Here is a 57,283-nt window from a genome sequence, read left to right as displayed (position 1 = left end):
TTACGAGTTCTGGATCCGCGTGCTGCTGGCCGGTTTTCCGCTGGATTTCCTGGATGCCCCGCTTACGCTGTACCGCCATCACGGCGGCATGGGGACGATGCTGTACCAGCCTGCCATTTGGGAGGAGGTTATGAGCGTCCGCAGCCGTTACCGGAACGATTTGCTGCGGCATTCGCGAAGCCAGAGGCGGTTTCTGTCCGGAAGAAGGCACCCGGCATTGCGGTCTCGCAGACGCCCGGCCGCCCGGCTTCGCAAGAGCCCGGTTAAAGCGGTCAAATCCCGCAAGGGGAAAGCCGGCAAAGGGGTTAAAAAACGCAGATAACGGGCAGATGACTGCGGAAAGGAGGTGGGAAATGCCGCCCCGGGTGAGTGTCATAATCCCTTTTTACAATTGTGCTTATGTGGATCAGGCGATCGTCAGCGCGTTAAACCAGACGTATCCCGACAAAGAAATTATTGTGGTGGACGACGGATCAACCCTCCATCGGGATAAAATAACGCCGTACTTGCCGTGGGTCCACTATTTGGGGAAAGCAAACGGAGGAACGGCCTCGGCGCTCAACCACGGAATCCGCTACGCTTCGGGCGATTATATCGCCTGGCTCAGTTCGGACGACCGTTTTCACCCGCATAAACTGGCGGTTCAGCTTAACGGGCTGGCCTCGGCGAATGCGGACATCAGCTTTACGAACTACGAGGTTATTAGCGAGCACGGGCACGTCCTGTACGCCCCTAATTTTCCTACCGATCCGGGAAATACGCAGTATTTCAATACGTCCACGAAGCTGTACACCTACATGCTCCAGTACAACCCGATCAACGGCTGCACCGTTCTGATGCACAAAAATCTGTTCCAGAGATACGGTTTTTTCGACGAGACGTGCAAGTACACGCAGGACCTGGAGATGTGGCTCCGCCTTGCCGCAGCCGGGGTCCGGATCGAGTTCGTGAACGAGAAACTGACCCAGTACCGGCTCCACGGGGAGATGGGCAGCCGGAATCATCAGCCGGCCATCCAGCGCGAGGTGGATATGCTGCGTGCCCGTTACAACCCGCTGTTGGCCGCACGCATCGCTTCCTTGGAAGCCGGGGGTTAGGGGCCCCGTCCCGTCTCTTGCATCAGCTTGAAAGAAGGTGTGCCATGAAGCTTTTATTCGTGTTCTATATCCCGAGCGGAGGGATGGAGACTCTGAACCGCCAGCGGGTTATCGCGCTGGAGAGGATCGGCATCTCGTGCAGCCTGCTGTATTTGCATGAAGGAACGGGGATGCAGAACCTGGACGGGGTGCCCGTTTACGTAACGAAAGACAAGAAAGAGATCACGGAGCTTGTCAACCGGGAACGGTTCGAGGCGGTTGTCATCTCAATGGTGGCTGAACTGATTCTTCCCCTGCGGTCAAGCGGCTACACGGGCAAAATCATTTATGAGGCGCAGGGACTGGGGAGCGTGGAGGAAGCGGAGTATAGTCTGAAACGGATTCTACCGCTGCTCACTCTGCACACCGATGCCGTGCTGTATCCCCGCACCCCGCACCTGATCCGGATTTTCGAGACGTACTACGCCCGGATGAAAAGGTTCAGCTTTCATAATTGTATCGACATGGAAAGCTTCCGCTTTGAAAGGCATCCCGTCGCTCGGGTTCCCATCATCGGGTGGGTAGGACGGATCGAGCCGAACAAGAACTGGCGGAGTCTTCTGGAGGTCGGACGCTTGTTCAAAACGCGGAACCGCCCGGTCGAAATCCGCATGTATGTGGACAATACGCTCGGATCGGAAGAGGGGGAGTTCCGCAAGCTGGTTGCGGAATACGAGCTGGGTTCCCGCTTGACGGTGCTGGCGAACCTTCCGCACAAAGAAATGGCACGGCAGTATTCCGTCATCGGCGATTCCGGCGGCGTGCTGCTCTCGACCTCGCGCGTGGAAGGATTCGGCTATGCCGTGCTGGAAGCCATGTGCTGCCGGTGTCCCGTCGTCTCGACGGATTCGGACGGCGTCAGGAGTTTTATCGCGGACGGCGTAACGGGAAGGTTCTATCCCCATGACGACCATGAAGAGGCGTTCCGGCAAATTTCGGAGCTCATGGACAACGTCCCGTTGCGGGAGGAAATCCGCTTCAGAGCGAGCCGTCATGCGGCGGAAGGGTTTTCTCCGGACCTGTACGCCCGGCAGTTTTCCTGCATGCTGGGCGAGCTTGAAATCGGACTAGTGAAGCAGCACGGTTAATAACGCTTGGCGGAATCCGCCAAGCGTTATTTCGCGTACGCGAACGATAGAGACGGAGGTGTAAGGGCGCCGGGGCCGTCTACACGAGGAGCACAAGTTCCTTCAGCTTCGCTGAACGAAACAGTTCGGTTGCGGGCATGCCCGCACGAGGATCGAAGCGGTACGCGAGGTCGGTCCGGTCGCCGTTGTAGCAAACGGAGTAAGCCCCTTCGGGAGCGGCGCGCAGGGCGGCCGTTAAGACCTGCAGATCCATATATTCAAAATCCCGCTCCCGGTATGCGATCGCGGCGAACGGGGTCGTAAGCTCTTTCAGGCAGGCATGAACGGCTTCGATAGGCGGCATGCCGGGAAAGAAGCGGGTGCTCAGCAGAGGGTCCCGTATCCCGTGAAGTAAACCCGCCGAAGCCCGGTCTGGGGTTACGTCGACTACGATCACCTGAAAGTTGCCGTAGTATTGGTCCAGGAGGCAGTCGAGCCGGTCGGGGAGACTCTCGGACGCATCGGTCACCGGTAAGTAAACGGTCGTTTCCAGAGGAATGTTTTGTCTTTCCCTGGCCTCCTTTTTGGCCAAACGGAATGCGTGACGCCAGCGCCTGTGCTGCTCGACAGACCCCTTGAGCTTGGCGGAAATGCTGAAATCCGAGTCGACCCGGTATTCCACGAGTTCTACGGGGATATAGCGCAGTTCGCACAGATGAGATAATCTCAGCCAATATTCGTAGTCTTCGACGGGTTCCATGCGGTATCCGTCTATTTTCCGGGCGAAGCGCGATTTGTACATAAAAGATACGCCTACAATGCATACGTCGAGAAGTTCCTCTTTCGGCTTATCCTGATACCGGCGGAATTCCTCCTGAAAGGCCTCGTCACGGATCGGCAGTCCGTCTGCGTTTATTTCCCGAAAACAGCTGTAGACCAGCCCCACTTCCTCTGGCGCATGCGCAAGCTCATGCCGCAGAAGCTCGATAAAGTAAGGATGGGTGCGGTTGTCGCTCGACACCCAGGTCACATACCGGATGCGGGGATCTTTAAAAAGCCGCTTAAATCCCCGGTTCAATGAAGCCGATACGCCTACATTCCGCTTGTTTTCCAAAATCTCCACGCGGTTGTCGTGGGCGGTCAACTGCCGGATCTGCGGTCCCATTTGTTCCGATACTCCGTCGATCACGATGATAAAGCGGAAATCCGCATAGGTCTGGTTAAGGATGGTTTCGATCGCTTCCTGTAAATAAGACGGCTTCTGCAGATATACCGGCATGACAATACCGACATCGCTCATGTAACATCCCTTCTTTCCTGGCTGATTGCTTGGGCAGACAAGCGTACCGCCGTCGCGCCGGATGCATACTTTAGTTTATTCGGCCGTATTTGACGGGTGTGGACATTGGAAGGGGTGGGGATTAATTTCCGTATTGTCCATTCCCGTGACCCATCCCCGGCATACATTGGAGTACAAGATTATGCGCATTCGACAGGAGGCCCCTATGCCTAACTTTCAAGTGAACGCTTCGGGTAATCCGAAGCAGGAACCGTCGCTAGCCGTCAATTTGTTGGATGCCAATATCATGATCGCAACGGCCACTGATTTTACGCTGGGGCCGCCGCTTACGGGTGTATACCGGTCGCAGGATGCGGGAGTGAACTGGACGAATTCCTTTCTTCCCCTGCCGCCCGGATTTACGGGAGCGGAGGCCGCCTTTGCGGCTTACGGGTTTCCGAATCTGTTCCTGATCGTGGCCCATGTTTTCCCCGGCAACTCCAGCGGTACGATTGCGGTTTACAGGTCCACGGACAATGGGCTCAGCTTCTCGGCGCCGATTATCGTGAATCCGGGATACGGCACGTTTATCAATGACGACTGGACGAAAGTGTTCTATGACAACTCTCAATCCAGTCCGTATCTCGGCAGCGCTTATGTGACCTATAACCGGCAGTACAATGTCGATGCGGGCGGTTTTTCGGTGGCGACATTTCAGCGGTCCCTGGATGGAGGAATCACTTGGGAAGCTCCGTTGATTTTATCGAATGTGATGAGGAATACCGAGCGTCCCGATGTCGGTATCGGATTGCAGGGGGACCTCTACTTTGCCTGGATCGACACGACAACCCCAGCAGCCTGCTACATCAGACGGTCGCTGGACGGGGGAGAGTCTTTCGGACCGCCCATTCTGGTCTCTGGCGTATCGGTCGTTCCGCTTGTACTGCCGGTTCCCGGGTACGCGTTCCGCGTCCTGACTTGCTCGAACATTATGGCGGATACCGCGCTTGTGTCCCCCGGACGGGGGAACATTTATGCGGTGTGGCAGGATTTCCGGCAGGGGTATGCGGATGTGTTTCTGTCCCGCTCGCTGGACCAGGGACTTACCTGGAGCGCACCGGTTCCCATTACGGCCAGTCCGGCCGGCGCCCAGAACTTTTTCCCGGCTATAACCGTATCGCCCAAAACAGGCACCATTACGGTGATTTACTACACGAACCGGCTGAACGGCTTCGATCTCGACGTTTATGCGGCCCAGTCCAGGGACGGAGGCAGCACTTTCACGAATCTTCGCGTGACGACGACTTCTTTTAACCCGAACGGAGACGACCCTATCCCGACGCCGCTTATCGGAGATTACATTGATGTCGACACCGTTCCGCCGGACAATTTCTATGCCGTCTGGACTGATACGAGAACCGGTTCGCAGACGACGTGGGGCGGGTTTTAACATTTACTAAAGGAGGTGGACCCAAATGGCGAATTCGCAGGTTTCGCCGGCAGGAACGCTTGCCCAGACACCCAGCGTGGCGGCCAATTATTTGACTACGCTCAATATCGTGGCGGCTGCGACGGATTTTACGACGGGGGCCGCCCAGATTGCCGTCTATCGCTCGGTTGACCAGGGCATCTCATGGGGAGCGCTTATTCTGCCGCTTCCGGCGGGATATATCGGCGGCGAGTCCAACGTCGTGGCTTACGGGTTTCCAAATGTGTTCATCGTGGCGTCCCATGTTTTCAATGCGTCGGGCAGCGGCTCGATTGCCGTCTACACGTCAACGGACAACGGAATCACTTTCGGATCGCCGGTCATTGCGGCTCAAGGGTATACGACGTATATCAACAATGTGCAGGTGAACGCGGTCTTTGACAACTCCCAGGCCAGTACGTATCAGGGCAGCGTTTACCTGGTCTATGTCCACCAATTCAATACGGACTTTGTGGGCGGGTCCGTGATGTTCTTTCAACGTTCACTGGACAACGGGCAGACCTGGCTGAGGCCCGCGCTTGTATCTCCGGACGCTGATTATGTGACGCGCGGGGACGTGGCTGCGGGGCTGACGGGAATTGTCTATGTGGCCTACATCTCGTTAACTCCGGTTACACGCTTCGAGGTAAGCCGTTCGCTGGACGGTGGGGCCACATTCCAGAAGCCGGTAATCGTTTCGCCCGTCACGCTGGTACCCAACGTCCTGCCGGTAGCGGGGTACGGTTTCGAAGTGCCGACCGGCGCCTGTATCGCCGTCGATAATTCGGCGCTGTCGACAAGCGGGATTCTTTACGCGGTATGGCAGGATAACCGGCAGGGTTACTCGGACGTATTCCTGTCCCGGTCCTTCGATCAGGGACTGACTTGGACGGCTCCCGTCTCTGTTACGTCGGCTCCGGCCGGCACTCAGAACTTTTTTCCTTCTATAGATGTGTCCCCCAAAAGCGGGCTGATCACCATTCTGTACTATTCCAATCGGATTAACGGGTTCGATTTGGATGCGTATGTGGCCATATCGGTGGACGGTGGGGCCTCGTTTTTTAACCGGAGGGAATCTACCGCCTCCAGCAACCCGAATGCGGGCAGCGCCACACCGGTACCGACCATCGGGAATTATACGGACATCAGCACCATCCCGCCTTACGGGTTTATCGGCGTCTGGACGGATACGAGAACGGGGGCGCAGACGATCTTTTCGGGCAATTAACCGGTATGGGAGCCGGACGGGACGGGAGACATATTTGAAATCCGGGGGCAGGCGCATATATGCAAAAAGATTGGACGGCCTTTGGGGTCGTCCAATCTTTTTGGTTCGGGATGAATAGACTGCCTAAGAGATTGCTAGAGAGGGGGGGAAGAAGTATGGCGTTTACGACCGGAATGCTTTTTAATACGAAAGATTTCGGGACAGCCTCCGCTAATGCGGCCGTTCTCATCCACAACGAAGACGCTGTGAATACGGCCCAGATTGTCGTTGAAATCTTTTATACCCTGAGCACGGGCGTTGCCCGAGACGCCGCTCTTTTTCCAGACGTATACGGTGCCGCCGAAATTTGTGGAATGCGCACGTTTTTATCTCGGGTGTTCTGGCTTATGAAGTCCAGATAGCCGTCATCATCCCTCAGCCTAATCTCGTCGTAGCTTCCTTATTCGGCGTGGACACTTTCAACAATATCGTGCCTGCGCATCGTGTTCTTCAATCGGAACTGACCCCTATTCCGTCGTTGGGATGAAGGTGGTCCCGGAAGTGAATCGAACGCTTGAAACAGCCGTATCGGCAGGTGCAAGCCGCAGAAGCAAACAGCCCTAAAAGGCCGCTTCCGAAAAGAAGGGCCTCTTTTTAACGGGCAAATCTTGACACCGACAGTCAGAGCGGATCGCTGACCGTCAAATCATTCGTGGTGAAGGTTGCAACAAGACCCCCTTCGTTTTTAGCATACATCGTCATCGCCAGGGGATAAGGGTTGGTCAGATTCGTGTGAATGTGGAGTGTAAAGGGCTGGTTGTGATTATATACCGTCGGCAGATGGGCAATCGAACCGGGCAGCGGAGCGGGATCGAGATGATAGAGCCCCAGAAGAAAACGGTTCTGGCCTTGATAGCCCTGTATAAGAACGTCGAAATGCCGCTCGGCGATATTTTGAAAGACAAGATCGAAACACTGGATGTATCGCGAGTCGTAAGGTCCGGACTCGTAGGCGTCAAAATAGTAGATGGACATGGTCACCTTCCCTTCCGTTCAATCCGGCATAGTTCAGTATATGAAATTGCCGCACAGACGTATGGACACGTACACATTTTGAGCCCGGTGAGGCAAACGACCCGTGAAGGAGGGGAATAGCCGCATATAGTGTAGGGATAAAGGCAATGCCGGTGCCGACCCGCAGCCTTATGAGTCGCACGCAGAAAAGAGGGGACATTGTTGAAGATACTGCTCGCTACTTACTGGCGGTTACCGCATTTGGGCGGAGTGTGGCCGCTTATGGTCAATATGAAAGAAAAGCTGGAGGCGCTCGGCCACGAGGTCGATGTATTCGGCAACAGCGAAGATGAGAGTGTGTTTCATATGCCGTTCAGCGGCCGTGTTTTTTATAAAGAGGCGGTAAGGCCTTTTCTGGAAAAGAAAATAAGCCCCGAGCTGTATCCGGTCCTTCACTCCAGCTCCTGGCTTTCGCATTTTGAAATGAACACCTTGTGCATGGAGCTGGCCGCCGCCTATTTCGGGCTGGAGCAATATGACGTGATTCATACGCAGGACGTTCTGTCTACGCGTTCTTTCCGGCGGGTCAAATCACCGCGGACGGGACTCGTCGCCAGTCTGCACGGTTCGGTGGCTCACGAGATCAAGCTGCATCTGGTGGAAAATAACGTCAACCTGGAGGAGTCGCTCATCTGGCGCTTCCAGGCGGCTATCGAGCATCTCGGCGCCACGAGCAGCGATATTACGATCGCCTCCTCCCAGTGGCTGAAACGCCTGTTGACCACGGAATACTCCGTTCCCGAGCATCAAGTCGAGGTGTTTCAGTACGGGTACGCTACAGGCGATTTCTATGCGAAGATGGCAAGCTCGGCCACCCCGATCTATAAGCCGCCGGGGAAAAAAGCCATTATTTTCACCGGCCGTCTCATCCCGATCAAGGGTTTGTCGCTGCTTATCGAAGCGGTCGGCCTGCTCCGGACGGTGCGGGACGATTTCGTCTGCTGGATCGTGGGAGAGGGCGACCAGGAGGCTGAGCTTAACCGGCAGTGCGCGGAACTCGGACTGCTGGAAACGGTCCAGTTTCTGGGCAGGCGGAACGACGTGCCTTATCTGCTTGCCCAGTCCGATATCTTCGTGCAGCCGAGCTATGTGGACAATCAGCCTTTGTCGCTGATAGAAGCGCAGCTCGCAGGGAAGCCGTCGGTCGTCAGCGACGCCACGGGCGTGCCCGAGATGGTCGAGCACGGCCGTACGGGGCTTATCTTCCCGTCGGGCAACAGCCAGCAGTTGTTCACCCACTTGTACACGCTGCTGGAGAATACCTCTATGCGGGAAGCGATGGGCAGGGAAGCCGGACAGTGGGGGGCCGTTCACTGGTCCATGGATCTGATGGTTCAGCGGCTTCTCGATGTATACGGCAGGGCAATCGCCAAAGCCGCTCAAGCCTGAATTTCCTTGCGTGGACCGCACCACGCCAAGCTCCCGGCGCGCGGTGCTCGGCGTCACATGACGGTAGTCAACCACAGAAAGGAGAATGATCATGAGCGAGAAAGTGTATGTGATTGGCGACCTGTACAATTCGCTTTTTTCCGTGCAAGTGTCGAACCCGGAGTATCTGGTCGATTACAAGCTGTGGAACCAGATCCGGGCCGGGCTTCCGGATAACTACCGGATGCCGGACCCGGTTATCCAGCATATTTTGAACAGCTACCCGAACGGGTAGGCGCCGGTTCGCAGAGAACCGGTGCGGCTGCGTGTCCATGAAAGGAGGAAAAAGCATGAGGCTGGTGTTTCCTATCCTCACCTTGAATTTCGGCGGGGCCCAGCGGATGCTGGCGGAAATTACGAACGGATTGGCGGACCGCGGTTATGACGTCACCGTCGTGATGCCTGCTCATGCCGAAGTCAAGTTCGATATCCGGGCCCGGATTGTCCGCGGCCGTCACAGCATTACGCTGGACGCGGACGATATTCCGCCCGGAGACGTAGTTGTCTCCAACTTCTACACGACCGTGCCCGCATGCGTGGAAGCGAGCGCGCGGGACCGGAGCGTTCATGTCCGGTTCAGTCTTTGCTACGAACCGACTTTTCTGCCGGACGATCATATCACGTTCCCCACCTATCATACGACGCCGCATCTTATCGTACTGTCCGAGTGGCAGCAGAAGTTGATCGAGCTTAATCACGGCATCCGCGGACATATCGTCCCGATCGGACTCGGACCGTTCATGCAAAATCTGAACCTCCGGGAATCCACTCCGCCCGCTGTCAAAATTTCCGCCGTCGTCCGCAATTCCGAGGGAGGGATTGCCTGGCACCGCGACCAGGATTATCTGGTCAGCCGGCTCGCGTTCGTCAAACACCATTATCCCGATACGGAAATCAATCTGATCTGCCCGCCCGACGAATTTCATACCGCACCGAGTCTGCAGCGTCTCGCCGATACGGGTAGTTTTCAATTCTGCCTGCCCAATAACGACGAGGAGCTGCGCTACCTCTACAACAAAACCGATATCTACGTCAGCTCCTCGCTCTACGATTCCGGTTCGCTCCCCGGCCTGGAGGCCATGCGATGCGGGGCGGCGCTCGTTACGACGTATTCGGGCGGAAATGCGGATTATGCGCGGCACGAGCGCAACTGTCTCCTTTCTTACCGGTACCAGAACCGGCTGGCGGCAGACATCGTCCGGCTGATCCACGATAAGGAGCTGCGGGCCCGTCTGGCTCTGCAGGGCCTGTACGATTCGTATCAATGGCCGTGGGCCAGAAGCGTAGAAGCATTCGCCAAAGCTATCCACGATATCTGGAACAGCCGCTGACCGTTTCGCCCCAAAAAGCTAGCCCCGGTATTCCGGATTATCCGGAATAGACCGGGGCTTTTGTTTCGGGCCGCGACAAGGATCGGCAGGAGACCGAGACGGCATGGCACGGGCACGAGACTCTAGAGTCCTGACGTAACCCGGGCACCGGCACCGGACCCGTGAGACACGGCGGGGCACCGGCACGGGATCGACGCGACATGTCGCAGGCACGGCGCAGGCTTCCTTCGGGTGCCTGCAAACCGGGGCCGCCTTAAGCCAGGAACGCGGCGCAGGTTTCCCGCAGCCCGTCGGCGATGCGGTACCGGGGGCTCCAGCCCAGCTCTTCCCGTGCCCGGCGGTTGTCCAGACAGCTGTGCCGGATATCGCCGGGCCGGGCTTCGCCGAACAGGACCGGCACAGGCGCCGACCGGGTCTCGCGGATGAGCTCGGCCAGCTGCCGGATGGTCGTGCTCCGGCCCGTGCTGACATGGTAGAGCCCGCAGCCCGTAGATGCGGCGGCCGCCAGATTGGCCTCCACCACGTCCCGGACATACACGAAGTCCCGGGTCTGCCCGCCGTCTCCGTGAATCGTGATGGGCTGCCCCCGGCGCAGCTGCTGCAGGAACACGGCGACTACGCCGCCCTCCCCTTTGGGCGTCTGCCTCGGGCCGTACACGTTTCCGTAACGAAGAATCGTATAGGGCAGTCCGTACAGCTTGTGAAAAATCCGGATATAGCCTTCCGCCGCAAGTTTCGACTGACCGTAGTACGAAATGGGCGCGGCCGGGATATTCTCCGATAATTTTTCGTGCACGCTGTCTCCGTATACGCCGGATGTCGAAGCGAAGACGAACCGCCGCACAGCCGATTTCCGGCAAGCGTCAAGGAGCGACACCGTTCCGGTAATGTTGACCTGCGCATCGAAAGCGGGATCGGCTATGGATCTCTGAACGTCGGCTTGAGCCGCCAAATGGAACACGACTTCGGGCCGGATACGTCCGACAAGCTCGTGAAGCTCCGGGCTGTTTAGTTCCAGGACATGAAGAACGGCTTGGCCGGGCACCCATTCGGCCTTCCCGCTCGACAAGTTGTCGAGCACATGGACTTCATGGCCCGCGTCCGCGAGCGCTTGCGCCAAGTGAGAGCCGATAAAGCCCGCCCCTCCGGTGACTAAGGCTTTCATAACGCACCTCTTTTCTCTGTGCTTGTATCCTCCATATCGTATGAAAGCAGGGGGGGCGAAGGTACGGGCACAAGCGGAAGAATCGGCCGGTCCGGCACGTTTCCGCCGCCTTTTTTATAGGATAGAGGCCATTCTCCATGTCAATCCCGTTATCCCGTCCATATGATAAAAGAAGATGCTTGTTCTCCGCGCAAACGGTGCGGGCTGCTGGAACGCCGGTAAGGAAGGAAACAGAGGCGAAACGGGGGGAAGGCTCTTGAAAATATTGCTCGCGACCTATTGGCCGGTTCCCCATCTCGGCGGGGTATGGCCGTTTATGCTTCAGCTCAAGAAGCGGCTGGAAAACTGGGGGCATCAGGTCGACCTGATGGGGAACGGACCCGACGAACACAAATATTACATCTACGGAACCGACCTAAAGGTAATGAAAGACGACCTGATGCACATGCTTCAGGCAAAATTAAACCGGAACATGCTGCCTGCCCTTCATCAGGACCCGCTCGTGCGCCGGGTGGAAATGGACCGCTACTGCATGGAATTGGCCGCGGCTTCGTTCGGACTTCAGCAGTATGACGTCATCCATGCCCAGGACGTGATCGCCTCGCTCGCGTTAAACCGGGTAAGACCCCCGAGTACCGGTCTGGTGGCGAGCATTCACGGATCACTGGCAAGGGAGATTAAAATCTTGCTGGATGAGGAAGGCAGGCTGGATTCCGAGAAGCTGCGGCCGCTTGCGCATCTTTATTACCGGACGCTCGAATATCACGGCGCCATGGCGGCGGAGAAGGTGGTAACGGCCTCCAACTGGCTGAAAAACGTCCTCTCCCGGGAATACGGCGTACCCGCCGGACATATCGAAGTATCGCCCTACGGATTCGATATGGAGCCGTTCGCGCGCAAGCTCGCCGCCGGTACGCCTCTGGTCCGTCCGGAAGGGAAAAAACTGATTGTGTGCCCGGCGCGTCTGGAAACGATCAAGGGGATTCACTTTCTGATCGGTGCCCTGGCCAATTTGAAACAAAGACGCTCCGACTGGATCTGCTGGCTGATCGGCGACGGCGACAAACGCGATGAGCTGATCGCACAGGTGCGGGCTGCCGGGCTTGAGGACGACGTCCGGTTCCTCGGGCACCGGGAAGACGTGCCGGCCATCCTGGCGCTCTCGGATATCTTCACGCACCCGAGCGTGCAGGATAACCAGCCCTTTGCCGTCATGGAGGCGCAGACGGCAGGCAAGCCGGCCGTCGTATCCAATGCGGGCGGGCTGCCGGAAATGGTCGCTCACGGCGAGACGGGGTTTGTCTCTATGGTAGGGGACACCGATACGCTGGCCTACCACCTGGAGCTGCTGCTTGCCGACGACGAACTCCGGCTGAAGATGGGCGAAGCCGCCCGTCTCTCGGGCTGCGAACGCTGGTCCCTGGACCGGATGACGGAGCATTTCGTAAAGACCTATCTGGCGGCCAGACAGAGCCGGGGAAGATTTTAGCCGATGCGGGTAATCGCCGATTGTCGCCGACAACGCCGATAACGGAGATAACGCCAACGAATACCAACAAACACCGATAACGCGGTAAACGCCAAAAACCTCACGTTAGATGCGAGGTTTTTTTGTGAGCCGCGACGATATATAAATAAAGCAAAACGGGATAGCATCCCGCCTGCCTTTGCCGCAAACGATCTCGTTACGGAGCGATAACGAATGCCCCGAAGTGAACGGGTCCGCGAATCGATATGCTGCCCAGCCCGCGGACGGCAACCGTCAGGAAGTAGGGCTGCGAACCGGCCGGAACGACCGAAGCTTGAATCGAATGCTGGAACGAAACCGTCAGGATGTTGTCCGTGATAGTCGTCAGAACGCCGGTACCGATCAGAGCCGAATCGTCCGTCTCGTAAATAACGGTTCCCGTGGGACTGCCCACGCGGATTCTGACCTGCAAAATCGGCAGCAGCGGAGTGGCGAGAAGAAGGTCGGGCTGCCAGCCGATCGTTCCCTCAAAACGGAGAAGATTGGTAGTATCCGCAGGCGTCAGGTTAATCGTGGCGACTTCGAGCTCGACGCCTCCCAGCAGCGGATTCGTCACGGGAAAAGGCAGGGAGCCTCCGCCTATGAGAGCATCATTAGTCTGATAATCCAAAATGGTAGCCATGATAGTTCATCCCCTTTTGAAAGAGTAGTCTTACAAGACTAGTAGATTCACTCTCAGGCTGTTTCGAAACGGACAAGTAACCGGTTGAAAAAAACCAATTCGCCGGATTTCAGTTCTCTTCGAGGACAAATCCCTCGAACAAAATCGGGCCTTCGATCAGCGCTTTGCCTCCAGGCGAACGCACGGTCAGGTAATAAGCCACGATTTCGGCCGCGCCCCCTTCGTCTTCCCCTTCCATCTTGGCCGTCCCTCTGCGGAAACGCGAATCTTCGCTGCTCTCGACAAGGGGGCCGTCCGGATGATCGCGCCGTATTTTGATTTCCAGCTCGCCGATGTCGTAAGTGACGGGGTTGCTCCAGGCGATGCTCGCTTTAAAAAGAATCCGGCTTCCCGGCGTAATTCCGTACAAATAGAGGGGACACAGGAACATTTCCTGATCGCCCGCTTGAAGCGGCAGCGCATAGGTATGCGGATCTATTTCCACCTTCTGATAGTACTTGTACATGACGTTTACCTCCGTGTTCCGGATGCTCGCGACTCACATCCTTTCTAACAGAGTATGCCGGGACGCGGCGGGGGATTGGATGTGCGAGTCCATTTTTCCGGGCAAGGACGGGGGTCCACGCTGAACGTCCCTTTCGCGCATTGAATACAAGAGGAGGCCAAAAGGAGGGAGTAGGATGCGTTTACAAGACTTGGCGGGGAGCTACGACTCCGTATTCAGCCTTGGACAAAACTGCCTGCCGGCGATTCAAATGGAAAGGCACGGTCTGCGCTCTTCCGCAGGGGTGCTGGATTGGATGATGTCGGATTCGCTCGCGGACGTGAACCGGCTGCTGGGCAGACGGTTTGACGGATTCATGGAGCTTGCCCATATGAGCGTGGTGGAGCCGGTTACCCTTCAGCCGAATTATCAAGTGAAGGATTCCGCATACGGCGTCATATCCGTCCACGATTTCCCGGTGAACCGGAATTCGCCGGAACAGCTTTTCACCTACGGAGAATTCAAAGAAAAGCTGAACCGCCGGATTACCCGGTTTTTAAAACAATTAAGCGAGGAAAAGCGTATCCTGTTCATTCGCATGCACGGAACGTACGAGGAGACGGCCGAACTGGAGCAAGTGCTGAACGGGCTTGTCGCGCATGAATATAAGATCCTGCTGGTGGAATACGAGCAGGTGCCGGGTCTGGTCGAGCTAGACTGGCCGCTGCCGAATACGTGCGCCGTCCAGGTCCCCTATGCGGATATCTGGAATTTTAACAGCGACCGCTGGTGGGATATTTTTTTTGCCGATATCAGCTTGAAATAAGGCGCGGCGGAAGGGAGACGGGGCGTTCATGGACTTAAGCGGAATAGCCGGAAAGTACGATCTGATTTACAGCCTGGGGGGGGACTGCACGCCTTCCATTCAATTAAAAAGAATGAACTTGCGTTCGTTTTCGGGTGTATTCGACTGGATGATTTCCGAACTGGAAGATGTGAGCGGAGTATTGGAAAACAGATTCCAGGGATTTATGGAATCGGGCAATTTGAAGGCGGTCGGGGTCGATTATGGAGGCGGGAATTTTCTTATAATGGATAGAAAATCCCGGATTATTTCGGCGCATGATTTTCCTCAAAATCAGAACCATATCTTCCATCTGGCTTCTTATCCGGAATTCAGGAGCAGGCTCGACCGCCGCATTTACCGGACTCTGCATCACCTGATGTACGGCAGCCGGCTGCTGTTTGTCCGCACGAACGCGTATTACGATGAGGCGCGCGAGCTGGAGCGGGTGCTGAACGGGCTGGTAAAGCAAGATTACCGGGTGCTGGTAATCAACCACAGCAACGCTGACGGCATCACAGACCTGCAGTGGTCCCTCCCCCGGACGTGCGCGGTCGGCTGCTACAGCATCAACCCGGATTGCTGGGATATTCTTTTCAAAAACGTCAGCCTGAGCTGAACCGGAGAGCGGGCGGTCCCCATAGGGCTGCCCGCTCTCCTGGGTTGTGCCGGAAGTTCGCTGCCGATTCTGCAAGGCGGGTGTTCATGCTCGTTTCGAAGGGCATGACCACGCATACTCGGGCGGAAAAGAACGCCTTTTTTTGCGCGTCTCCACATCCGCCCTCCCGATCCGGCGACCCGGCCCATACGATATGACAGAAGAGGCCGCAGAGAAGAGACGGAGGTGAGCGGCGGGTGAAGAAGAGACGGAAGACACCGCTTGCGCAAAGTAGTGACGTAAACAGCCTGCACACGTACCGCAACGATCCCGCTCCGAAAGTGTCCGTGGTGATCCCGGTCTATAACGAGCGGCGGTCTCTTGCGGCTGTTATACGGGAAGCGTACCGCGTTCATCCGAGCGTGGAAGTGATAGCCGTAGTGAACGGCTCTACGGACGGTTCCCGCGGCATCGTGGAGCAAATGGGGCCGAGGATGATCGCATTCGATACGGCGCTCGGCCATGATGTCGGCAGGGCCGTCGGAGCGCGGGCGGCCCGAGGGGATATTGTGCTTTTTACGGACGGGGATATCGTGATTCCCGCCGCAAAGCTCTCCGCTTTCGTCAAAGCCGTGGAAAACGGAGCCGATGTGGCCATGAACACCTACGTCGGTCCGGTCAAGCGCGACAGCGTTCACCGCGTCATCCTTGCCAAGCATGCGCTGACCGCTATGCTGGACCGGCCGGACCTGGCGGGAACGTCGCTGACGACGATTCCGCACGCGTTAAGCCGCAGGGCGATACACGAGATCGGGGCTGAGGCGCTAGCCGTCCCGCCCAAAGCCCTGGTGCTCGCTCTTCACAAAGGGCTAAACGTCGAGGCCGCGGTATATGCGGCCGTAGGAGCCAAGAATCCCAGGAGGAGAAAAAGCGCCGGAAGAGATCCCGTCGGGGACTTGATCTTAGGCGACCACCTGGAAGCGCTGCATGCCTGGGTCGAAGCCGCGGCGTTTTCGGAAGGGGCGGCGGAGCCTATCCCGACAGCGACAGGAAAGGAGGGAGCGGATGAAGCAGCTGAAGACTAATAAGAAGCCGTCCGGCACAGCGAGAGGACAGAAGCCGCGAAGCCGGATGCGGACCCGCAGCGGAAATCCCGGGAAAACCGGCGCGAAAGCGAGAACGTCCCGGAAGGGACGGCGGATTGCAGAGCTTGCGGCAGCCGGACGGAGACTGGGAGGTCTGCTCGCCGCAGGCTTACCGGTCCGGTCCGCTTCCGTAGACGGAGACGAAGCGGGCTCCTACCGGACGGATGAAGCGGCGGCGCGCAGACAGATGAACGATCTCTGGGCCCGCCACGGCGGAGTGCTGAGCGGTCTGAATCCCGCGGGACCGGAATATGCGGCTGCCGCGTCGGCTTTTGCGCAGGGCTATTGCGAGAGAGTGGGGCTGCGTGACAAGGGCTGGTTTCCTTTTCCTTCGGACCGGCGGGTTTCCGCCGTCATTCTTCTGCACGGCGCGGGACCTGAAGCCTTCACGGTGCCGGATTCGCCTTTGCTGAGACTGCTCGGGGAACTGAAGCGGCTGGCTCTGCACGAGGTTATCCTCGCTTCGCGTGACGAGGCGGTCACCCCGCAGCTGGTTCAAACGTTTGCGGCTCCGCGGCTTGAAGCGGAAGTGAAGCTTGTCGACGCGGGAAACGTGTCCGCCGGGTCCGTATCCGGGGACGGAGCGGAAAGGCTGGCGGCAGCGGAAGCGGCGGAAGGCGACATCCTGGTGTTCCTGGATGCGTCCGTGTCTTCTGCGGCGGAGGAAATAGCGGCACTTGCCGGTACGGTCGCCGGCGGGAGCGATGCCGCCTTGTGGGGCGTTTCCGCGAAGCTGCCTCACTTTCACAAACGCCCGCCCGAAGTCATGGCGAAGCAGTTCGTCAACTACGCGCTGGGCCGCCGGGATTTGCGGGCGGACAGCTTGACCGTCCTGCCCCACGCTCTGTCCCGCCAGGCGGTGACGAAGCTCGGCGCGGAGCTTGCCCACCCCGCCAGGGCGCATGGAGCCGCTCTGCTGGAAGGCCTCGCGGTTGCTTCCGTGCGGCTTTCCGGCGGGGATTCGCGGGGTGCCCGGCCTTTCGCTTGGCTGGACCGGAGCCGGGCATCCGATCACCTGGAAGCGCTCCGGCTCGCCATGGATAGGCTCGGTCCGCGGCTTTTCTATCCGGACAACTGGCGCCGCCGGGGATACGCTGCGGATACGTATTCTCCTTATATAGCGGAGGAGCCGTCTGTTTCGGGAGATTTTTCACGGGAAAGCATCTGAATGGAAATTAAGGAAGCGGGGGGCCGCAGAGTCCGGTCCCGCTGCAAGCGCGTCGCTTGTCCGCGGACACCCGCGGTTCTCCGTGCATATACTTTTGAATAAAAGAAAACCGGGCGGCGCAGAGGAAGGAGGAACGGGATGGAACGCGAAAAAGACACGCTGGTGCGGCATATTTCCAGATCCCATCTGGAGCTCGCCAAAATTCTTCACTATAAAAGCGAGGTAGCCGCGCATTTGGCGGGATTGATCGGTCAAATTCCGGATAAGAACCCGGCGTTTGCGGATAACGAAACGCTTCTGAGCCAATCGGTTAACGTTACACGGAATGTAACGAGTTACTTGTCCTCGCTCGCGGATCTGGAGGAAGCGCTGGCGACTAACCTCGGGCTAGTCGTGAAGGAATTGGAAAGCGGCGAAGTGAACGAATAGCCTCCGGAAACGGGCGCCGTAAGCTGAAAGACGGGACGTCGAAAGCACGCCGAAAGCTGAAGCGGAAAGAGGCGGAGGGCGGATACGGCAAAGTACGCAAGGCATGTAAAAGAAAGGCGGGCGGAGCTTGTGAGCAGGGAAGTCTCCTATGTACGGATTCTCCAGTCCGTGGCGCAAATGCAGGTGAGCATCGCGTCGATACTGGAAGCGAAGGCGGCGGAAGCCGAAAAATCGAAAGCGTGGATATGCGGTCATCTGACGGCGCAGCAGTTTGCCACGCATCAGGATCAGGTGCAGCAGCCGCTGGAGGTTCACGACGGTTTGATCGAGCTGATCGAGGCGATAACGAGAATGGAACAGTCGCTCGGCAAGCATCTGCAAATTGTAATCGGGGAACAGGAAAATCAGGGCGGCGGTGGCATGGGCGATTTCTCCGATTTGCTCGGAGGCGGGAACAAATGACCCCGCGCCTGACGGAAGATGCCTGGAAGCTTGAGATGCTGCAGGCTCTGGCCCGCAGCCAGCGGGCGATGATGCGCGTAACCGAGGCGGCCGCCGCACTGCCGGGAGCCGCTGCGCGGGACGAGGACTCCTCTGGCGGAGAAGCGGATACGGCGGGCGGTAATCAGCCCGCCGATCTGCTGCTTCCGCCGGAGGCGTTTCCCGGCGGCCGACGGCCCGGTTCCGCGGCCAGCGGGCTTCTTCAGACGCTGGCCGCCTATCATTTCGTGCTGCAGCGCAAAATCGACCTGCTGCTGCAGCCGAACCGCCGCCGGTCGAAGACCGCCGCGAAGCCGTGGCTGAACACGCGTGAGCGGGTCCGTTCGGGCACACGGGCGTTTGTCAGCCCCGGCGCGGAAAAGCCCGGGGGAAACGCCGAAGGAGCGGCGGCTTCGGCGCCGGCCGGTTGAGCCCGGCGGGAGCGGAAGCCGCCGCTTGCGCCGGCGTATTCGCGCCGGTATGAGCGGGAAGCGGACGTGCAAGCAAAAGCGCCAAGCAAAAGCGTTAGAGCTGCTGCTGATGCGGGAACTGCACCGGCATGGCGGCGGATGAGAATGCAGAAGAGGCAGATGCAGCAGATGCAGCAGATGCGGCAGGTGCGGCAGACAGCGGGTTTCTCATCCCCAGCGCACGAGCAGCCCGCCATGTACCAGTCCGCCGCCGAAGCCATAAAGAAGCAGCAGGTCGCCCGGCTTGATTTTGCCTTCTTTCAATCCCATATGGAGCGAGAGCGGAATGGTGGCCGCCGAGGTATTGCCGTAATACTCCAGGCTGTACAGCGTTTTCTCGACAGGGAAATCCATGCGTTCGCAGACGGATTCGATAATGCGCAGATTAGCGCTGTGCGGGATAAACCAGTCTACCTCGGACATCGCCATACCGGCCGAATCCAGCAGTGCGCTTACCCCTTTGGGGACCGTGCCGACGGCGAATTTGTATACTTCCCGGCCGTTTTGGACAAGCTTCCCCGCACCTTCCAAGTCTTTCTCCCCGAGGCGGTCCGCCAGTCCGGTGCGGTACAAATGCACGCCGCCCGTACCGTCAGATCCCAGATAGTGCCCAAGGAAAGCGCCGGGAGCCCCGTCGGCCGCGGCTTCAACGAGAGCGGCTCCCGCACCGTCGCCAAGCAGAATGCACGTGGTACGGTCCGTATAGTCGGTAATGGCCGACATGTGATCGGCGCCGAGCACGAGAATTTTGCGGTGCAGGCCCGCCGTAATAAAAGCGTTCGCCGTATGAAGCGCATAAACGAAGCCCGCGCAGGTCGCGTTCAGGTCGAGTGCGCCCGTTGACGGGATGCCGAAGTGCGCCTGTACGAGACAGGATACCGTCGGGAAAGGAAGATCCGGCGTATTGGTCGCCGTCAGGATCAGATCCACATCCTCCAGGGAAACCCCGTATTCGGCGATCATGTTATCGATGGCGGAGATGCACATATGACTCGTATATTCTCCGGGAGCGGCAATCCGTCTTTCCCGCATGCCGGTTCTCTGGACGATCCATTCGTCGTTCGTTTCCACCAGGCGCTCCAAGTCGGAGTTTGTTAATCTTTTCTCGGGAACATAGCTGCCGACCGCTGAAATTCTTGCTTTCGAGTTCATCCGATCACCTCACCAAGGGTATAGTAGTTGATATTAGTACCAAGTACTAAAAATAATGTACACTAAAGAAGCTCCCTCTGTCAATCGGCTGATTTCCTATGGTGAACCGGTCCGTAAGCCCCCATTTGGGAATTGGCGGAAGTAAGTCTCTCAAACCCTTCTCCGCTCCCTGGGAGGGGCCGCTCGAAACGAACTGCCTGTTGATCCTTCAGCCTGAGCAGGGGGACTGATACCCGGGATTAAGACCGACATTATGCGGACGGATTCAGTCGGTTTCGGGTAGAAAAATTTTTCCCGATTCCTTGCCAAACTTTGTCCGGGTGGGATATGATTGTTTTTTTAACATATCTTAAGACTGTAAAGGTTTGTTTATAGTCGAGCCGACAAGGAGTCTTGTTCCGATGAAATTGTTTTTTTCTACGATTCAATGGCTGGCCTTTATTCTGGCCGGAAGCCTGGTCGCTCCGCTTGCCGTAGGCAATGCGCTGCATCTGCCGCCGGCGGATATCGCTACGTTTATGCAGCGGACTTTTCTGCTTATCGGCGTCTCCGCCCTGCTGCAAACGCTTTTCGGTCACAAACTGCCGATGATGGAAGGCCCCGCCGGCCTGTGGTGGGGTATTTTCGTTGTATACGCGGGCCTGATCTCTTCGGGTGCCCTGGCGCTCGCGGACGGTCTTCGCCAGCTTGAAATGGGCATGCTTTTGACGGGAGCGCTGTTCCTGCTGCTCGGTGCCCTCGGATGGATCGGTAAAATCCGCAAGCTGTTTACGCCTCTTGTCACAGGCACGTACCTGCTGATTCTGGTTGCCCAGCTCAGCGGCTCTTTTATGAAAGGACTGCTTGGAATCGGCTATCTGCAGGATGCCGTGGATTCGCGCGTGGCCCTGCCGGCCTTTGCCGTGCTTCTGCTTTCAATGCTCCTGCCGCGGACACGCAGCCGGTTTCTCCGGAATTATTCGATTTTGCTTGCGCTGTTGACGGGCTGGGTCCTGTTTATGCTGCTCGGTATCGCGCCGGACGTGCCGGCTTCGGATGCGGCGTTCGCCCTGCCGGGAGTTTTCGAGTGGGGACTTCCGCAGTGGGACGCGGGCATTCTGCCGACGTCCATCCTGATCGGTCTGCTGCTGCTCGCAAACCTCATTGCAAGCATTCAGGTTGTGGAAAAAGTGTCCGCCGACAAAAGCGCGGCCGCAGCCCCTGTGAACTACAACCGCACCAGCCTGATGATGGGCGTCTCGACGGCGCTCGGAGGCTTGTTTTCCGCGATGGGCTGCGTGCCCATTTCCGGAACCGCGGGATTCATCCTGACGACGGGACTGGTCCAGCGGCTGCCGTTCGTGCTGGCCTCCGTCGGCATGGTGCTGATCAGCTTGTTCCCGCCGGTCACGGCCATTTTCACCTCCCTGCCGATGCCGGTGGGTTACGCGGTTATCTTCGTGCCGTTCGCTTCGATGATCGGCCTTGCGCTGCGCGAATATCATTCGCTTAAGGGCGGCGACCGCGATTATTTTATTATCGGGGTGTCGCTGATGATCGGCATCGGCAGCTTGTTCGTCCCCGCTTCGGCGATTGCTCAGCTTCCGGGTCTGGTCCGCACAGTAGCCAACAACGGGCTTGTGCTGGGTATGCTCGTCTGTATTGTCCTGGAGCAGTTATTTCTGTACCGCGAGCGTTCCGCATGTAAAAAAGACGCCTCCGCGGTGTAAGCCGTACGTATGAAAAAAAGCCTCTGACAGATCGATGCATTGGATATGCATCTCCTTTGTCAGAGGCTTTTTTGCTTGCCGCGCGGAGCGGTTGTGCTGCGGCGTCATCGGCTGTGGCTCGCGCGTCGCCCGCCTGCGCACCATCGCCGACGCGAGCCGCAGGCATGTCGCCTCGGGGCTCCTGCCGAGGCGCCCGGCGGAAACTCCCGCAGCGGCGCAGCCCGCTTGCGCAGCCGGCTTGCGCTGGCCGTCTGCGTTGCCCGCCCGCGTGACCTGCTTGCGCTATCGCGGCCCCGCGGCTTTAGCCGTGACTGCCGCTCCTAAAGCGTCACCGTTACGGACGTCCCCCGTCCCGGCTCGCTTTCCGCCGCAATGGAGCCGCCGAGCCGCAAGGCCAACTGCCTGGCGATCGCCATGCCGAGGCCGGTCCCGCGGGTGGTGCCTTCCGTGTTCGTTCCGCGGTAATAGCGGTCGAACAGTTTACCCAGAGTCTGCTTATCCATGCCCACTCCGTTGTCTTCGACTCGCAGGATGAACCCCCCTGGCGAGGTAGCCGCCCCCTCCGGGGCTTTCCGTAGCAATACCCGAATCTGCGTGGACGGAGGGTTGTGGCGGACGGCATTGGCAAGGAGGTTGTCGAGGATGCGGCGGAGCGCCTGCCGGTCGACGGAACGGACAAGCGCCTCCTCTTCCGGCTCGAACGACACGTTGGCGTGAGCGAACTCCGCATCGTTCACAACCCCCAGAATACAGCGGCGCACGAATTCGTTGAGTTCGGTTTGTTCCGCGACCTGGGGCCTCTCGTCGTTGCTGAGACGGAAAGTCAGACTGAGATCGCCGATCAGCTCATCCATAAAATCCGCCTTATCCTTGATGATAGCCGCAAATTCCCGGATTTCCCGTTCCGTCCACGTGTATTGGGGCGTTTCGAGCATATGGGCGTACCCCTTGATGGAAGCCAGAGGTGTCTTTAAATCGTGAGAGATGCCGGAGATCCACTCATCCCGCGTCCGCTCCAGACGCCCCCGGGCTTCCTCGGCGGAGCTTAAGGCGCCGGACAGATGCTCCATCGACTGCATGACATCGCCGTACAGGCGGTAGCGCCGCTTCAGGCGCCCGTCCCTGCGCCGGCTGCCCGATCTCCCTTTCGCCACGCCGGGCTCCGTATATTCTCCCCGGCTGAGCCGGTGCAGCCAAGCGAGGATATGCACGATCGGCGTGCCGAAGCGGTGGCCGTACCAGAACGCCGCTCCGACGAGCAGAACAAGCAGCCCGGCGGCCAGGCCGACGAATGCCGTGAGCACGACCTGCGCTTCCGTAGCCGGGAAGACGTTCTGCTCCGCGCCGCGCATGGGGGCATGGACGAGCCAGGTGCGGCCGTCCTCCAGGCTGCGCGAAGCGGCGGCGAACCCGTAACGCTCGCTGTATTGGCGGCGGAGAGCCAGATCCTGCAGCGTATAGACCGCGGGGATCGAATCCGGCCGGTTGTACGAAGCGAGCTCCCTGCCGCTGCGGTCGAGAAGCTGGAGAACGGCGCCGGACCGGTCCAACTGCTCCCGGATGGAAGCGGATATCATCGGCTGCTTGTCCCCGGGCGGACCTGCGGCGAGAATCTCGTCCAGCAGAACGTTTTCGGTGCTGCGTTTTCCGTAGAGCAGCGTATAGGTTTGGCCGTCTTTTTCTTCGATCCAAAGGAAAAGGGAATAGGGGAACGGCTTATTTCCCGTCCAGTAATCGATAAATTCTCCGGGCTCGTACTGTGCCGGGACATCGGCAGGCGTCCCGTAGGACCGGATAACCGCCCCGGTTTCATCCACCGCCTGCAGCCAGCCGCCGGACCGGAGCGCTTTGTCCAGCAGAGCCTCGTCGAAGATCAGTTTCCCGTTCTCTGTCCGGACCGTTTGGACGAGCTTGGACATGCCGGCTTTGCTGAAATCACGGTTCATTTCGAGCTTTGCCATGCCGGTGAGCATATAGGCGACGGCTCCCCCGATCAGCAGCAGAATAAAACCGCTCACGGTCACAAGCTGAATGACAAAACGGAGAATCAGCCGTTTTCGGACCGTCACGGTACGCGTACCTCCTGTGAGGCCGCCGGGCGCACAAGCTTATAGCCGAGTCCGCGCGCCGTCACAAGAAAGCGGGGATCGCCGGGATTTTCCTCGATTCTTTCGCGTATGCGGTGAATATGCACCATCACGGTATTGTCGTCTCCATAGCTGTCCGTTCCCCATACCTGCTCATACAGCTGCTGCTTGCTGAAAATCCGGTTCGGGTGGCGGCACAGAAATACGAGCAGTTGAAACACGAGCGCCGGACACGCCAGACTTTGCCCCTGCACCCGGAGTTCTCCGGCCTGCACGTGAACCTGGAAACGTCCGTAGTCGTAGTGCTCGGAAGCTTCTTCCGCCGCCGCATCGGCAGCTCTCGGTCCCCCGGCTTCCGGCGCGGTCCGGACATTACGTCTCAAACGGGCTTTGATGCGTGCCGCCACTTCCAAAGGATTGAACGGCTTCGTCACATAATCGTCTCCCCCCAGGGCGAAGCCGGTCAGTTTATCGAGATCGGAGCCCCTGGCGGTCAGAAAAAGAATCGGCGCATCCGTTTCGGCCCGCAGCAGCGGGCAAATGTCGAAACCGCTTTTTCCGGGGAGCATGACGTCCAGAACAATCAGATCATAGGCCTGCCGCTTGGAGGCCTCCAGAGCCTCCTCGGCGGTTGAGACGGTATCGATCCGCGTAAAACCTTCCTTGGCAAGAACTTTCTCCAGCATATGCAAGAGAGCCGGTTCGTCGTCGACGATCAACAGCCGGGCTTCTTTCATACAAAACCGCTCCTTTATTCCATTCTTGTTCCCATCATATCACGATCGGGTGAACCCGTCTGAAACAGCACCTTAACGGAACCTTAACGAAAGAGGAAAAGAAAGGCTGCGAAAATAAGCTTCCGGTAATGCGGCGTTTCGGCTGAGGTAATGTCCGCATGGTACGCTAAACGTGCCGGAGCAGACAGATGAGACAGAGGCTCGGGTGTTCTTAAAGAACTCGTAAAGGAGAGGGAGAAATGAAACGAACAGCGACGATCTGGGGGATGGCAGCGGTACTGTTAGTTCTTCCGGGACTTGCCGGTTGCGGCATGACGGAAGCGAAGCCGTCTTCGGCCGTTTCGCCCGCGCCCCCGGCAGCTTCGCCGGATGCGGAGAAAGAGGCGAAGTTTGAGCCGGAGAACCTTGCGGCCCTATTTTTGGAGGGAAAAATCAAAGAGATTTACAGCCGCTTCAGCCCTGAATTCAAGAAAGACGTGAGTCTGGAGCAGTTAAGCGAGCTGGCCGGGGATTTCAATAAAGACGTCCGCGCGTATAAGCTGCAGAGCAAGCTGCCCCTCGGGGACGGGAAACGTTACGTATGGACGGACGAGTCCGGGCAAAAAGGGCTGACGGCCGCTATCGACGGCAAGGGGATCATCCAGGGGCTTCAATTCGTTCCTCTTAAGACGTATCCGGCTTCGGACGAAGCATTCAGCCGCACGGAATTTTCCCTTCCTTTCCGGGGGGAGTGGAACGTGCTTTGGGGCGGAACGAACGTCCTTCTGAATTATCACTACGAGCATGAATCCCAGCGGTACGCTTACGACCTTGTGCAATTCAAGGGAACTTCCACCTACACGGGCGATCCGGGCAAACTGGAGAGTTATTACGCGTACAACCAGGAAGTGACGGCTCCGGCTCCCGGCATCGTGAAAGCGGTGGAGAACGGCAGGCCGGATAACCCGATCGGGCAGACCGACGAGAAGAATCCCGCAGGCAATCACGTGGTCATCGATCATGGCGGCGGTGAGTACAGCTTTCTGGCCCATTTCAAAAAAGGCACGATCACGGTAAAACCCGGGGACAAAATCGAACGGGGCCAGCTTCTCGGGCGTGTCGGGAACTCAGGCAATACGAGCGAGCCCCATATCCATTTTCACGTTGGGGACAGGGCGGATTTGTCGGGGTCGAAGTCGATCCGCATCCGTTTTGAGGGGGGAGCCGCGCCCAAGCAGGGCGACGTTCTAAAAGGAGTCCGCTAAGAGACGTAAGTCCTCCATTCTTTTTGTCGAAAGCCGCTCTTTTATCTATAGAAGGAATTTAGGGAATCGGTTAAAATAGGTAAAAGTGATGCAACATATCGCATGAACGGCTCGTCAGAAAGAGAAAGGGTGGAGGTGAACATTATGAAAAAAATGACGAATATCGTCCTGTTGGCCTCGTTGCTCGTGTTCTCGCTCGGTTCTTCGGCCTTCGCGTTTTCCGATTTGAAGGGCAGTCCCGATGAGGCGGCCATTCAATCTCTGCAAGAGAAAGGAATCGTTGAAGGGATGGACGGCGACAAGTTTGCACCGAATACATCGATGACGGCGGCTCAGGGCGTACAGTTGATCGTTAAAGCACTTGATTTGAATCTGGGCAAAATCCGCTTCATCCGCGCGCCTAAAGCAAGCGACAGCTTCACGAAAGCCAAGGATGACGTCTGGTATTCCGAATCGTTCATCATTGCGGCTATGAACAGTCTTCCGATCGGCCGGGATATCGATCCCCAGCAGACGCTGACACGGGAGCAGTTCGCCGAATGGCTTCATGCCGCGGTGGACAAAACAGGCCCATATCCGGTTGTGAACATGTTCGTGAACATTGCGGATCAGGCGGAAGTGACGCCGGGCAGCATGAACGCGATTCAGGTTTTGCTCCTGACCAAGATCGCCAAGCTGGACGATGCGTCGAAGTTCAATCCGAAGAAGCCCATTACCCGCGCCGAAGCGGCTGTAATGGCTTATAACGCGATGGAATTCGTCGCCAAGCACAGCAAGGCGGAGGAGCCTGCGACAGCTCCTTCCGAGGAAGAAGGCGTTAAGGTCATCGTGGAGAAACAGAACGATGAGCTTAACAAGGTAACCCTCTCCCGCGGTCTTCAGCCTAACCCGGGCTACGGAATCACCATCGACCGTGTGGACTACGTTTCGGATTCGGAAGCCGTAGCCTACTACACGCTGCGCAAGCCCGACCCGGACAAAATGTATCCGGCCGTCATGACCGAAGCGAAAGCTTCCGTCACGGTTAAAGCCGGTTATAAGGTAACGGCTAAGCCGTCGAAGTAAAAAGCCGCGGCGGCATAAAGTCCCGCAGGTCCGGCAGAAGAGGAGCGAGGCTCCTGCGCTGTCTCGGACTTAGGGCGATGCCCGGCATCCCGAACACCTCCCTGAAATCGGATTCGCGATTTCAGGGAGGTGTTCGGCGTTTACGGGACGATGAAGGAAAATACCCGATACGTTTTGTTTCTGAACCGATGGACGGATCGGTCGGCCGTGGGGATGCGGACCGTTTTTGCATGGACGGTAGCCATGCGCGAACGTTCAATGGTAAAGTGAGGGTAATCTAATTTAGCGGCGGCCGCTGTACCCGGCGGTAGTTCCCGCCGTCAAACAAAGGACCTTTTTTTCATGACGTTTACTTTAAAAGGCTATCGGATGACGGAGCTTATCTACGATGATCCCTGCTTTATGATTTGCTACGCGTTCTCCGAGCGCTCCAACCGTAAAGTGCTTCTTAAGGTGGTTAAAGACGGAAGCCGGACCTTGACCGAAAACGCTAAACTGCTCAATGAATATAAAGTGGCTTCTTCGCTGAGAATGGACGGCATTCTTACCCCCACGGCGGCAATCGTCGAGAGCGGCGGCACCGCGCTGGAGTATGAGCCGGTTTACGGGCTGACGCTCCGGCAGCACTTCGAGATACGTGCGGTCTCCTTGGAGGAATTTCTGAATATCGGTATCCGTTTGACTTCTATTCTCCAAGAGCTTCACGGCAAAAGCGTTCTGCATTTGAACATCCGGCCGGACACGATTTTGATTCAACCGGCAACGGGGAACCTGTACCTGACCGGTTTCGGCTATTCGAGCCGGACTCTTCAGGATGCTTGGGAAGGAGGCAGCATCCCCCTTCTCGAAAGCAGTCCCCACTACATGTCCCCGGAGCAGACGGGCCGGATGAGCCATGGCGTCGATTGCCGATCGGATCTGTATTCACTCGGCGTCACGCTGTACGAGCTTCTTGCAAGCCGGCTTCCGTACACGGCCGAGGATGCGCTCGGCTGGTCGCATGCCCACATGGCGCGGGAGCCGGCCCCTCTGCGCGGCGGCACCGGAGCCGTTCCGCGGGAGCTGGCCGCCATCGTGGCGAAGCTGCTCCGCAAGGACCCCGAGGACCGCTACGAAAGCGCCTCGGCAGTCAGCGCCGATTTGCAGGCGTTCGCGGGGGCCTGCATGACTGCCGCTTCGTCGGCAGCGGAAACCGGCGGAGAGAAGCGCGCCGGAGAGCCGGGCGCCGGCCCGCGCGGGGCGTGCCTTCCGGGCGGCAAGCCTGACCGGGAGGCACGCTGTGCCGGGGACGGCCCGGTCAGGCCGGAAGGCCCGGCGGGTCCGGCAAAGCCGGCCGGGCGTGGCGAGCCGTCCGCCTCCGGTGCTCCGGGGACCGCGGAGGAAACGGCCGCTCCTCGCATCGGAGAGACACAGGCCGCTTCCCGCGCGGAATCAGGCCCGCCGATTTCCATCGGTGCCCCGGCGAATGAGACCGATCCGAACACGAGCTACTCCCAGGCGCTGGACTTGTCCGCGATCATTCAGTCGTCGCAGGCGTTTGCGCTCGGTGGAGACGGACGGCGAATTGCGGCAAGGCTGATGTTCCTGCTTCTGCAGACGGCGGGCGCGGAGCGGGCCTGCCTGATCGCCGTCCGGCAAGCGGGGCGGGTGTGCGTTCTTTCCGCGGAATTCGCGGAAGGAACCGTCACCGTGACGGACGCGCCCGTAGATGTCGAAGCCGATTCCCGCTTCGATACGGAAATGATAGCCGCTTGTATTCGCGGGCGGACGCCCTGTTTCCGAAGCGGCAAGGAATACGGCTCTCTTCTGGCGCTGCCTTTGATGTCGGGCGGCGAAGCGGCAGGCTGCCTGTACATGGAGAATACGCGGACAAAGCGGGCTTTTGCCCCCGAACGATACGCGGTGCTGCGCACGCTTGCGGCCCAGGCGCTGTTCACGGCCCAAAGAGCGCCGGATTTATCCCTGGAGGGGCCGTCGAATAAACCGGTTCCGGCGGCGGGACACAGCATCGAAACTTTGACCGCGAGGGAAAAAGAGGTGCTGCGGCTGATGGCTGCCGGATTATCCAACCGGGAGATCGCCGCAAGACTGTTCATCACGGCCGCCACCGTCAAAACGCACGTGAAAAACATTTTTCACAAAATGAAAGTGGATCGCCGGATCAAAGCGGTGACGATCGCCAAATTTCTGGGCCTTCTGGATTGACGGGAGCGCTGGATATCGTTTGTTTCCAAAACCGTGCCTCTATGGAGAGCATGGTTTTTCTTTTTCCCGGAAAGAGTTCGAAAAAGCGGGCTAATCCCCGTCAGAAATCAACCGTTTGGGGGATGGATGTGTCCGGTACGGGAAGCTACGATAAAAGTGGCATTCCCTTTTGCCTAAGTAGACAGACAAATAAACCGCAGAACGGGATGCCTAACAAACGGGAATGGAGTTACGCATGATGAAACGATGGAGGTCGGTAATTTCAAGGCTCACGGTGTTACTATTGCTGGTATCGTCCGCTGCGCCGGTATGGTCCGCGTCGGCACAAGCGGCGCCTGCCGTTCAGCCGCAAGACGGTGGGGAAGTAAGAACAAACCTGAATTCGCCCGGCAGGGTTATCCGGGATGTTAAGCCCGTGCCTCACGATCCGTTTAATCTTCCGACGGACGGCGGCGGAAAGTTCCGGAATGTCAACACCTCGCAAAACGTATTCATCACGGAGGAAGATTTTGCGGATATTCTCTTCTCGGCTATGTATGCCGACAAGGTCGTCATTACGGAGAACGGGACGGTACTTGCCGCACTCGAAATCAAGGGAAACGGGCAAGTCAAATGGATCGGCGGAAGCGGAACGGTGTTCTTGGATTCCTACGATCCCCTCGAAAGTAAGGCCGATTTTAGGATATCCGGAGCAGCGGTTGCGAAGAAGATGAGCACCTTTCGAATAAGCGTTTATTCGGCCATTTACGAAGAGCTGAGTCTATCTCTTGTCAAAGCGCCGAGTGCGGTGCTTTTTTTTGACCCGTGGTCGGCGCAGGCGGGACAAACCGTACAGCTCAACGGTAAAATTGATGTCGATGCGCCGGTAAACGTAAGCTTATCCGTTTCGGACGGTTCGCTCAGTCAAACGGATATGGCGACAGGATTAACGGGGCATTTTATGCCAATGTTTACGACGCCCGCCCGTCCGGGGAAAGTTATACTTACGGTGAAAGTACCGGGGATATCGAGGGACCTCGCGGAAACTTATGAAATTGACATTACAGGGCCTCCGCCTCCGAGAGCAGTGAAGATAGAGCAGGATGTAGCGGGCGGATTCGGAGGATTAATTAATCTGAAGGCCGAAAACGCGTGGCCGGATACCATTTCTTTTCAAATTAAGGATAGGCCGCTTCACGGAAAGCTGGACCCGATCCATCCCCCTTTCTGCCTATTCGATGCTTGCAGCGCCAGCGTTTTTTACACGCCGGAGGCCGGGTATGCGGGTAAGGACGGATTTTCCTACACGGCAAGCAACGGAGTGGAAACAAGCGCGCCCGCCTATGTCGATATCACGGTGCTTCCGGCCGGTACGGAGAAAGCGGTGATTTCCGCGGACCGGCTAAACCCGGAAGCGGGCGGAGAGAGCGAAATTACCGTAAAGGTGCTGAACACGGACGGCACGGTAGACACCTCTTTTGGCGGGGACAGGCCAATCACCGTTAAAGGGTACAGCATGCCGCCGTCGGGTACCGCAGGGACAATGAACGGAACGCCGCTGAAATCGCCGTTAGGTACCAGTGTAACGGTCCCGTTCAGCCGTGGAGAAGCCCGGGTAACGCTGGTCCTGCATCATGCGGCGGCTCAGGGAATCCGATTTGAAATCGGGCGGCTGCGGATTCCGCGGAGCAATACCCTGGAGTACAGCCCGATGCCCGCGAAATTGGACCGGCTGACGGTCGTCCGGCAGCCCCGCGGTCCATTGGAGCCGGGAGGAGGAGAACTGGCCGCTCAGCCTGAACTGAGCTTGACCGACAAGTTCGGAAACCCGGTACTTGTACCCCATCGCGTAACGGCAGAGGCAAAGCAAGATGCCGGTGCATGGACGCCGGACGGGGACCTCACGGTTACCGCCATAGGCGGCCGGGCTGTTTATGCGAATCTCGGCGCGCGAAGCACGGATATGACGACGGATATAAGCGGCACGCTTACTTTTACGGCCGACAACGGAGTTAAAGCGGACAGCTCGCCTTTTGTGGTGAAGCGCGCCAATCCTGCTCCGGTGGCGGAAGATTTGCGTTTTAACGTGCAGGCCGATGCGCCTTTGACGGGGAAGCTTGCCGCTTACGATCCCGGCGGCGACGCCTTGTCGTACAGCGTTGTATCCGGCGGTTCGCTCGGCACCGTCTCTTTGCTGGATGCGAGCACCGGGGAGTTCCGTTATACGCCGAATACCGGTGTCACGGGGACCGACACGTTTACTTATACGGCGTCGGACGGCGTGAATACGTCACGTGAGGCGGTCGTCACCCTTGTCATTTCGCCGAGGGAACCTCTTATGACCGGCATCGAACTTCAAGGAATGCCGGTGAGCCTGGAAACCGGACGTACGCATCAAAGCGTCGTAAACGCGGTTTACGAAGACGGAGGGCGCCGGCCGCTCAAGGAACGTCTTGTCTTCAGCTCCTCGGACGAAACGGCAGCCGTCGTGGACGCGGCCGGACTCATCACGGCGAAGAGCGCGGGAACGACCGTTATCCGTGCGGTATACGGGGATTTGTTCGCGGCAGAGACGACGCTGAAAATTACGAAAGCGCCAGAACCGGGCAATCCTTCACCGGACAGTTCCGGAGGCGGAGGTTCGGGGCAGGAACCGGTCCCTAATCCGAATGTGAAAAGCATATACGTGTCGGCGGGAAAATCCGGGCTGCTCGAGTTTAACGGCGAAATGACGGCGGCGGTGTCCGAAGGCTCACACGGAGAAGGGTTTTGGCTGGAAGCGGAGAAAAGAACGGCCGGTCCGGCCGGCATTCCGGAAGGATATCTGCAGCTCAGCCCGGTTTTCGAGATGAGAAAAAGCACCGGCGTGCCGCTGAGCAAGCCTTACGCGCTTACGATAAAGCTAAGCGGGGAAGGGGCAGGCGATAACCGGAATCCAGCGATTTATTATTACAACGGGACGGATCAAAAATGGACACCGCTCCAAAGCCGGATCAAAGACGGCGCCGCGGCGGCGGAAACGGAGCTGTTCGGCCGATTTGCGGTTCTCGCACCTCCGGCAGCCCTTCTTCCTCCAGTGGTAGTCGAGCCGGCGAAGGAACATCCGGCCGATATCGAAGGACACTGGGCACAGGAGATAATCCTGCAGGCAATCGAGAAGGGGCTTGCGGAAGGCTACGAAGACCGCACGTTCCGTCCGGACCGGACGATCACCCGCGGCGAGTTCATCGTTCTGCTGATCCGTGCGCTGGGGCTTGCCCGGCATGAATCCGGGCCGCCGTCCTTTGCGGACGAAACGGCGATTCCCGGCTGGGCGAAGGATGCCGCGGCGATTGCGGCCGCGCGGGGAATCGCGGCCGGATACGAAGACGGCGCCTTCCGGCCCGGAACGCTTATTACCCGGGCCGAGATGGCCGCGATGATCGGCCGCGCGGTGAAGCTTCCCGCAGCAGAGGGCTCGTCCCCGGCGTTTTCCGACACCGGCGAGATTCCGTCTTGGGCGGCGGACCTCGTAAAACAAGCGGCGGAAAACGGCCTAATCGAAGGCCGCGAAGGGAACCGCTTTGCTCCACAGGAGCAGGCCACGAGAGCGGAAGCGGTTGTGATGCTGCTCCGCCTGAAGAAAGCGGCCGACGCTCCGGCGGCGGGTAAGTAAGGACGTCCCGCCGATCCCCCCGGGAGTGAGGAACCCCACGCGTGCGGCCGACCACCGCGCTGCGCCGTGACACGCGCTTAAGATTCGCGCGCGTTGGAACAGACTTGCGGTCAGGTTTCGGCTGCCCGGCCCCTGCTTCCGGGAAGGCCGTAAGAAACAGCAAAAAAGGACACGATCACTCGGATCGCGTCCTTTTTGCTTTTTATGGAGCCCCCTGAACCTAGCCTAGCCCACCACCGCCACAGCCACGGCCACCGGCTTGCTCGGAAGATGGTGAATCGAGCGGACATACCGGATCGTCCGCGTTTTCGCGCGCATGACGATGGAATGCGTCTCGGCCCGCTCGGCGGAGAGAAAGCGCACGCCGCCGAGAAAATCTCCCGGCGTGATGCCCGTGGCGGCGAAGATGACATCGTCGTCGCCGATCATATCCGGCAGGCGCAGCAGCTTCGCCGGATCGTCGATGCCCATCGCGCGGCAGCGCGCCGCGTCTTCTTCGCCGGACGGCATGAGGCGGCCCTGCAGCTCGCCGCCCAGACAGTGCAGCGCGGCCGCGGCCAGAACGCCTTCCGGCGCACCGCCGGAGCCGATGTAGAGATCGACGCCGGATTCCGGGAACGCGGGCGCCATCGCTCCGGCTACATCGCCGTCGCTGAGCAGCTTGAGCCGCACGCCGACCCGGCGCAGCACGGCGATGTGCTCCGCATGGCGTTCGCGGTCGAGGATCGATACCGTCAGATCGGCGATGTTCTTGTCGAGCAGGCGGGCGGCCGATCGCAGCGTCTTCTCCAGAGGCTCGTCCAGACTCAGCTTTCCGCAGAGCGCGGGTCCGACGGCCAGCTTCTCCATATACATGTCGGGCGCGTGCAGGAGTTTGCCTTTGTCTGCGGCCGCGATAACGGCGAGGGCGTTGTTGAGCGCCTTGGATACCAGTTCCGTGCCTTCAACGGGGTCTACGGCAATATCGACTTCCGGTCCGTCCCCGCTGCCTACGCTCTCTCCGATATAGAGCATGGGCGCCTCGTCCATCTCCCCTTCGCCGATCACGACGGTTCCTTTCATGGAAACGGAACGGAAGGACTCCCTCATAGCGGCGGTTGCGGCGCCGTCCGCTTCGTTTTTATCCCCGCGTCCCATCCAGCGTGCGGCCGCAAGAGCGGCGGCTTCCGTAACACGTACAATTTCCAAGGACAGTTCTCTCTGCATCTTCTTTTTTCCCTCCACATCTTTAATATGACGCATATATAAATTAATGTGTTGTACTAAATACTAATATATGATATAAAATAAGTGAAATCAATCCTTGTTTGAGGATTATTTCGAAATGTGCAGCCCAAATGCTGCATGTTATGCTCACGATGGGACGAACTTTCCTCTTTTCTAAAAAGAATGAAAGGGATTTCATCATGAACGGGATTATGACGTCATATATCTTCATTAAGAACCAACAACCAATCACAGAGGAGCGATGAAAACAATGAGCAAGGCGAAATCGGACGTCATGCTGGGAACTCTGCTCTGCAAATGGTGCAACGAGATCGTCGGGGAATTGGATACGGAGAAAGTGACCTTGTATTACACGCAATGTAAAGATGGCGCCTGCCGGGCAGCCGTAGACAAAGAGGGAGTGGGACACAATGAGCAAACAATGGCTGATGCACTTTTATGAGGGAAATCAATCACTAGCGGGACTTCTTGGCGGCAAGGGCGCCAATTTGGCCGAAATGACCCGGGCGGGGCTTGCCGTTCCCCCGGGGTTCACTCTGACTACGGAAGCTTGCAGAGCTTACTATATAGAAAGCCGGTTGCCGGACGGACTGCTCGCGGAAGTGCGCGAAGCGATGGCGGAGCTTGAACGGAGTAAAGGACAGCGTTTCGGGGACGCGGCTTCGCCGCTCCTCGTCTCGGTCCGTTCGGGTTCGGTCACGTCCATGCCGGGCATGATGGATACGATTCTAAACCTCGGCCTTAACGACGACACGGTGGAAGGTTTGGCCGCCGCCACCAAAAATCCGCGTTTCGCCTATGACTGCTACCGCCGTCTGATCCAGATGTTCGGCAGCGTCGTTTTCGGAATCGAGGGAGCCTGGTTCGAGAAAAAACTTCACGCGCTGAAACAGGCCACAGGAACGGAATCCGACCAGGATATTCAGGCGCAGGATTGGCAGGAGCTGATCGGCACGTACAAAGCGCTGATTTTGAAAAGGGCGGGCGTCCCGTTTCCGCAGGACGTTTACGAGCAGCTCCGGCTGGCCGTCGAAGCGGTTTTCCGTTCCTGGAATAACCAGCGCGCGCAAATTTACCGCCGGCTGAACGGAATCCCGGACGAACAGGGAACCGCCGTCAACATCCAGGCCATGGTATTCGGCAATCTAAACGAAGAAAGCGGCACGGGCGTTGTGTTTACACGCAATCCGAGCACGGGAGAGAGAGTCCTGTTCGGCGAATATCTGACAAATGCGCAGGGGGAAGACGTCGTCGCGGGCGTACGCACGCCGCAGCCGATCGCGAAGCTGGCGGGGGACATGCCCGCCGTTTACGAGAAGCTTGTAGGGATGGCGGAGCTGCTGGAGCGGCATTACCGGGATATGCAGGACATCGAATTCACCGTTGAAAACGGGACGCTTTACATGCTCCAGACGCGCAACGGCAAAAGAACGGCTCAAGCGGCCATGAAAATCGCCGTGGAGCTTGTGCAGGCGGGCATCCTGACGAAGGAAGAGGCGCTGCTCCGCGTAGAGCCTTCGCACCTGGATCAGCTCCTTCATCCGAGCCTGGATGAAAGCGAAGCTCCTGCGGCGCTGGCGACGGGCCTTCCGGCCTCGCCGGGGGCGGCCTGCGGACAGGCCGTCTTCACGGCGGACGAAGCCGACGCCTGGGCGCGTGCGGGCAAAGCCGTCATTCTCGTCCGCACGGAAACGACGCCGGAAGATATCCACGGCGTGCTCGCCGCGCGAGGCGTGCTGACGTCCCGCGGCGGCATGACGAGCCATGCGGCGGTCGTGGCGCGCGGCATGGGCAAGCCTTGCGTGTGCGGCTGCGAGCTGCTGGCCATCGAGAGCGAAGAGAAGCAGGCCTCCATCGGCGGGACGGCGATCCGCGAAGGCGACTGGCTCACGATCGACGGCGCCACGGGGCGTGTCATGATCGGCGAAGTGCCGCTCAAGGAAGCGGATATGTCCGCCGAGCTCCAACTGATGCTGGAGTGGGCGGACGACGTGCGGCAGATGAAGGTGTACGCCAACGCGGACAATCCCGAAGACGCGGCGAAAGCGCGCAGCTTCGGAGCGGAAGGCGTCGGCCTGTGCCGCACGGAGCACATGTTCCTGTCGCCGCAGCGGCTGCCGATCGTCCAGGAGATGATTCTGGCCGACTCGGATGCGGCCCGCGGCGCCGCGCTGGAGAAGCTGCTGCCGATGCAGCAGGAAGATTTCGACGCCATCTTCCGCGCGATGGCCGGCCTGCCCGTGACGATCCGGCTGCTGGACCCTCCGCTGCACGAGTTTCTCCCGAACCTGGAGGAGCTTGTGGCCCGTCAGGCGCAGCTTACCGCCGCACGGTCCGGCGCTTCCGGTCCGGATGCCGAGCTGCAGAAGCTGGAGTTCCTGATCCGCAAAGTCCGCGGCCTGCACGAGGTGAACCCGATGCTGGGGCAGCGGGGCTGCCGGCTGGGCATTCTGTTCCCCGAAATTTACAGCATGCAGATCGAAGCGATTTTCGGGGCGGCCCTGGCCTGTCTGAACGACGGCGTCGACGTCTCGCCGGAAATTATGATCCCGCTCGTGGGTCACGCCAACGAGCTGCGCATTATGCGCGGGCTGGTCGACGAGGTCGCGGATAGCATGCTCGGCGACCTGCACGCTCAGGTCAATTACCGCGTCGGCACGATGATCGAGGTGCCGCGGGCCGCGCTGACCGCGCCGCAGATCGTGCAGCATGCCGACTTCTTCTCGTTCGGCACGAACGATTTGACGCAGATGACGTTCGGATACAGCCGCGACGACGCGGAGGGCAAGTTCCTCACGCATTACGTCGACAGCAAGCTGCTGCCGGACAATCCGTTCCAGGTGCTGGACCGCGACGGCGTCGGCCAACTGATCGAACTGGCCGTTACCCGCGCGCGCGCCGCGAAGCCGAAGCTCAAAACCGGCGTCTGCGGCGAGCACGGCGGCGATCCGAAGTCGATCCGGTTCTGCCGGGAAACCGGCCTCGATTACGTGTCCTGCTCCCCTTACCGCGTGCCGCTCGCCCGTATAGCGGCCGCGCAGGCCGAGATCGAGATCGCCGCGGAAGAAGCGACCTCCGGGCAGCAAAGGATTGTATCCTGACCGCATTTTATATATCATGGAGATATACCCGATTCACCTGCGGGAATCCGCCCGTGAGGAGTGAGAGTCATACAGCTGTCTCAGCGCCAGATGGAAATTCTGGAACTCATTCATAAGCAAGCGCCCATAACCGGGGAGCAGATTGCCGAACAGCTTGGCGTAAGCCGTCCGACCATTCGTTCGGATCTGTCTCTTCTGGTGATGCTCGGCCATATCAACGCGAAGCCGAAGGTCGGTTATTTTCCGAACCAGTCGTTTCGCGAAGAACAGGCGGGCGGGCTGAAACTGAAAGTCAAACAGGTGCAGTCCATGCCTGTCATCGTACGCAAAACCGCTACCGTGGGCGACGCCGTCGTCGCCCTTTTTGTAGATAACGTGGGCGGTTTGGTCGTAGCGGATGAAGAAGGCATGCTGCTTGGCGTCATTTCGCCGAAAGACCTGCTGAAAGTGACACTGGGCAACCCTGCGGCCGCCTCCATGCCGGTTTCGCTGGTCATGACGCGCAAGCCGCAGCTTGTTACGGTGACTCCCGATGACGACGTCATCGAAGCCGCCCGTAAGATGGCGGAGAACCAGATCGATATGCTGCCTGTGGTCGTACCGCATGAGAACGGCAGCGATACGCCGTCTCTGGAAGTGGTAGGGCGCATCTCCAAAACAACAATGACCAAAGTGCTGCTCGACGCAGCCAGGAAGTGGTAAGGAAGGGGAACACATACCGGATGGTTCAGGATGCACATGAGGCGCAGCAAACGATCACAATCTGCTCCGATTCTGTCGGAGAGACGGCGGAGACGGTCGTACGCGCCACAATCCGCCAATTTAACGGCCACAATGTCAAGATGCGGCGCATCGGGCATATTAAGCATGAAGATGAGATCCGCGAGATTATGGAGGAAGTGCACCGCGAAGGCGGCTTCGTCGCTTACACGCTCGTCCAGCCTGAACTGCGGGAAATGATGAAAGAAGAGGCGATCCGCCTGGGCGTCCGCGCCATCGACATCATGGGGCCCATGATGCAGGCGTACATCGACACGTTCGACGGGGCGCCGAGCCGTAAGCCCGGCCTCATGCACGAACTTGACGACGCCTACTTCCGGCGGGTCGAGGCCATTGAATTCGCCGTCAAATGCGACGACGGGCGCGATACGACTTCGATGATGAAAGCCGACATCGTACTCATCGGCGTGTCCCGCACCTCGAAGACGCCTCTCAGCATCTTCCTGGCCCACAAAGGCTACAAAGTCGCGAACTTCCCGCTCGTGCCCGAAGTGAAGCTTCCGAAGGAGCTGTTCGAGTTCCCCGGCAGCCGCATCGTGGCCCTCACCATGAACGCGGAGAAGCTGTTCAAGATCCGGATCGAGCGGCTGAAGACGCTGGGACTGCCGTTCGGCTCCCAGTATGCCACCATGAACCGGATCAACGAGGAGCTGGAGCATGCCATCAGCATTGCGAAGCGGCTCCGCTGCCCGGTTATTGACGTAACGGACAAAGCCATCGAGGAGACGGCGGGTCTGATCATTGAGTTTTTGCAGGCGTAAAACCAATCGCGTGAGCGGTTGGGTGAAGCTCCCCGGTTTATGGACCGGGGGGCTTTTTTTGTTGGATTTTTGAATAGGCAGCGAGTAGAAGGAGGAATAAGACGTTATCCAATATTTGACATTTGTTCGGTGTGCCAGTAGCATGATAGTATCCTGAACCTGGCCGTATTTGGCGAAAAGGAGTGGTAGAATTCATGCCTTGTGTCCGGCTCAAAAAATCCTCTCTTATCATCGGGACCGTTATTCTGCTGCTTGCGTTTTCCCCCTTTGCTTATTCCCGGTATACCCTTTATAACCTCGAAAGAGGAATTCTGGCTTATTTAACCGAAACGAAACACTACGAAGAGAAGGAAATCCTCAGCATTGAGGCAAAAGTCAGCAAGACGCCGAGATATCCGATCTATGTAAAATTCGCGGACGAACCCGATATTACGTATATCTACTTACACAGGGACGATAGATACATTCAATTTCCTCCCACCAGGGATGCTCGCGGGAACCTGATTCTTCACAAACATACCGAAAAAGAGACGTTATGATCGTTTTAAGCCTTCGCTTGATTATGATTGTTGTAAACAGAGGGGGAACCTTCCGTGAAAAATAGAAGACTTTATTATTTTCTGGGAGTACTAGCAATTCTGCCGGCCTGGTATTTTATAGACATTCGAATGAACATCAACAACTATGAAAAAGAGCTAAGAAAGTACCTCATTGAGTCCAGGAAATATGCCGATGAAGAGATTTTAAGTTTAGAGGGGGAGCATAGTAAACTTCCTGCATACCCCGTTTACGTTAAATTTAAAGATGAGCCCAACGTAACCTATGTATATACCCATAACGGGGACAAGTGGATTCAACTAGAAGGGGCTCGTGATCAGTATGGAAATCTGCCTAAGTACAAACATGATGAAAACCCGAAGTTGATAAAATAACAAATCAACCGGAATTATCAAAGCGGCACGGCATTATCGGGAGCAAGAGCGCGCATGCTTGTCCGAAGAAAAGCTGGTAGGAAGGAGATGAACTAATCTATCATGGTCTTGTTTACTATAGATATTAGAAAAGTGTATGTGTACACCCATCGTCTTCAAAAGGACGGCACATTTAAAGAGGTCAAACAAAACTTATCCATACAAGAGGGGGATGCGGTGTTTGAGGATTACGATCATGCCGAACAATGGATGAAAAACAACCCCGTGGTTTACGTGGATGATGAAAAAATTTATAACGAGTCTGAATCCTATTCGTTTGGATCACCCGCGTTCAACATCAGGCAGCATCGCACGTCCCTTCCCCAAAATATTTTCTTCACGAAAGAGGAAGTCGCGAACGTTCTGGAAAATGGCAATGACGAAGTTAACCATGTTCTGGTTGTGGATTACGACGGAGTGGTACATTTACTACCGGAATGCAGCAATTTGCGCGGTTACGCTGTAAGGTTCGAGACTTTTATAGCCGGAAAAGGTTATGTGGGGTCCACAGGTAATCTCCGTCATCTGGATGAAACTTACCGGGCTTTGTTAGATGCCTGGGTCGAGCATCTGTATCACGGAGATGAGGCTTACAGGGATTATGACATCGGGAAGATCACGGTAGAGGAACTGCAAAAAGAGGCGGAAGCTTTAGTGGCTAAGATGAGGACCCTGGGTTCTGAGAAGGAGAGTTGATTAACTTTTGACCTATTTTATTACTTTTATCCTTAACTTTATAGTAGCTTACTTTATTTATGACGATTCCAGTTTCCTTAAACCTTTCATCCATTCTGTCTTTATACTGATTTTGGTGGCCGGGATGGATTTAATTTCGAAAAATAAAAAGAAAAGAATGGACCGCTCGAGTGAAAGCTCAATAAGAAATAAATAACGGAGGATGGGCTGATTAATTCGATAGCCACCAGGAGGTCTTCTTGTATGAAAGATATAATATATAGTGTGCTCATCGCCATCCTCATAACAATAGCCTCCTCTTTTGTTGAGAATACTGTTAGCCTTTATTTTTTTGTGATTTGCCTAGTTATCTGTTTCGGTGTGGGCTGGATCGTTGAAAAGATAAGTAAATATATTTCGAAAAATAAAAAGAGTAAGCAATTTAAAGATTAATGGAGGATGACGGATTAAAGACAGGGATTTATCATCCGGTCATTTTTGTAATTGACAAATGGAGAACTCGCCTTCGTAAATAGAAACATTCAATAAGGTTCCATCTGATTTCTTAAACATGTAAGTTGCGCCCGCACTGAGATCCCCTGCATAAGTCCAGCCATGTTTTTCAATTTGCCTCTTATAGCTGCTCTTCAAGCCATCTGTCTGATGAATGCCCGGAGCTGTATAAACGTGTATGGTGCCTACTGAATTCGGAATGGTTTTTTTGAGAACGGCGTTACGCGGGACGGGATACCCTTCTGGTGAAAGCGTGTATTGAGCGGTTCCAGACCAAAAAAGGTAACCAGCACACAAAATAACCAAAAGTAAAGCTGACATAAAAATTTTTCTCATAGTCTACCGCCTTCTTGATTTTGTCACTATTTTTAATGCCGGTGGATTATGGAGCTAAAAAGACCTCAGGTAAGAAGACTCTTATAAACGATACTCCTTTAATAGCAGAAAGTTACGATTTTCATGTTTTTTTGAACAATCTATTATGGGACCAGAGGGCAATTCGTGTAAGTGCTTCCCAGGTGAGATCGTGCAATATAACCGTTATACAAAAACCACCCCAAACAAGAAAAGACCTTCCGTTATCCCCAAAGGATGACCGGAAGGTTTTCTGTGCCCTGGCAAGGGTGGCTGCAGATTTTTAGCTCCCCGAGCTTGATTAGCTCGACTACCGCCTGTGAACGACCTTATACATTCAACTTTTGCATGACATTCGTAATATGTTTTGTAACACGCATAGTTAAAACCCAGTAACGGCGCGGTTTTGACGGTTTCAGCGTGTCCCCCGCCCGCTTCACCGTAATTAAGCGAATCCGCACGTTGTTAGAAACGAAGCTTGACGACGGTACACCTGTCCTTGAACGAGCGTGGAGAAATCGCACAGGCGGTGGCGTTGGGAAACAGTCTGTATATAAAGTCAACATGGCTTGCGGCGTATCAATGGGGCGCGATTCTAAAGACGTTAAAAGTATTGACGTTAAAGAATCGCACGTTAGCGAAATACACGTTGAAGAAAAGCACGCGCTAATGTTGAAAAACAGTACGAATAACGTGAACAATTTCAACGTCTCGGATGTTGTCGCAGCTTCACACAAAGAAGAACCAGTATCTATTCCTTCGGAAAATGCCAACGACAACAATATACACTTACCCCAGGTCGTTAAGGAAGACGTCGAGCATAAATCCTTTAATTGGGGTGAGGAATGGGAAAAGGATTTCGGCGATGCAGACCGAGAACGTAGACGTAAATCCGAACGCCCATTAACCGCAAAAGAAAAGGCGGATATTGAAGAAATTCAGAATAGCCGAACGGTGACTTATTCGCTATCAGACGAAATGTTCGAAGCAGCATTCGGGGTTAAAAATAATACTTCGACTTCTTGTTAAAGTCACAATTAGTATAACTGTATATATGACAAGACGTGTATTCCTACGGGTTCGGGGTTCACGTCTTTTTATTTACCCGTAGCGTCACAAATTGTATAACGCGAGGTGACATAATGAATGCAATTGAACAGTGATACAGTCCGCCTTATCCGGGCGAACACGCAATAGGACTGCAATGAAACTTAATGAATTTTTTATGGAATCGGAGTTAACTATTTACTTATTACGCCGATATATTACAAATAACATATACTTCAATGAAGAGAGAGGTCCGCGATGCAAACGAATGGTATTTACGCATCATCAACTCCAAGCACTATAGTAGCAAAGAATAACCAGCTTGCTACTAAAGTGCTTGTCCCTGCAAGTAACAATGCTTCTGATGCAGTAGAGATGTACATCCCGAGTGTGATTGATGAAGGACAACAAGAGCTTCGTGCATTGGGAGGCCAGTGGATTGTTGGAAGGGAATTTACATCAGTTCAAGGTACGGACTACTCAAAAAATTTTCTGGATGATGTAAGCGGGTTTCTGGTAAAAAGCGCATATGAGCGTGATCTACTGCTTCAGCGTTACACAGGAGACGAATTGAGTCAGCATCTTGAGCAATACGATAAGCAAGTTCAACTCAAAATAGAGGATATCGCGCAGACAACAGCGAGCACTTTGTCTCAATATTTGAATTTTGAAAATGATTCTATTTTTGGAGGTAGCAAGGAGACACAAGGAGAGTTCCTCTCCACCTATAAGCCGATCTTCGACAAGGATGAGTTGACCGATCGTATTAAGAATATGCTACAGGAACAGTCCCGGCTTCTGGGCAAGTTACAGGAGGAGCAGGGGGACCAGTGGAAGCAGATCATGGAACAAGGCGGCAAGGGGATTACAGACTTTCGGGATTTACTGAAGGAGGAGGCAAGTAAAGCCTCTGTAGGAGAATCTACCTCTTTTCAAGATATTAGTTACCGTGATGTAGCAGGAGTATTCGATGCCCTGGTACACACAACAGCTAAAGCTATGAACACGTTTACTTTTGATACGGAATGGATGGCTAACAATTTAGGGACCGCACGTCTCAAGCTGGATCTTTATTTGCAACAATCGCCTATGTCGTCAGCGATTAAGGAGCAGCTCACGCAGTCCGTAGATAAGGCAATGAGTACCAAGATGGGAATCGCAGAATATGACGACTATAAATTCTCTCTTATCTCAACGCCTTCCTTCCGCAAACAATTTGCTTCACATCAAGAAATGTCATTGGAAATAAAGCGAAAGTACAGCGCCCATCTACAAGACCTTAATGCCAAGAAGTCTGTAGGAACGATCATGTGGGAGAGCATGAAGGGATTATTGAATCAGAAGCCGGAAGATCTTCTCAGTGGCCTGACGAACGCCTTCAATAGTCTGCATCACAGCCTCATATCAGCACCGAGTATGCAAGGGGATGTAGGTCCAAAGGCCAAGCTTGAATTTGCAAACCAGGTACGAGATGCGAATCTAGAGGACTGGAACAGCTTCATTTCTTCTCTGAATATGGGTCAACAGCAGAAGAGCGCGCTTACGATACCCAAGAATAGTATTGATATTAAAGTATAGTCGTGAATAACGTAGAGCTTCTGTCCGGAATTCAGCCGGGTAGAGGCTCTTCATATGTGTTCTAGTTCGCAGCTTCAATTCCCGATAAGGGGAATATCAAGCCGAAAATTGCGAATGAACCTGAAAATGGGTAAGAGCTAACCGTCATCAGCAGTGGACCGTGGGCATTGGCGCCATTTTCAAAAGTGAGTACGGTCTCGAGAAAATAGGGGAAACAATATATGTCCCAACTCCTCTGTCGAAGAAAAATGCACAAATGTAAGGACATTGTACAAGTCGTGAAATGCCATTTGCTTCTAGGTAGCAAAGATGCATATATTCGATAAGTACGGGTTACGTTACAAAAAATAAGCAATCATAAAAAAGAAGGACAATGGAATAATTCGTCCTTCTTTTTTATGGATCATTTAGGCCAATACGATTCAACCGGCGCTGTACTAAAAAGACGAACTAATCAACCCATACGTTTTGAAGAGGAAGTCCTCGCTCTGTTCGCGCCAAGTCAACAACACGTTGGATAAAGTCAGTTTTTGCCCGCGTGTAACCTTCAGGATCTGAAGGATAGTGTTCAGCCAACGTTCGTTTTAGTTCCCCATACTCTATTACGAAATCAGGATGGGCACGAAGGTAATCGCGAAATAGTAGTTCATTTCTTTCGTAAAATCCTTCAAACGGAAAGATATGCAAATGATGCGTACGTGCTCCTGCGTGTTCTTTTGCAAAGAAGTGTCGCCCGGTCTTGAAGGCTCCAATATAATGATAGCCTGAATTGCTAAGCAGGTTTTCATAGATTTGCTTATCAAGCAACGTATGAACCGCAGCGGAAATATCGATAATGGGCTTTGCGCCTTGATTGGGTATTGAAGTACTCCCGGTATGTTCAATGGCAGCGATGTGTGGAGCCAGTATTCCAAGCAATCGCTCTTTCTCTTTTTCAAATTCCACAGACCAGTCAGAAATGTAGGGAACTATGTTGACTAAATAATGTTGTTGAGCGGACATTCTTTCACTCTCCCTTTTTTCTATTTCAAGATAACCGTTTACAAAAACGTGAGGAGGATAATACCATTTCATGTTTGTTTTGTCAATGTTGCAAATGATCGCTTGTCGTTGTAAGGTAACCAACACACAAAATAACCAAAAGTAAAGCTGACATAAAAATTTTTCTCATAATTTATCGCCTCTTGATTTTGTCATGATTTTTAATGCTTGTGGACATGCAACTAAAAAGAACTCAGGTAAGAGGACTCTTACAAACGATACTCCTTTACCAGCAGAAATTTACGATTTCCATGTTTTTTTGAACAATCTATTTTGGGACCAGGGGCAATCTGTGTATAGTGCTTCCCAGGTGATATTGTGAAATATAACCGTTGTACAAAAAACCACCCCCAAACAAGAAAAGACCTTCCGTTATCCCCAAAGGATGACCGGAAGGTTTTCTGTGCCTGGCAAGGGTGGCTGCGTCAGATTTTTAGCTCCCTGAGTTTGATTAGCTCGACTACCGCCTGTGAACGACCTTTTACATTTAAATTTTGCATGACATTCGAGATATGGTTACGCACGGTCTTCTCCCTGATAAAAAGCTGCTGTGCGATATCCTTCGTCGTTTTGTCCTGTACGAGTAATTCAAAGACTTCGCGTTCACGATTTGTGAGTAAGAATTTGTTTTTATGGTCGCTGCCCTTCAAGGGCAAATAATGTTAATCACTTACTTTCACTTCTAGTCACTCCATATCACTTCTAACCACTTGCTGTAACTGAGTTTGTCCTATTTATCTTTCACTTCATTTCACTTCTCTTCACTTTGTTTCACCTGCTGTATTCTGCTCTTTTTGCATCAAAATTGCATCAAGTGCATCAATCATTCTCATTACGAAATAGAAGGCTATTTTAGTCTGTTTTTTCGCTCATGTGCTCATTTAATTATCTGATGAAAATCACTCGAAAATCAAGTCATAACCGTGCGGCGTTTGCCTTTGAACGTGTTATATTTATAGCATAGGAAATAAAGAGAGCAGCCCGAGTTGATCGGAGCTGCTTTTTTTGTAATAACAAAACCCCAAAGGGAAGGCACTCCCTCTGGGGTTTGTTTCACGCTTGGTTACCTCTACTTCTCTTGCAGTTGTCGGGCTTTAAGGCCTAAGCTATGGTTGGCTTTGGTTATCCCTAAAGTTGACCTTCAACACACAGTGTGCCTACTCTGTTTCTATAGGAGCGACCATGACTTATGCAGACGTGACCCTGCGATAGTTTTACCCCTTATAGCTCATGGTATAGAAGGGATCAGAAGAAGAGATTCTTTAGAGAGTCGGCGAAGTCTCCCTTACTTTTGCGCCTAAGAAGAATTTCCGCGTCTGAACACTTATATTGAGGAACAAGGGGAGAATATAAAGTCGGCTATAATATGTAACAACATTTACCACCAACTCCTTTCTCCCCTCATTTGAGGGTTGATAGATAATACGTAGTCTAAAGAATAGCGGTTTCGAATCTGAGGTTATTTTCAAAAGTAAAATTTTATAATTAGCTTTGTTGTTCAAAGCAACAACTTAAAAAAGAAGTGCCGAATTGTGTAAAACTCCATATCCCTTCTTGTATAACTGCATTACCAGGAGAAGATTCATCATTTTCCAAAAGGTTGTTCAATTCAATATAAACCTCATGTTCCTTAATTGTTTGATATCTCGATTTATCATCATACGCATATGCCAATTGTACTTTTATTAACCCAAGACGTATTAAATTATCGACAGAGGAAAGATAAGTTCTATAATTGGTGGTTTTCATGTCGGGTAAAGGAAAGAAATTATCAAATATGTTTTTCTGTCCTGAAATTTGGTTTTTAGGCACATAACGAATACTTGCAATGGGTACAGAATGTTCGTTGTCATGCAAAAATTTTAATATTTTTGCATCTAGTGGGGACAACTGTTTGATTATTTCAATAAAAGATGTATGAACTAATGAATTTTCACTTTTATTCATTGATGAAGCTATTAATTGGGCAAACATTTGGCGAATATCCTCATGCTCGATATAATACTTAGATGCTTCTAAGGCAGGTCCAACTATATCTAGTGGTGGCTCAATTAAGTTGTCTTCTGGAATTGCGGCTATCCTCTTATCTATTTCAGCTTTATAAGAATTTATCTCATGTTCTTTTTTGAGTTTTGCTTTTTCGATGGGGGCAAAAACTAAATAAAACAAATTGTATAGTCCTTTTCCAATCTGTTCTGCTGGAGGTTCTAGAACTTTTTTTACGATTTCTGTAGGGACTTTAACTGTTCCAATCAAGTCAGTAATTACACTATTCTTGTCTTCAGACATTCTGCAAAACACATCCCCTTTTAATTTATATAGGAAGATTGTACCAGAAAATGTGCAGATGTTCTCTTCGATTAATCTAAATTTTAGTAACCAAAGTAGTGAGATGGCACAAAACGGATTATTTTCTGCTAACATTAACTAGGGTTTCTGTATACATTAACTACACTTCAAATATGGTTACTGTATCGTTTTCACTACAATAACTCGCTTCAACTCGCATTAATTTATACATTAACTACACAAAAGAAAAGAAATTAATTAAATAAAACATACATAGTCATGACCACTCGGATCATGACTTTTTGCATGCCTTTAAAATTGATTCTTAGACGTTTTTTGGGCTGGATATGTAAATTTCGTTTATATGTAGAAAACCTTAAATAGACGTCATTATGTTCGTCTTATGATGTAATAAAGGATATGTTTGGAAAGGAAGTGAGGATATGCCACCAAAAGCGAGAAAACCGTGTTCCATGGTAATATGAGATTAGAAATGGCGAGAACGAGACCCCCGGCGCAAACGTGCGGTAAACACGGGCGGATCTCTTCTCGCCTTTCTGTTTTAGATGATGCCCATTTTACTGAAAATGAAGTAAACAGTAAGCAGGCCGATAATTCCAGACCAAATAGGCCATGTAACATTAACGAGTTTGTTTAGGAAATCCAATCATTTCACCTCCATAGGTATAGATTCTGTGAGTAACAAAAAAATCCTATGATCACAAAATGGATTATTGAAACCATAAAAGTATTTTTTATTATATATTAGAAAATATTGACATAATAAAGTCGGTGTTTTATATTTTATCTGTATCCTAAAATTGGAGGGAAACATATGAAAAAAATCGCACTAAATCTATTTCTAGTACTATCTCTGTTACTCGCTTTACCTCTATCGGCTTTCGCGGACGAGCCAGAAAAGGATTCACAGAATGTAACAGGTGAGTTTAAGTTGGTTGAGGGTGAGAAAAAGGAATCGGAGCAAGGGGAAACCGAGAAGCCAGCTTTTGTTGAACATTTCAAGTTAGTTGAGAAAGATGAAAATGGCCTGATTAGTCCAGCTGCTGAAATCGGTGGATACGGAACAATTTTCTGCTATGACGGTGGAAAGGTTATGGAATGCAAGGTTAACTTTTATCTAACGGGTGGAGCACAAATTAAAGGTGTAGATGGTAGAGTCGTAACTTACGACTCTAATAAACGACAGTATGGAGAAGAAAAAATTGAAGTATGGTTTTCCTATGGTACACTATTCAGTAAATATCAAACAACAACTTTTGAGCATGGAGTCGTACCGGGAGTATATACAGCTAAGGTGTACGGAGCCCTTACTGGTATAAGTGGTAAAACAGACAATATGACAATTTACTACATAGTACCTATTACATCGGCTGAGGTCACAATTAAATAATATTGCCACGAGGAGTGAATCACTCCTCTTTTGTTAATTTTAGGAGGGACATGATGGATTGGGCAAAAGAGGAACCATCAATATCTAACGAGCATTCCGAACATGAGCAGGTCACAGAGATTCGGGTGGAAAAGGTGTATAATTCCTCAACGGATTTAGAAGCCGGCGGTTTAGATCAAATTAATTTGTTTTTCCTTGTTCCCGTATTAATGAACAAAGGTAACAGGAAAGATTTATACCTACCGGTTATTAGTGACGATTTCTCCGATACCGTAATAGAAAAATTCTTGTCATATTTCGTTGTGGCTGAGAAAGTCTATGAAAACAATCAACTAGCAAATGTGAATTTTATGAATTTGACTACATCAGCGCTGGAGAAACTGGAGAATGTAATTCAAAGTGATTTAGATCCATTTACGAGGGATTTATTTTTCAGAACTCGCTCCACAGAATATCCAATCTCAAAATTAAAGTGTTATACGGTTCAGGCTAAGGAATTTTTAGAACACGAAACAAGCAGTGATTCCATATCACCTGATCTTTGGGGATTCCTTCAAAGAACGGTTTTGGAGGCTAATGGCGAAATAAATATTAGTCCGCTCGGGTGGACATTTGATGAATCATTAACCCGCTCTGTCGCCTTAAGGTATTTCGTGGAACATGCGAAAAACGTAGATCTTATGGTCTCTCAAGATAACAGGGTTGTTTATTTCCGAGTAACATAAATATCAGATTTTAGGAGAACGGACATTTTGTCTGATCACTTAAGAAGAGAAAAGACATATTTGTCCGATCTCTCAAAAGGAGATACCGCGAAAATGGATGAGACGTTGCGCTCAGGCGGTGTTATTGCGTGAAAATGAAGGACGGCCATTTTGACACGGTTTTCAGCAGCTCGTTATAATGGCCTTGTTCTTCCTCTCTTGAAACAAAGTGCGTATGTTCTTAAAGCAAACAGGGAAGCGAATTTGCAGCGGACGGCTACGGCCGCCATTGTCTAAAGCAGCTCAAAGCACGGCCAACCGAATATATCAAACCAAAGTCGTCCATTCTGGGCGGCTTTTTTATTTATCCATGCTCGTGTACAGGGCGCCGCAAATGCCCGCCACGCAAGAGATTCAGGCGCTACAAAGCTGTTACTTAAGCAGAAGGAGGCACACGCTCATGGTGCAAAAGCGCAGGAAGAAATATAAACGACGAAATTTTACTACACCGTTGTACAAAAAAACACCCCCAAACAAGAAAAGACCTTCCGTTATCCCAAAGGATGACCGGAAGGTTTTCTGTGCCCTGGCAAGGGTGGCTGCGTCAGATTTTTAGCTCCCCGAGCTTGATTAGCTCGACTACCGCCTGTGAACGACCTTTTACATTCAATTTTTGCATGACATTCGAGATATGGTTACGCACAGTCTTCTCGCTGATAAAAAGCTGCTGTGCGATATCCTTCGTCGTTTTGTCCTGTACGAGTAATTCAAAGACTTCGCGTTCACGATTTGTGAGTAAGAATTTGTTTTTATGGTCGCTGCCCTTCAAGGGCAAATAATGTTAATCACTTACTTTCACTTATAGTCATTCCATATCACCGAAATCACCTGCTGTATTTTTGCGGAACTTATGGTCTTTAGTGGAAAGTATGCAAACAAGGAGCAAGCTGAACAAGCACTGTGGGATTTGGGTCTATTGATAATATAAGAAGTGACATCTTATGCACATCCGTATGTTAATTCTTTACTGCGTGCCGTACTCGGTATACTGAGCATTACATGGCCTGAATACGTTGGCGACGAGTATAACCTCAGACATACATTTGAAATCGGGAAATAAGAAAAGGAGCGCTCACTAATTCGCGAGCGCTTTTATTTTTATATAGCTTTTATTTCGTGAAAAAAAGGCTTGCGTAATAAGTTTTCATAAATCACAACAAAGTATTTGTTACCTGTGTTTATAGAATTGGTTTCTTGATCATTAACATTTACTTTTTTTTCTGAGCCATCTTCAAATTTTACGATAACATATTCAATATTTTTCTCAACTATATTTACTTCAGCTACTGTTTTACTAAAGACATTTTGATAGTAAAATCCAAAAAATAATAATACAAGTATTAAGAGAATTATAGTAATTGTTTTTCTATTCAAGAGATGTCCTCCTTTTGTTTTTTGCGAAATAATATGCAGATATAACCAGAATATACTATTTAAACAATATTAGGACGATAAAAAATGGGAATCGTAAATATTTCGATAAATCGATTTAAACGACTTAATCGGATAAGAATAGATCATAAAATCAAAATTTCAACGAAGGAATCGACAAGCACACGTATACAAGACTTCTTCTGTAATCCCTACCGTAATCGGCACCCAAACAAATTGCGCTGGTTGTAAAGAGATATGTATCCAGACGAATGAATGACAACAGATGAAGAGTTGATCAAACTCTATCTGGAGACTCATCAATTTTATAAGCGGTTTCATGCTGACGTGAAAAACTCCAAGCTCATATACGTGACTAGCATTTTGACGAGATCCACGATTTTAAGGATTCCAAGTCTATCAATGTTAACAAAAACTCAATGGGTTTCCTGACAGCAACCCTTAATCGTGTTTTAAAACCAGCCCCCAAAAAACACCCAAAACAAGAAAAGACCTTCCGTTATCCCCCAAAGGATGACCGGAAGGTTTTCTGTGCCCTGGCAAGGGTGGCTGCGTCAGATTTTTAGCTCCGCGAGCTTGATTAGCTCGACTACCGCCTGTGAACGACCTTTTACATTCAATTTTTGCATGACATTCGAGATATGATGACGCACGAACGGGAGCAATATGCTGCTACCCTGGAACTTGTCAGGATGCTAGAGGAAAAAATACCAAGTGCAAAAGAAGTAAAGGACATTCGGAGATCCGGGGTATAGTTGGAAAGCTTGCCCGGTTATAAGCATGGACAAGTTTCGGACGGATTTGAAAGGGGATGAGATTATGCTTGATAAAGGTGTAGCAACCACAATCATCAATACGTGGATTAAACCGGTGTGGCAAGAAGCGAATAAAGGCAAAGACGAAGAGGTCAAGGCTTATATGCACTGGCTTGCGAATCAATTAAGAATAGCTTCTGGACAAATGGCGGAATAGTCCTTAATAAATAAAACAAAACAAAACCACTTATAATTAGGTGGTTTTGTAATAAAATTATTTATACTTAGGGTCGATAATTTGTTTAGTATTCTCATTGATATTATCCACACTCTTAGATGTTTCTGAAGTCGGTATATCATTAGGAGAAGATACTTTTACAAATTTCCCATACTGAGTATGTAATGTTCCAGTTGATTGTTTTATTGAATCTAATTCCTGTTGAGACAATTTTTTTTGGGAAGTAACTGTTCCATCTAAAGCAAAACCGGTTGTGCCTTTGTATTCCCCATTAACTTGTTGAGCTTGACCCACTGGTTGATTGTATTTATCCATAATCTGATAAGAGATTTTTGGAGCCCAAGCCAGAACAGCTGAGTATTGAACAAGAGTTATGGTACGGCAATAACACTGTTATTCAAGATTTGTTGAATTTCGTTCTCAGTTAATATTTTTCATGTAAATGTGAATTTGGAATTGAAAAGCTAACTTGCTTGTAATAAGAAGAACTGAGATAAAATATGTGTTGAATTGATATGACAAAACCCCCGCGGATTGTTCCGCGGGGGCCTTTTTTATTTTACGGTAAGCTGTGGAAGTGGGTAAAGCGTAGGCGCTGTGTTCTTAACTTGTTTCTTAATACTCATGTACATTACAGCGGCCGTAACCAAAATAGGGAGGTGTATGGTCATGAGGGTGAATGTCGTCAAGGCTGAGAATTGCATACACATTATAGCGATGATCGGAAATAAGACATTATACCGATTGATTAAGTTTTGAAGGAATCGAATCAATAAGCCAACTAATACAGATACAACCAATAGACCAGGATAACCGAAGTTTAGAATTGATTCCACTTGGTAGCCAAAGGCGTAGGCTGATTTCATAGCTCCGACATCGTGAGTACCAACGATTCGGTATCCCAAGGTAGGCGAGATATTCCACGTAAACCATGTAGGCGCGCTGTATCCCTTAAATGGAGCAATGCTCCGGGGCACGTAAGCAAGTGCTGTATAAACGTAGCCGGATCCGGGATAAGGAAGAAGTTTAGAGTGAGTGAATTCAGTGTTGTCAACAGCAGCCCAAGTAACCCAATTACGATCAAAGTCGGTCGAGAGTACCTCAACCATAGTCTCAGACAATGACGATTTTTCGTTGACGTGCGTCACTTTGAAATTCTGAGAGTAGAGCGTAAGAATTACCAAGATTACTACCGTTCCCGTAACAAAAGGTTTTGAACTCTTTTGTACAAAGTAACGTGCCAAAAAAGGGAACAACGCGATGAATACCAAGTCAGTCCGTTCGCCGCGGATAAAAGATGTCATCAAGGCCACAACCATGAAGAAGATGGCTGGGAAGATATTACGTTTATGCCTCACTGCCTGGTAAGTGAAGTATAGAGCAAGACCGGTAGGGATTTGAAGTAGGACAGCATACGGACCAAGATCAAAAAGCAGGTCTCGCAACTGCATATTATGCTCCAAGTTGGAAATGTCAACTTTGGTCGCGTAGATCCATAAGACATACATAAAAATCCCGCTGCTTACTAGGATAATCAGCGTTTTAAACATTACAGGAAGCTTTATTTCCCAAGCGTAAAGTAACTTCCACTTAACTGATGCTTTATAAGCGATAAAGGCAATTAAGTAGGAAATGATTACAATTAGCATCGTACCAACCAGGGTCTCATAACTAGCTCGATAACCCAATTTTTCCTCATTCAGAAAAAATGTAACCGGCAGCGGGACTAAATAGTACATCAGGACACCCACTGTAAAAAAATCAAAAGCGGTTAGCCGTTTTTTTACCAAGACTTTTCTTAAGAGCAGAAATGAGAAAACAACCGTAAATGCTACATAGACAAGTATGACCCCTAACAAATTACACCCTTCTCCCTATTCATGATTTCCCCCAATTTTAATGATTCTTTCAACAACAAATAACAAGCCGCCAAGAATTGAGAAAGATACGATGATGTCCACGGTCCCCGGATGAACAAAAATAAAGGCTCCCAAAATGGATAGCAAGACTAATGCAGGTTTAAGGTTCATTCTAACCTCTCTTCAGATACATAATGTATCACAAATTACATTAAAATTAGATAAAATTTTGTGCAGTAATGTCAGCCTAGTGGCTACTAATAACATATATTTTGTCGTACATAACTTCGATACATTTCGTATCGGTTTTCCGGAAAAATTTCCACCAAAATATCTTAAATTTCATTGAAGGAATCGACAGGCTCGTCCGCCGAATAGAATGGTCACGGAGGTGCTTGTACGTGATCTGTCATATCAAATCCATATTGGCGCAACTCGGCCCTAAGCCGCCGAAGATGGGGGAGCTTGCTGATTCTATTGGAGTAAACCGCAACACCATTTCACGGTTAACTAACAATGAGCATGTCCCCAATTTAGAACTTGCATTTGATATAAGAGACAAGCTAAACCAATGGGCTGTTGAAAGAGGTAAAGAGTTGAACTGGACGATAGATGACATATGGTCAAGATAAAATTGAACAAAAAACTGTGCATATAATGAACCATCAGAGCAGAGGAGATGGTTTCAGTGAAGGAGACAGAGTATCGCATTCAGTACAACGGAGGACGTATAAGCAGCGTTAGGGCGTCCAGAGAGGACAGGAAGGAGTCGGGTACAGGAGAAACCTTGGGGCATTGGTTCGTGGTCATTCTTGGCTTGCTGGTCGCGGAAGGATGATGGATGCTGTGGGCATGATCCATCCAGTACATCAACGTCTCGCGGAACTGTGGCAGGTCAATTTAAAACGGCCGCTCACGAAGCCAGAGCTTTCAGAAATGAACCAATGTTTGAGCGTCAACGGCCGGCTTTGCTTTAAAAATGCCTACCTGGAGAATTGTTCTTTGTTGGCCTCGATGACTAATGACATCGACTGGCAACATGAAATTTGCCTTGATATCGAAATGTTGCAATACCCAGAGACAAAGAAAAAGCCGGGCCACAAGGGCACCGACTAAGGAACTACCGCACAATATTATATTTAGACAATGCCCGGCCCATTCGTGGGTACGGATTTTTTAATTTATTCGTTAAAAGTTTGTCTTTCTCATGCAGCCTCTCTAATAAAATAATATCTAAGTATCGTATAAGTTCTTTTATCTTTATTCTGCTTTCCTATGAGCAAGTAGATGGAAATTTTATAGAGACGCCGAGGATACGTTACATTGGTAACGAAAATCTAAAAGGTCACTCAAATGAGTGGCCTTTTTAGTTGACCAAGGATCCGAAATGGGATGGATGGGTATGAAAGAAGGTTAATCCATCTAAAGTTCGCAACGTGGCTTAAGTGTAAGACGAAAGCGTCTAAATATACAAAAAACACGGTAACGAGGGGTTTTTATCAAAAATCCCCAAACAAGAAAAGACCTTCCGTTATCCCCCAAAGGATGACCGGAAGGTTTTCTGTGCCCTGGCAAGGGTGGCTGCGTCAGATTTTTAGCTCCCCGAGCTTGATTAGCTCGACTACCGCCTGTGAACGACCTTTTACATTCAATTTTTGCATGACATTCGAGATATGGTTACGCACAGTCTTCTCGCTGATAAAAAGCTGCTGTGCGATATCCTTCGTCGTTTTGTCCTGTACGAGTAATTCAAAGACTTCGCGTTCACGATTTGTGAGTAAGAATTTGTTTTTATGGTCGCTGCCCTTCAAGTTGTCATCCCTCCTTGCTCGGGTTTTGGAGTAATTACAAGGGTAAGGGATACAGTCAACTTAGTGTATGAAGGGCGCTTACCAATGGTGCGATGGCGTGGGAAAAATAGGCGGGAACAGGGCTTTTTAAGACCCGTGATCCCTCGTACTGAATTTGATAATCGTTTGTAACAAATCCCGGCGGTCTCTGCTGTAAAATGTTCTGTAGAGCATTAGGGAGGAGATTCAAGCCATGCGGAAAAGTTGGGCAGCAGCGGGAATGACGGCGGCGCTTCTGGTCGGCATTACGGCCGGAGCTTACGCGACGAGCAATTTGAAGGAGATCAAAGCTTTTTTAAACCCGGATTTGCAGGTGGATTTGAACGGTACCACGTTTACGCTGAAAGATGAGCAGGGGAACGACTTGGTCCCCATCACGTACGAAGGCAATACTTATCTGCCTCTCCGCGATCTTGCGCAGCGGCTTGATTTGAGTGTGGCTTGGGACGGCACGAACAATAAAATCTTTCTGAAAAACAAGCCTTACATGGAATTTTCCGCAGAGGACGAGGCCTTGCTTGAGAAATACGGATACGGATTCCGGGTTCCGAGATGGCTGGAAAATGTGATGGTGAGCGTCATACCGGAGGAAAACGTGAAAACGTCCATCGAAGAGGGCCGCTTGGATAAACGGGCGCAGGCGCTGACGCTGATCCACTATATGGTCCAGGATGAGAATTTGCACCGTCTGCACGACGTGGCGGCCCGGATCGAAGTGTACAAGAAAGAAGACTGGCCCGAAGTGAAAAAAACCGCTACCGGCGCAGAAGTTCTCGGCGAGAACGACCGGTATGTGTATATCGCGAAGAAGGCTGCGGAGAATCCCTACGAGCCCGGAACGCTGGATGCGGAAGGCTTCGGAGATTTGCGGGATTGGCTGGATCTGCACGACTATTACTTTACTTTGAGCGGCAAATAAGAGGGAAAGCATTTAGTTGTGTAGGCGAAAAATGAAACGTCTCCGGGAGGGGACGTTTTTTGGTAAACTTGATTAAAAAAGGAGAAGTACCCATGATCGGAATATTGGCGGGAATGGGACCTAAATCAACCGGCCCGTTCGTGGACAAAGTAGTTGAGCAATGTCAGCAGATGTATGGAGCGGAGCGGGACACCGACTTTCCGCATATGATGATTTATTCTTGCCCGACGCCGTTTTATGTGGACAGGCCCATTTGTCATGCGGACCTGGAAAAAGCAATCCTCGAAGGGGCAAAGAAGCTTGAAAGCACAGGCGTCGATTTTATCGCCATGCCCTGCAATACGGCGCATCTTTACTACGCTTCCATACAAAAGGAGCTCTCCGTGCCTCTGTTGAACATGGTAGGCGAGACGATAAAGGAAATTCCGCGGAAAGCAAATAGAACGGCTCTTTTGGCTACGGGAGCCACGGTCGAGTCCGGTATTTATCAGGAGGCGCTGGCGTCAGCGGGGTTGGAGTGCGTGGGCAGAGAAAGCTGGCAGACGTGTATAAATGAACTGTTGCCCCTCATCAAAAAAGGGCAGAACAACGAAGCCGCCGTCCTATGGAACCGGCTGTGCTCCGAATTGGCCGAGTCGGTCGATACCGTCCTCATCGCTTGTACGGATTTGAATGTCGTATCGGATCCGAACGAGAATGCGTCCCGGGGGCTTCATTTTGTGGATTCGTCGGCATGCTTGGCGAGGGCCGTGGTGAGGGATTATATGGCGCTGGGAAAAATAGGTTTGGATGTACAGACTGATAGTTAAGCTGTTCCCGTTATCGTTAACGTAAGAGCCCACTCTCGTGTTTAATACATGAGAGTGGGCTTTTTCCGATTTCCGGCTGCAAAGGCTGCCGGACGAACCGACCCCTCGTCCGTGCAGGAAACTGCCGCAAGCGGCGTTTGCCGCATCGGTCGGCATCCGGCATCCGTCGCGCGCGGGAAAACGCCGCTGCCGG

The 57,283-nt window shown here is 53.0% G+C and carries 58 protein-coding genes and 1 pseudogene (1 of these 59 only partly in view); 40 read left to right on the top strand and 19 right to left on the bottom strand.

The features are described from left to right. The 3 genes in view from KVT34_RS09495 to KVT34_RS09485 are tightly spaced (at most 44 nt apart) and all read left to right on the top strand, a layout consistent with a single transcriptional unit that may run on beyond the window. Positions 1-322 carry the end of a glycosyltransferase gene (locus KVT34_RS09495; protein WP_217558322.1) on the top strand. Its footprint begins 524 nt before the window's first position, so only the last 322 of its 846 coding nucleotides appear in the window; its start codon lies beyond the left edge, outside the window; its stop codon occupies positions 320-322. A 31-nt stretch (positions 323-353) separates the two neighbouring features. Next, positions 354-1,097, top strand: a complete 744-nt coding sequence (locus KVT34_RS09490) for a glycosyltransferase (RefSeq protein ID WP_217558321.1) — start codon at positions 354-356, stop codon at positions 1,095-1,097. A gap of 44 nt (positions 1,098-1,141) precedes the next feature. After that, on the top strand, positions 1,142-2,224 hold the full coding sequence (locus tag KVT34_RS09485; RefSeq protein ID WP_217558320.1) for a glycosyltransferase family 4 protein: 1,083 nt from the start codon (positions 1,142-1,144) through the stop codon (positions 2,222-2,224). A 79-nt stretch (positions 2,225-2,303) separates the two neighbouring features. Here KVT34_RS09485 and KVT34_RS09480 read toward each other — a convergent pair whose 3' ends face one another. Then, positions 2,304-3,503, bottom strand: coding sequence for a glycosyltransferase family 2 protein (locus KVT34_RS09480; protein ID WP_217558319.1), 1,200 nt, complete (start codon positions 3,501-3,503; stop codon positions 2,304-2,306). A gap of 205 nt (positions 3,504-3,708) precedes the next feature. On the opposite strand from KVT34_RS09480, the gene KVT34_RS09475 reads away from it, so the two are divergent. The 3 genes from KVT34_RS09475 to KVT34_RS09465 all read left to right on the top strand — a co-directional run bounded on the left by KVT34_RS09475 (position 3,709) and on the right by KVT34_RS09465 (position 6,579). Beyond that, a complete protein-coding gene (locus KVT34_RS09475) occupies positions 3,709-4,932 on the top strand; it encodes a sialidase family protein (RefSeq protein WP_217558318.1) in 1,224 nt (407 codons plus the stop codon). Positions 4,933-4,957: 25 nt separating this feature from the next. Continuing rightward, entirely contained in the window at positions 4,958-6,178 is a 1,221-nt protein-coding gene (locus tag KVT34_RS09470; RefSeq protein WP_217558317.1) for a sialidase family protein, read from the top strand. A gap of 155 nt (positions 6,179-6,333) precedes the next feature. Beyond that, positions 6,334-6,579, top strand: coding sequence for a hypothetical protein (locus tag KVT34_RS09465; RefSeq protein ID WP_254634662.1), 246 nt, complete (start codon positions 6,334-6,336; stop codon positions 6,577-6,579). Positions 6,580-6,838: 259 nt separating this feature from the next. Here KVT34_RS09465 and KVT34_RS09460 read toward each other — a convergent pair whose 3' ends face one another. Then, on the bottom strand, positions 6,839-7,192 hold the full coding sequence (locus tag KVT34_RS09460; protein ID WP_217558316.1) for a hypothetical protein: 354 nt from the start codon (positions 7,190-7,192) through the stop codon (positions 6,839-6,841). 201 nt (positions 7,193-7,393) lie between these two features. Between KVT34_RS09460 and KVT34_RS09455 the strand changes: the two genes are divergently transcribed. The 3 genes from KVT34_RS09455 to KVT34_RS09445 all read left to right on the top strand — a co-directional run bounded on the left by KVT34_RS09455 (position 7,394) and on the right by KVT34_RS09445 (position 9,990). Then, a complete protein-coding gene (locus KVT34_RS09455) occupies positions 7,394-8,620 on the top strand; it encodes a glycosyltransferase family 4 protein (RefSeq protein ID WP_217558315.1) in 1,227 nt (408 codons plus the stop codon). 91 nt (positions 8,621-8,711) lie between these two features. Continuing rightward, positions 8,712-8,894, top strand: a complete 183-nt coding sequence (locus tag KVT34_RS09450) for a hypothetical protein (RefSeq protein WP_217558314.1) — start codon at positions 8,712-8,714, stop codon at positions 8,892-8,894. A gap of 55 nt (positions 8,895-8,949) precedes the next feature. After that, positions 8,950-9,990, top strand: a complete 1,041-nt coding sequence (locus KVT34_RS09445; protein WP_217558313.1) for a glycosyltransferase family 4 protein — start codon at positions 8,950-8,952, stop codon at positions 9,988-9,990. A 253-nt stretch (positions 9,991-10,243) separates the two neighbouring features. On the opposite strand, the gene KVT34_RS09440 is transcribed toward KVT34_RS09445, so the two are convergent. Further along, positions 10,244-11,155: an NAD-dependent epimerase/dehydratase family protein gene (locus tag KVT34_RS09440; RefSeq protein WP_217558311.1), complete on the bottom strand. Its 912-nt coding sequence runs from the start codon at positions 11,153-11,155 to the stop codon at positions 10,244-10,246. A gap of 256 nt (positions 11,156-11,411) precedes the next feature. On the opposite strand from KVT34_RS09440, the gene KVT34_RS09435 reads away from it, so the two are divergent. Beyond that, the gene (locus tag KVT34_RS09435) at positions 11,412-12,644 is read left to right on the top strand and encodes a glycosyltransferase family 4 protein (RefSeq protein ID WP_217558310.1); all 1,233 of its coding nucleotides are present in this window, start codon (positions 11,412-11,414) and stop codon (positions 12,642-12,644) included. Positions 12,645-12,840: 196 nt separating this feature from the next. On the opposite strand, the gene KVT34_RS09430 is transcribed toward KVT34_RS09435, so the two are convergent. Together KVT34_RS09430 and KVT34_RS09425 are read right to left on the bottom strand one after the other, a co-directional pair. Then, complete coding sequence (locus tag KVT34_RS09430; protein ID WP_217558309.1) at positions 12,841-13,305, bottom strand: hypothetical protein; 465 nt, start codon at positions 13,303-13,305, stop codon at positions 12,841-12,843. Positions 13,306-13,414: 109 nt separating this feature from the next. Next, on the bottom strand, positions 13,415-13,810 hold the full coding sequence (locus KVT34_RS09425) for a hypothetical protein (protein WP_217558308.1): 396 nt from the start codon (positions 13,808-13,810) through the stop codon (positions 13,415-13,417). A gap of 175 nt (positions 13,811-13,985) precedes the next feature. Between KVT34_RS09425 and KVT34_RS09420 the strand changes: the two genes are divergently transcribed. The 7 genes from KVT34_RS09420 to KVT34_RS09390 all read left to right on the top strand — a co-directional run bounded on the left by KVT34_RS09420 (position 13,986) and on the right by KVT34_RS09390 (position 18,884). Then, positions 13,986-14,615 (top strand): DUF1796 family putative cysteine peptidase, encoded by a 630-nt coding sequence (locus KVT34_RS09420; RefSeq protein WP_217558307.1) that lies wholly within the window; start codon positions 13,986-13,988, stop codon positions 14,613-14,615. 28 nt (positions 14,616-14,643) lie between these two features. Continuing rightward, a complete protein-coding gene (locus KVT34_RS09415; RefSeq protein ID WP_217558306.1) occupies positions 14,644-15,252 on the top strand; it encodes a DUF1796 family putative cysteine peptidase in 609 nt (202 codons plus the stop codon). Positions 15,253-15,488: 236 nt separating this feature from the next. After that, positions 15,489-16,316 (top strand): glycosyltransferase family 2 protein, encoded by an 828-nt coding sequence (locus KVT34_RS09410; RefSeq protein ID WP_217558305.1) that lies wholly within the window; start codon positions 15,489-15,491, stop codon positions 16,314-16,316. Continuing rightward, on the top strand, positions 16,297-17,544 hold the full coding sequence (locus KVT34_RS09405) for a hypothetical protein (RefSeq protein WP_217558304.1): 1,248 nt from the start codon (positions 16,297-16,299) through the stop codon (positions 17,542-17,544). The genes KVT34_RS09410 and KVT34_RS09405 overlap by 20 nt, the downstream gene beginning before the upstream one ends. Before the next feature lie 138 nt (positions 17,545-17,682). Beyond that, positions 17,683-17,973 (top strand): hypothetical protein, encoded by a 291-nt coding sequence (locus KVT34_RS09400; protein WP_217558302.1) that lies wholly within the window; start codon positions 17,683-17,685, stop codon positions 17,971-17,973. Between the two features lie 129 nt (positions 17,974-18,102). Continuing rightward, a complete protein-coding gene (locus KVT34_RS09395) occupies positions 18,103-18,435 on the top strand; it encodes an alpha-helical endospore appendage domain-containing protein (protein WP_217558301.1) in 333 nt (110 codons plus the stop codon). Beyond that, positions 18,432-18,884, top strand: a complete 453-nt coding sequence (locus KVT34_RS09390) for a hypothetical protein (protein WP_217558300.1) — start codon at positions 18,432-18,434, stop codon at positions 18,882-18,884. Before KVT34_RS09395 ends, KVT34_RS09390 begins: the two co-directional genes overlap by 4 nt. Positions 18,885-19,091: 207 nt before the next feature. Here KVT34_RS09390 and KVT34_RS09385 read toward each other — a convergent pair whose 3' ends face one another. After that, positions 19,092-20,075, bottom strand: coding sequence for a ketoacyl-ACP synthase III (locus KVT34_RS09385; protein ID WP_217558299.1), 984 nt, complete (start codon positions 20,073-20,075; stop codon positions 19,092-19,094). 401 nt (positions 20,076-20,476) lie between these two features. Between KVT34_RS09385 and KVT34_RS09380 the strand changes: the two genes are divergently transcribed. Then, complete coding sequence (locus KVT34_RS09380; protein WP_217558298.1) at positions 20,477-21,784, top strand: purine/pyrimidine permease; 1,308 nt, start codon at positions 20,477-20,479, stop codon at positions 21,782-21,784. 320 nt (positions 21,785-22,104) lie between these two features. Here the strand turns inward: KVT34_RS09380 and KVT34_RS09375 are convergent, their stop codons facing one another. Both KVT34_RS09375 and KVT34_RS09370 read right to left on the bottom strand, forming a co-directional pair. Next, a complete protein-coding gene (locus tag KVT34_RS09375; RefSeq protein WP_217558297.1) occupies positions 22,105-23,853 on the bottom strand; it encodes a sensor histidine kinase in 1,749 nt (582 codons plus the stop codon). Further along, positions 23,850-24,608: a response regulator transcription factor gene (locus tag KVT34_RS09370; protein WP_217558296.1), complete on the bottom strand. Its 759-nt coding sequence runs from the start codon at positions 24,606-24,608 to the stop codon at positions 23,850-23,852. The genes KVT34_RS09375 and KVT34_RS09370 overlap by 4 nt, the downstream gene beginning before the upstream one ends. A gap of 239 nt (positions 24,609-24,847) precedes the next feature. Here KVT34_RS09370 and KVT34_RS09365 point away from each other — a divergent pair, with 239 nt between their 5' ends. The 4 genes from KVT34_RS09365 (at position 24,848) to KVT34_RS09350 (ending at position 32,756) form a co-directional block, all read left to right on the top strand. Continuing rightward, a complete protein-coding gene (locus tag KVT34_RS09365; RefSeq protein ID WP_217558295.1) occupies positions 24,848-25,852 on the top strand; it encodes a M23 family metallopeptidase in 1,005 nt (334 codons plus the stop codon). Positions 25,853-25,996: 144 nt separating this feature from the next. Next, positions 25,997-26,917: an S-layer homology domain-containing protein gene (locus tag KVT34_RS09360; RefSeq protein ID WP_254634661.1), complete on the top strand. Its 921-nt coding sequence runs from the start codon at positions 25,997-25,999 to the stop codon at positions 26,915-26,917. Positions 26,918-27,259: 342 nt separating this feature from the next. Then, the gene (locus KVT34_RS32355; RefSeq protein ID WP_217558292.1) at positions 27,260-29,122 is read left to right on the top strand and encodes a protein kinase domain-containing protein; all 1,863 of its coding nucleotides are present in this window, start codon (positions 27,260-27,262) and stop codon (positions 29,120-29,122) included. 235 nt (positions 29,123-29,357) lie between these two features. Beyond that, positions 29,358-32,756 carry an S-layer homology domain-containing protein gene (locus KVT34_RS09350; RefSeq protein ID WP_217558291.1) on the top strand — a complete coding sequence of 1,133 codons (3,399 nt, stop codon included), beginning with the start codon at positions 29,358-29,360 and terminating at the stop codon, positions 32,754-32,756. A 225-nt stretch (positions 32,757-32,981) separates the two neighbouring features. Here KVT34_RS09350 and glpX read toward each other — a convergent pair whose 3' ends face one another. Beyond that, on the bottom strand, positions 32,982-33,962 hold the full coding sequence (glpX, locus tag KVT34_RS09345) for a class II fructose-bisphosphatase (protein WP_217558290.1): 981 nt from the start codon (positions 33,960-33,962) through the stop codon (positions 32,982-32,984). Positions 33,963-34,233: 271 nt separating this feature from the next. On the opposite strand from glpX, the gene KVT34_RS09340 reads away from it, so the two are divergent. From KVT34_RS09340 to KVT34_RS09305, 8 genes are all read left to right on the top strand, one after another. Further along, positions 34,234-34,425 (top strand): GapA-binding peptide SR1P, encoded by a 192-nt coding sequence (locus KVT34_RS09340; RefSeq protein WP_217558289.1) that lies wholly within the window; start codon positions 34,234-34,236, stop codon positions 34,423-34,425. Continuing rightward, positions 34,394-37,084 carry a pyruvate, phosphate dikinase gene (ppdK, locus tag KVT34_RS09335; RefSeq protein ID WP_217558288.1) on the top strand — a complete coding sequence of 897 codons (2,691 nt, stop codon included), beginning with the start codon at positions 34,394-34,396 and terminating at the stop codon, positions 37,082-37,084. Before KVT34_RS09340 ends, ppdK begins: the two co-directional genes overlap by 32 nt. Positions 37,085-37,144: 60 nt before the next feature. After that, a complete protein-coding gene (locus tag KVT34_RS09330; RefSeq protein ID WP_309244074.1) occupies positions 37,145-37,786 on the top strand; it encodes a helix-turn-helix transcriptional regulator in 642 nt (213 codons plus the stop codon). A 20-nt stretch (positions 37,787-37,806) separates the two neighbouring features. Next, on the top strand, positions 37,807-38,625 hold the full coding sequence (locus KVT34_RS09325; protein ID WP_042230607.1) for a pyruvate, water dikinase regulatory protein: 819 nt from the start codon (positions 37,807-37,809) through the stop codon (positions 38,623-38,625). Between the two features lie 194 nt (positions 38,626-38,819). Next, positions 38,820-39,164: a DUF3139 domain-containing protein gene (locus tag KVT34_RS09320; RefSeq protein WP_217558287.1), complete on the top strand. Its 345-nt coding sequence runs from the start codon at positions 38,820-38,822 to the stop codon at positions 39,162-39,164. A gap of 54 nt (positions 39,165-39,218) precedes the next feature. After that, positions 39,219-39,557, top strand: coding sequence for a DUF3139 domain-containing protein (locus tag KVT34_RS09315; RefSeq protein WP_217558285.1), 339 nt, complete (start codon positions 39,219-39,221; stop codon positions 39,555-39,557). Positions 39,558-39,659: 102 nt separating this feature from the next. Next, the gene (locus KVT34_RS09310) at positions 39,660-40,292 is read left to right on the top strand and encodes a hypothetical protein (RefSeq protein WP_217558284.1); all 633 of its coding nucleotides are present in this window, start codon (positions 39,660-39,662) and stop codon (positions 40,290-40,292) included. Positions 40,293-40,535: 243 nt separating this feature from the next. Continuing rightward, on the top strand, positions 40,536-40,724 hold the full coding sequence (locus KVT34_RS09305) for a hypothetical protein (protein ID WP_217558283.1): 189 nt from the start codon (positions 40,536-40,538) through the stop codon (positions 40,722-40,724). Positions 40,725-40,763: 39 nt separating this feature from the next. Here the strand turns inward: KVT34_RS09305 and KVT34_RS09300 are convergent, their stop codons facing one another. Beyond that, the gene (locus KVT34_RS09300; RefSeq protein ID WP_217558282.1) at positions 40,764-41,120 is read right to left on the bottom strand and encodes a hypothetical protein; all 357 of its coding nucleotides are present in this window, start codon (positions 41,118-41,120) and stop codon (positions 40,764-40,766) included. 480 nt (positions 41,121-41,600) lie between these two features. Here KVT34_RS09300 and KVT34_RS09295 point away from each other — a divergent pair, with 480 nt between their 5' ends. Both KVT34_RS09295 and KVT34_RS09290 read left to right on the top strand, forming a co-directional pair. Then, positions 41,601-42,167, top strand: a complete 567-nt coding sequence (locus tag KVT34_RS09295) for a hypothetical protein (RefSeq protein WP_254634660.1) — start codon at positions 41,601-41,603, stop codon at positions 42,165-42,167. Positions 42,168-42,443: 276 nt separating this feature from the next. After that, positions 42,444-43,763 (top strand): hypothetical protein, encoded by a 1,320-nt coding sequence (locus KVT34_RS09290; RefSeq protein ID WP_217558281.1) that lies wholly within the window; start codon positions 42,444-42,446, stop codon positions 43,761-43,763. 450 nt (positions 43,764-44,213) lie between these two features. Here KVT34_RS09290 and KVT34_RS09285 read toward each other — a convergent pair whose 3' ends face one another. The 3 genes from KVT34_RS09285 to KVT34_RS09275 form a co-directional block, all read right to left on the bottom strand. Further along, the gene (locus KVT34_RS09285) at positions 44,214-44,765 is read right to left on the bottom strand and encodes a GrpB family protein (protein WP_217558280.1); all 552 of its coding nucleotides are present in this window, start codon (positions 44,763-44,765) and stop codon (positions 44,214-44,216) included. 464 nt (positions 44,766-45,229) lie between these two features. Next, positions 45,230-45,454, bottom strand: a complete 225-nt coding sequence (locus KVT34_RS09280) for a helix-turn-helix domain-containing protein (RefSeq protein WP_217558279.1) — start codon at positions 45,452-45,454, stop codon at positions 45,230-45,232. A gap of 835 nt (positions 45,455-46,289) precedes the next feature. Then, positions 46,290-47,093 carry a DUF4393 domain-containing protein gene (locus KVT34_RS09275; protein ID WP_217558278.1) on the bottom strand — a complete coding sequence of 268 codons (804 nt, stop codon included), beginning with the start codon at positions 47,091-47,093 and terminating at the stop codon, positions 46,290-46,292. Between the two features lie 835 nt (positions 47,094-47,928). Between KVT34_RS09275 and KVT34_RS09270 the strand changes: the two genes are divergently transcribed. Both KVT34_RS09270 and KVT34_RS09265 read left to right on the top strand, forming a co-directional pair. Then, positions 47,929-48,504: a hypothetical protein gene (locus KVT34_RS09270; protein ID WP_217558277.1), complete on the top strand. Its 576-nt coding sequence runs from the start codon at positions 47,929-47,931 to the stop codon at positions 48,502-48,504. Positions 48,505-48,557: 53 nt separating this feature from the next. Further along, the gene (locus tag KVT34_RS09265) at positions 48,558-49,229 is read left to right on the top strand and encodes a hypothetical protein (RefSeq protein ID WP_217558276.1); all 672 of its coding nucleotides are present in this window, start codon (positions 48,558-48,560) and stop codon (positions 49,227-49,229) included. A gap of 583 nt (positions 49,230-49,812) precedes the next feature. Here KVT34_RS09265 and KVT34_RS09260 read toward each other — a convergent pair. The 3 genes and pseudogenes from KVT34_RS09260 to KVT34_RS09250 all read right to left on the bottom strand — a co-directional run. Beyond that, entirely contained in the window at positions 49,813-50,037 is a 225-nt protein-coding gene (locus KVT34_RS09260) for a helix-turn-helix domain-containing protein (RefSeq protein ID WP_009672290.1), read from the bottom strand. 329 nt (positions 50,038-50,366) lie between these two features. Next, on the bottom strand, positions 50,367-50,642 hold the full coding sequence (locus tag KVT34_RS09255) for a hypothetical protein (RefSeq protein WP_217558275.1): 276 nt from the start codon (positions 50,640-50,642) through the stop codon (positions 50,367-50,369). 572 nt (positions 50,643-51,214) lie between these two features. After that, positions 51,215-51,313: pseudogene (locus KVT34_RS09250) on the bottom strand (LuxR C-terminal-related transcriptional regulator); the annotation flags it as partial. 166 nt (positions 51,314-51,479) lie between these two features. Here KVT34_RS09250 and KVT34_RS09245 point away from each other — a divergent pair. After that, positions 51,480-51,632 (top strand): hypothetical protein, encoded by a 153-nt coding sequence (locus tag KVT34_RS09245; protein ID WP_217558274.1) that lies wholly within the window; start codon positions 51,480-51,482, stop codon positions 51,630-51,632. Positions 51,633-51,689: 57 nt separating this feature from the next. Here the strand turns inward: KVT34_RS09245 and KVT34_RS09240 are convergent, their stop codons facing one another. Beyond that, complete coding sequence (locus KVT34_RS09240; RefSeq protein WP_217558272.1) at positions 51,690-51,968, bottom strand: hypothetical protein; 279 nt, start codon at positions 51,966-51,968, stop codon at positions 51,690-51,692. 239 nt (positions 51,969-52,207) lie between these two features. Then, a complete protein-coding gene (locus KVT34_RS09235; RefSeq protein WP_217558271.1) occupies positions 52,208-53,512 on the bottom strand; it encodes a hypothetical protein in 1,305 nt (434 codons plus the stop codon). 401 nt (positions 53,513-53,913) lie between these two features. On the opposite strand from KVT34_RS09235, the gene KVT34_RS09230 reads away from it, so the two are divergent. The 3 genes from KVT34_RS09230 to KVT34_RS09220 are packed head-to-tail and all read left to right on the top strand — an operon-like array spanning position 53,914 to position 54,628. Further along, positions 53,914-54,144 (top strand): helix-turn-helix transcriptional regulator, encoded by a 231-nt coding sequence (locus tag KVT34_RS09230; RefSeq protein WP_217558270.1) that lies wholly within the window; start codon positions 53,914-53,916, stop codon positions 54,142-54,144. Positions 54,145-54,200: 56 nt separating this feature from the next. Further along, the gene (locus tag KVT34_RS09225) at positions 54,201-54,350 is read left to right on the top strand and encodes a hypothetical protein (RefSeq protein ID WP_217558269.1); all 150 of its coding nucleotides are present in this window, start codon (positions 54,201-54,203) and stop codon (positions 54,348-54,350) included. Between the two features lie 14 nt (positions 54,351-54,364). Then, positions 54,365-54,628: a DUF7667 family protein gene (locus tag KVT34_RS09220; RefSeq protein ID WP_254634659.1), complete on the top strand. Its 264-nt coding sequence runs from the start codon at positions 54,365-54,367 to the stop codon at positions 54,626-54,628. 470 nt (positions 54,629-55,098) lie between these two features. On the opposite strand, the gene KVT34_RS09215 is transcribed toward KVT34_RS09220, so the two are convergent. After that, positions 55,099-55,323 carry a helix-turn-helix domain-containing protein gene (locus tag KVT34_RS09215; protein ID WP_009672290.1) on the bottom strand — a complete coding sequence of 75 codons (225 nt, stop codon included), beginning with the start codon at positions 55,321-55,323 and terminating at the stop codon, positions 55,099-55,101. 232 nt (positions 55,324-55,555) lie between these two features. On the opposite strand from KVT34_RS09215, the gene KVT34_RS09210 reads away from it, so the two are divergent. Together KVT34_RS09210 and KVT34_RS09205 are read left to right on the top strand one after the other, a co-directional pair. Then, a complete protein-coding gene (locus tag KVT34_RS09210; protein ID WP_217558268.1) occupies positions 55,556-56,281 on the top strand; it encodes a stalk domain-containing protein in 726 nt (241 codons plus the stop codon). Positions 56,282-56,373: 92 nt separating this feature from the next. Then, positions 56,374-57,090 (top strand): aspartate/glutamate racemase family protein, encoded by a 717-nt coding sequence (locus KVT34_RS09205; RefSeq protein WP_217558267.1) that lies wholly within the window; start codon positions 56,374-56,376, stop codon positions 57,088-57,090. Positions 57,091-57,283: the final 193 nt, after the last annotated feature.

This window comes from Paenibacillus sp. GbtcB18, assembly GCF_019091125.1.
In the GTDB taxonomy this organism is placed as follows: Bacteria; Bacillota; Bacilli; order Paenibacillales; family NBRC-103111; genus Paenibacillus_F; species Paenibacillus_F chitinolyticus.
The sequence above is the reverse complement of the archived record's forward strand: the minus strand, read 5'-3'. Positions and strand labels throughout refer to the sequence as shown.

Coding starts and splice junctions, on each gene's coding strand:
- KVT34_RS09490 (WP_217558321.1), top strand. CDS start 354: ATGCCGCCCCGGGTGAGTGTCATAATCCCTTTTTACAATTGTGCTTAT.
- KVT34_RS09485 (WP_217558320.1), top strand. CDS start 1,142: ATGAAGCTTTTATTCGTGTTCTATATCCCGAGCGGAGGGATGGAGACT.
- KVT34_RS09480 (WP_217558319.1), bottom strand. CDS start 3,503: ATGAGCGATGTCGGTATTGTCATGCCGGTATATCTGCAGAAGCCGTCT.
- KVT34_RS09475 (WP_217558318.1), top strand. CDS start 3,709: ATGCCTAACTTTCAAGTGAACGCTTCGGGTAATCCGAAGCAGGAACCG.
- KVT34_RS09470 (WP_217558317.1), top strand. CDS start 4,958: ATGGCGAATTCGCAGGTTTCGCCGGCAGGAACGCTTGCCCAGACACCC.
- KVT34_RS09465 (WP_254634662.1), top strand. CDS start 6,334: ATGGCGTTTACGACCGGAATGCTTTTTAATACGAAAGATTTCGGGACA.
- KVT34_RS09460 (WP_217558316.1), bottom strand. CDS start 7,192: ATGTCCATCTACTATTTTGACGCCTACGAGTCCGGACCTTACGACTCG.
- KVT34_RS09450 (WP_217558314.1), top strand. CDS start 8,712: ATGAGCGAGAAAGTGTATGTGATTGGCGACCTGTACAATTCGCTTTTT.
- KVT34_RS09445 (WP_217558313.1), top strand. CDS start 8,950: ATGAGGCTGGTGTTTCCTATCCTCACCTTGAATTTCGGCGGGGCCCAG.
- KVT34_RS09440 (WP_217558311.1), bottom strand. CDS start 11,155: ATGAAAGCCTTAGTCACCGGAGGGGCGGGCTTTATCGGCTCTCACTTG.
- KVT34_RS09430 (WP_217558309.1), bottom strand. CDS start 13,305: ATGGCTACCATTTTGGATTATCAGACTAATGATGCTCTCATAGGCGGA.
- KVT34_RS09425 (WP_217558308.1), bottom strand. CDS start 13,810: ATGTACAAGTACTATCAGAAGGTGGAAATAGATCCGCATACCTATGCG.
- KVT34_RS09420 (WP_217558307.1), top strand. CDS start 13,986: ATGCGTTTACAAGACTTGGCGGGGAGCTACGACTCCGTATTCAGCCTT.
- KVT34_RS09415 (WP_217558306.1), top strand. CDS start 14,644: ATGGACTTAAGCGGAATAGCCGGAAAGTACGATCTGATTTACAGCCTG.
- KVT34_RS09405 (WP_217558304.1), top strand. CDS start 16,297: ATGAAGCAGCTGAAGACTAATAAGAAGCCGTCCGGCACAGCGAGAGGA.
- KVT34_RS09400 (WP_217558302.1), top strand. CDS start 17,683: ATGGAACGCGAAAAAGACACGCTGGTGCGGCATATTTCCAGATCCCAT.
- KVT34_RS09390 (WP_217558300.1), top strand. CDS start 18,432: ATGACCCCGCGCCTGACGGAAGATGCCTGGAAGCTTGAGATGCTGCAG.
- KVT34_RS09385 (WP_217558299.1), bottom strand. CDS start 20,075: ATGAACTCGAAAGCAAGAATTTCAGCGGTCGGCAGCTATGTTCCCGAG.
- KVT34_RS09380 (WP_217558298.1), top strand. CDS start 20,477: ATGAAATTGTTTTTTTCTACGATTCAATGGCTGGCCTTTATTCTGGCC.
- KVT34_RS09370 (WP_217558296.1), bottom strand. CDS start 24,608: ATGAAAGAAGCCCGGCTGTTGATCGTCGACGACGAACCGGCTCTCTTG.
- KVT34_RS09365 (WP_217558295.1), top strand. CDS start 24,848: ATGAAACGAACAGCGACGATCTGGGGGATGGCAGCGGTACTGTTAGTT.
- KVT34_RS09360 (WP_254634661.1), top strand. CDS start 25,997: ATGAAAAAAATGACGAATATCGTCCTGTTGGCCTCGTTGCTCGTGTTC.
- KVT34_RS32355 (WP_217558292.1), top strand. CDS start 27,260: ATGACGTTTACTTTAAAAGGCTATCGGATGACGGAGCTTATCTACGAT.
- KVT34_RS09350 (WP_217558291.1), top strand. CDS start 29,358: ATGATGAAACGATGGAGGTCGGTAATTTCAAGGCTCACGGTGTTACTA.
- glpX (WP_217558290.1), bottom strand. CDS start 33,962: ATGCAGAGAGAACTGTCCTTGGAAATTGTACGTGTTACGGAAGCCGCC.
- KVT34_RS09340 (WP_217558289.1), top strand. CDS start 34,234: ATGAGCAAGGCGAAATCGGACGTCATGCTGGGAACTCTGCTCTGCAAA.
- ppdK (WP_217558288.1), top strand. CDS start 34,394: ATGAGCAAACAATGGCTGATGCACTTTTATGAGGGAAATCAATCACTA.
- KVT34_RS09325 (WP_042230607.1), top strand. CDS start 37,807: ATGGTTCAGGATGCACATGAGGCGCAGCAAACGATCACAATCTGCTCC.
- KVT34_RS09320 (WP_217558287.1), top strand. CDS start 38,820: ATGCCTTGTGTCCGGCTCAAAAAATCCTCTCTTATCATCGGGACCGTT.
- KVT34_RS09310 (WP_217558284.1), top strand. CDS start 39,660: ATGGTCTTGTTTACTATAGATATTAGAAAAGTGTATGTGTACACCCAT.
- KVT34_RS09305 (WP_217558283.1), top strand. CDS start 40,536: ATGAAAGATATAATATATAGTGTGCTCATCGCCATCCTCATAACAATA.
- KVT34_RS09300 (WP_217558282.1), bottom strand. CDS start 41,120: ATGAGAAAAATTTTTATGTCAGCTTTACTTTTGGTTATTTTGTGTGCT.
- KVT34_RS09290 (WP_217558281.1), top strand. CDS start 42,444: ATGCAAACGAATGGTATTTACGCATCATCAACTCCAAGCACTATAGTA.
- KVT34_RS09285 (WP_217558280.1), bottom strand. CDS start 44,765: ATGTCCGCTCAACAACATTATTTAGTCAACATAGTTCCCTACATTTCT.
- KVT34_RS09275 (WP_217558278.1), bottom strand. CDS start 47,093: ATGTCTGAAGACAAGAATAGTGTAATTACTGACTTGATTGGAACAGTT.
- KVT34_RS09270 (WP_217558277.1), top strand. CDS start 47,929: ATGAAAAAAATCGCACTAAATCTATTTCTAGTACTATCTCTGTTACTC.
- KVT34_RS09265 (WP_217558276.1), top strand. CDS start 48,558: ATGGATTGGGCAAAAGAGGAACCATCAATATCTAACGAGCATTCCGAA.
- KVT34_RS09245 (WP_217558274.1), top strand. CDS start 51,480: ATGCTTGATAAAGGTGTAGCAACCACAATCATCAATACGTGGATTAAA.
- KVT34_RS09240 (WP_217558272.1), bottom strand. CDS start 51,968: ATGGATAAATACAATCAACCAGTGGGTCAAGCTCAACAAGTTAATGGG.
- KVT34_RS09220 (WP_254634659.1), top strand. CDS start 54,365: ATGATCCATCCAGTACATCAACGTCTCGCGGAACTGTGGCAGGTCAAT.
- KVT34_RS09210 (WP_217558268.1), top strand. CDS start 55,556: ATGCGGAAAAGTTGGGCAGCAGCGGGAATGACGGCGGCGCTTCTGGTC.
- KVT34_RS09205 (WP_217558267.1), top strand. CDS start 56,374: ATGATCGGAATATTGGCGGGAATGGGACCTAAATCAACCGGCCCGTTC.